63 protein-coding genes, 5 tRNA genes and 1 other RNA gene (2 of these 69 cut by a window edge) are annotated in these 55,590 nt (G+C 53.7%); 44 read left to right on the top strand and 25 right to left on the bottom strand.

Annotated features, from left to right (window positions below; translation table 11 throughout):
• Positions 1-804: 804 nt before the first annotated feature.
• Both A4E33_RS13640 and A4E33_RS13645 read left to right on the top strand, forming a co-directional pair.
• Positions 805-1,530, top strand: a complete 726-nt coding sequence (locus A4E33_RS13640; protein WP_292348934.1) for a thymidylate synthase — start codon at positions 805-807, stop codon at positions 1,528-1,530.
• A 56-nt stretch (positions 1,531-1,586) separates the two neighbouring features.
• Positions 1,587-1,659, top strand: a tRNA-Gln gene (locus A4E33_RS13645).
• A 50-nt stretch (positions 1,660-1,709) separates the two neighbouring features.
• On the opposite strand, the gene A4E33_RS13650 is transcribed toward A4E33_RS13645, so the two are convergent.
• The 4 genes from A4E33_RS13650 to A4E33_RS13665 form a co-directional block, all read right to left on the bottom strand.
• Entirely contained in the window at positions 1,710-2,429 is a 720-nt protein-coding gene (locus tag A4E33_RS13650; protein ID WP_292348936.1) for a DUF1614 domain-containing protein, read from the bottom strand.
• 8 nt (positions 2,430-2,437) lie between these two features.
• Positions 2,438-3,055 (bottom strand): fibrillarin-like rRNA/tRNA 2'-O-methyltransferase, encoded by a 618-nt coding sequence (locus A4E33_RS13655; protein WP_292348938.1) that lies wholly within the window; start codon positions 3,053-3,055, stop codon positions 2,438-2,440.
• On the bottom strand, positions 3,052-3,915 hold the full coding sequence (locus A4E33_RS13660) for an NOP5/NOP56 family protein (RefSeq protein ID WP_292348939.1): 864 nt from the start codon (positions 3,913-3,915) through the stop codon (positions 3,052-3,054). The genes A4E33_RS13655 and A4E33_RS13660 overlap by 4 nt, the downstream gene beginning before the upstream one ends.
• A 70-nt stretch (positions 3,916-3,985) precedes the next feature.
• Positions 3,986-5,200 (bottom strand): tripartite tricarboxylate transporter permease, encoded by a 1,215-nt coding sequence (locus A4E33_RS13665; RefSeq protein ID WP_292348941.1) that lies wholly within the window; start codon positions 5,198-5,200, stop codon positions 3,986-3,988.
• 77 nt (positions 5,201-5,277) lie between these two features.
• Between A4E33_RS13665 and A4E33_RS13670 the strand changes: the two genes are divergently transcribed.
• The 3 genes from A4E33_RS13670 to A4E33_RS13680 all read left to right on the top strand — a co-directional run bounded on the left by A4E33_RS13670 (position 5,278) and on the right by A4E33_RS13680 (position 7,159).
• On the top strand, positions 5,278-5,973 hold the full coding sequence (locus A4E33_RS13670; RefSeq protein WP_292348943.1) for a uroporphyrinogen-III synthase: 696 nt from the start codon (positions 5,278-5,280) through the stop codon (positions 5,971-5,973).
• On the top strand, positions 5,970-7,040 hold the full coding sequence (locus A4E33_RS13675) for an RNA-guided pseudouridylation complex pseudouridine synthase subunit Cbf5 (protein ID WP_292348945.1): 1,071 nt from the start codon (positions 5,970-5,972) through the stop codon (positions 7,038-7,040). Before A4E33_RS13670 ends, A4E33_RS13675 begins: the two co-directional genes overlap by 4 nt.
• A gap of 35 nt (positions 7,041-7,075) precedes the next feature.
• A tRNA-Ser gene (locus A4E33_RS13680) sits at positions 7,076-7,159 on the top strand.
• A 486-nt stretch (positions 7,160-7,645) separates the two neighbouring features.
• Here the strand turns inward: A4E33_RS13680 and A4E33_RS13685 are convergent.
• From A4E33_RS13685 to iorA, 3 genes are read right to left on the bottom strand one after another with little or no spacing between them, the layout of a single operon-like run.
• Positions 7,646-8,374 carry a site-specific DNA-methyltransferase gene (locus A4E33_RS13685; protein ID WP_292348947.1) on the bottom strand — a complete coding sequence of 243 codons (729 nt, stop codon included), beginning with the start codon at positions 8,372-8,374 and terminating at the stop codon, positions 7,646-7,648.
• Entirely contained in the window at positions 8,371-8,958 is a 588-nt protein-coding gene (locus A4E33_RS13690; RefSeq protein WP_292348949.1) for an indolepyruvate oxidoreductase subunit beta, read from the bottom strand. The genes A4E33_RS13685 and A4E33_RS13690 overlap by 4 nt, the downstream gene beginning before the upstream one ends.
• A complete protein-coding gene (gene iorA / locus A4E33_RS13695) occupies positions 8,955-10,724 on the bottom strand; it encodes an indolepyruvate ferredoxin oxidoreductase subunit alpha (protein WP_292348951.1) in 1,770 nt (589 codons plus the stop codon). The genes A4E33_RS13690 and iorA overlap by 4 nt, the downstream gene beginning before the upstream one ends.
• A 136-nt stretch (positions 10,725-10,860) precedes the next feature.
• On the opposite strand from iorA, the gene A4E33_RS13700 reads away from it, so the two are divergent.
• Positions 10,861-10,934 (top strand) — tRNA-Ile (locus A4E33_RS13700).
• Between the two features lie 93 nt (positions 10,935-11,027).
• Here A4E33_RS13700 and A4E33_RS13705 read toward each other — a convergent pair.
• Together A4E33_RS13705 and A4E33_RS13710 are read right to left on the bottom strand one after the other, a co-directional pair.
• Complete coding sequence (locus A4E33_RS13705) at positions 11,028-11,558, bottom strand: hypothetical protein (RefSeq protein WP_292348953.1); 531 nt, start codon at positions 11,556-11,558, stop codon at positions 11,028-11,030.
• Positions 11,559-11,689: 131 nt separating this feature from the next.
• Entirely contained in the window at positions 11,690-12,955 is a 1,266-nt protein-coding gene (locus A4E33_RS13710; protein ID WP_292348955.1) for a radical SAM protein, read from the bottom strand.
• 112 nt (positions 12,956-13,067) lie between these two features.
• Here A4E33_RS13710 and nadX point away from each other — a divergent pair, with 112 nt between their 5' ends.
• From nadX to A4E33_RS13725, 3 genes are all read left to right on the top strand, one after another.
• The gene (gene nadX, locus A4E33_RS13715; RefSeq protein ID WP_292349231.1) at positions 13,068-13,826 is read left to right on the top strand and encodes an aspartate dehydrogenase; all 759 of its coding nucleotides are present in this window, start codon (positions 13,068-13,070) and stop codon (positions 13,824-13,826) included.
• 24 nt (positions 13,827-13,850) lie between these two features.
• A complete protein-coding gene (gene nadC / locus A4E33_RS13720) occupies positions 13,851-14,690 on the top strand; it encodes a carboxylating nicotinate-nucleotide diphosphorylase (RefSeq protein ID WP_292348957.1) in 840 nt (279 codons plus the stop codon).
• Between the two features lie 137 nt (positions 14,691-14,827).
• Complete coding sequence (locus tag A4E33_RS13725) at positions 14,828-15,388, top strand: HEAT repeat domain-containing protein (protein ID WP_292348959.1); 561 nt, start codon at positions 14,828-14,830, stop codon at positions 15,386-15,388.
• A 92-nt stretch (positions 15,389-15,480) separates the two neighbouring features.
• Here the strand turns inward: A4E33_RS13725 and A4E33_RS13730 are convergent, their stop codons facing one another.
• Positions 15,481-15,858, bottom strand: a complete 378-nt coding sequence (locus tag A4E33_RS13730; protein WP_292348961.1) for a hypothetical protein — start codon at positions 15,856-15,858, stop codon at positions 15,481-15,483.
• Between the two features lie 70 nt (positions 15,859-15,928).
• On the opposite strand from A4E33_RS13730, the gene A4E33_RS13735 reads away from it, so the two are divergent.
• Positions 15,929-16,171, top strand: a complete 243-nt coding sequence (locus A4E33_RS13735; protein ID WP_292348963.1) for a helix-turn-helix domain-containing protein — start codon at positions 15,929-15,931, stop codon at positions 16,169-16,171.
• Positions 16,172-16,206: 35 nt separating this feature from the next.
• Positions 16,207-16,476 carry a transcriptional regulator gene (locus A4E33_RS13740; RefSeq protein WP_292348965.1) on the top strand — a complete coding sequence of 90 codons (270 nt, stop codon included), beginning with the start codon at positions 16,207-16,209 and terminating at the stop codon, positions 16,474-16,476.
• Positions 16,477-16,543: 67 nt separating this feature from the next.
• Here the strand turns inward: A4E33_RS13740 and A4E33_RS13745 are convergent, their stop codons facing one another.
• A complete protein-coding gene (locus A4E33_RS13745) occupies positions 16,544-18,208 on the bottom strand; it encodes a phosphatidylserine/phosphatidylglycerophosphate/cardiolipin synthase family protein (RefSeq protein WP_292348967.1) in 1,665 nt (554 codons plus the stop codon).
• 63 nt (positions 18,209-18,271) lie between these two features.
• On the opposite strand from A4E33_RS13745, the gene A4E33_RS13750 reads away from it, so the two are divergent.
• The 3 genes from A4E33_RS13750 to A4E33_RS13760 are packed head-to-tail and all read left to right on the top strand — an operon-like array spanning position 18,272 to position 19,366.
• On the top strand, positions 18,272-18,889 hold the full coding sequence (locus A4E33_RS13750) for a uridylate kinase (RefSeq protein ID WP_292348969.1): 618 nt from the start codon (positions 18,272-18,274) through the stop codon (positions 18,887-18,889).
• A 53-nt stretch (positions 18,890-18,942) separates the two neighbouring features.
• Positions 18,943-19,104 carry a zinc finger domain-containing protein gene (locus tag A4E33_RS13755; RefSeq protein WP_292348970.1) on the top strand — a complete coding sequence of 54 codons (162 nt, stop codon included), beginning with the start codon at positions 18,943-18,945 and terminating at the stop codon, positions 19,102-19,104.
• 4 nt (positions 19,105-19,108) lie between these two features.
• Positions 19,109-19,366, top strand: a complete 258-nt coding sequence (locus A4E33_RS13760; RefSeq protein WP_292348972.1) for an elongation factor 1-beta — start codon at positions 19,109-19,111, stop codon at positions 19,364-19,366.
• Between the two features lie 28 nt (positions 19,367-19,394).
• Here the strand turns inward: A4E33_RS13760 and A4E33_RS13765 are convergent, their stop codons facing one another.
• From A4E33_RS13765 to A4E33_RS13795, 7 genes are all read right to left on the bottom strand, one after another.
• Positions 19,395-20,342, bottom strand: coding sequence for a malate dehydrogenase (locus tag A4E33_RS13765; protein ID WP_292348974.1), 948 nt, complete (start codon positions 20,340-20,342; stop codon positions 19,395-19,397).
• An 11-nt stretch (positions 20,343-20,353) separates the two neighbouring features.
• An RNA gene (gene ffs, locus A4E33_RS13770) (signal recognition particle sRNA) lies at positions 20,354-20,664 on the bottom strand.
• A 74-nt stretch (positions 20,665-20,738) separates the two neighbouring features.
• Positions 20,739-21,770: a hypothetical protein gene (locus A4E33_RS13775; RefSeq protein WP_292348976.1), complete on the bottom strand. Its 1,032-nt coding sequence runs from the start codon at positions 21,768-21,770 to the stop codon at positions 20,739-20,741.
• 93 nt (positions 21,771-21,863) lie between these two features.
• Positions 21,864-21,938, bottom strand: a tRNA-Ile gene (locus A4E33_RS13780).
• A 5-nt stretch (positions 21,939-21,943) separates the two neighbouring features.
• Positions 21,944-22,016 (bottom strand) — tRNA-Asn (locus A4E33_RS13785).
• A gap of 96 nt (positions 22,017-22,112) precedes the next feature.
• Complete coding sequence (locus A4E33_RS13790) at positions 22,113-22,397, bottom strand: hypothetical protein (RefSeq protein WP_292348978.1); 285 nt, start codon at positions 22,395-22,397, stop codon at positions 22,113-22,115.
• A 30-nt stretch (positions 22,398-22,427) separates the two neighbouring features.
• Entirely contained in the window at positions 22,428-22,691 is a 264-nt protein-coding gene (locus A4E33_RS13795; protein ID WP_292348980.1) for a hypothetical protein, read from the bottom strand.
• Positions 22,692-22,751: 60 nt separating this feature from the next.
• Here A4E33_RS13795 and A4E33_RS13800 point away from each other — a divergent pair, with 60 nt between their 5' ends.
• The 6 genes from A4E33_RS13800 (at position 22,752) to A4E33_RS13825 (ending at position 27,988) form a co-directional block, all read left to right on the top strand.
• Positions 22,752-23,879, top strand: coding sequence for a Xaa-Pro peptidase family protein (locus A4E33_RS13800; RefSeq protein WP_292348982.1), 1,128 nt, complete (start codon positions 22,752-22,754; stop codon positions 23,877-23,879).
• Positions 23,876-24,751 carry a type II methionyl aminopeptidase gene (gene map, locus A4E33_RS13805; protein WP_292348984.1) on the top strand — a complete coding sequence of 292 codons (876 nt, stop codon included), beginning with the start codon at positions 23,876-23,878 and terminating at the stop codon, positions 24,749-24,751. The genes A4E33_RS13800 and map overlap by 4 nt, the downstream gene beginning before the upstream one ends.
• A gap of 44 nt (positions 24,752-24,795) precedes the next feature.
• The gene (locus A4E33_RS13810; protein ID WP_292348986.1) at positions 24,796-26,070 is read left to right on the top strand and encodes an ATP-binding protein; all 1,275 of its coding nucleotides are present in this window, start codon (positions 24,796-24,798) and stop codon (positions 26,068-26,070) included.
• 2 nt (positions 26,071-26,072) lie between these two features.
• A complete protein-coding gene (locus tag A4E33_RS13815) occupies positions 26,073-26,798 on the top strand; it encodes an MBL fold metallo-hydrolase (protein WP_292348988.1) in 726 nt (241 codons plus the stop codon).
• A 92-nt stretch (positions 26,799-26,890) separates the two neighbouring features.
• Positions 26,891-27,160, top strand: coding sequence for a DNA-directed RNA polymerase subunit L (locus A4E33_RS13820; protein WP_292348990.1), 270 nt, complete (start codon positions 26,891-26,893; stop codon positions 27,158-27,160).
• A gap of 117 nt (positions 27,161-27,277) precedes the next feature.
• Entirely contained in the window at positions 27,278-27,988 is a 711-nt protein-coding gene (locus A4E33_RS13825; protein ID WP_292348992.1) for a hypothetical protein, read from the top strand.
• A gap of 31 nt (positions 27,989-28,019) precedes the next feature.
• On the opposite strand, the gene A4E33_RS13830 is transcribed toward A4E33_RS13825, so the two are convergent.
• Both A4E33_RS13830 and ilvC read right to left on the bottom strand, forming a co-directional pair.
• The gene (locus A4E33_RS13830; RefSeq protein WP_292348993.1) at positions 28,020-28,637 is read right to left on the bottom strand and encodes a translation initiation factor IF-2 subunit beta; all 618 of its coding nucleotides are present in this window, start codon (positions 28,635-28,637) and stop codon (positions 28,020-28,022) included.
• Positions 28,638-28,821: 184 nt separating this feature from the next.
• Positions 28,822-29,811 (bottom strand): ketol-acid reductoisomerase, encoded by a 990-nt coding sequence (gene ilvC / locus A4E33_RS13835; RefSeq protein WP_292348995.1) that lies wholly within the window; start codon positions 29,809-29,811, stop codon positions 28,822-28,824.
• A gap of 119 nt (positions 29,812-29,930) precedes the next feature.
• Here ilvC and mptA point away from each other — a divergent pair, with 119 nt between their 5' ends.
• The 5 genes from mptA (at position 29,931) to frhB (ending at position 34,860) form a co-directional block, all read left to right on the top strand.
• Positions 29,931-30,890, top strand: a complete 960-nt coding sequence (mptA, locus tag A4E33_RS13840) for a GTP cyclohydrolase MptA (RefSeq protein WP_292349233.1) — start codon at positions 29,931-29,933, stop codon at positions 30,888-30,890.
• A gap of 300 nt (positions 30,891-31,190) precedes the next feature.
• The gene (frhA, locus tag A4E33_RS13845) at positions 31,191-32,558 is read left to right on the top strand and encodes a coenzyme F420 hydrogenase subunit alpha (protein WP_292348997.1); all 1,368 of its coding nucleotides are present in this window, start codon (positions 31,191-31,193) and stop codon (positions 32,556-32,558) included.
• Positions 32,559-32,568: 10 nt separating this feature from the next.
• Complete coding sequence (gene frhD, locus A4E33_RS13850; protein ID WP_292348998.1) at positions 32,569-33,117, top strand: coenzyme F420-reducing hydrogenase, FrhD protein; 549 nt, start codon at positions 32,569-32,571, stop codon at positions 33,115-33,117.
• A gap of 43 nt (positions 33,118-33,160) precedes the next feature.
• Complete coding sequence (frhG, locus tag A4E33_RS13855) at positions 33,161-33,922, top strand: coenzyme F420 hydrogenase subunit gamma (RefSeq protein WP_292348999.1); 762 nt, start codon at positions 33,161-33,163, stop codon at positions 33,920-33,922.
• A gap of 11 nt (positions 33,923-33,933) precedes the next feature.
• Positions 33,934-34,860, top strand: a complete 927-nt coding sequence (frhB, locus tag A4E33_RS13860; protein WP_292349000.1) for a coenzyme F420 hydrogenase subunit beta — start codon at positions 33,934-33,936, stop codon at positions 34,858-34,860.
• A 588-nt stretch (positions 34,861-35,448) separates the two neighbouring features.
• On the opposite strand, the gene A4E33_RS13865 is transcribed toward frhB, so the two are convergent.
• Positions 35,449-35,967 (bottom strand): hypothetical protein, encoded by a 519-nt coding sequence (locus A4E33_RS13865; RefSeq protein ID WP_292349001.1) that lies wholly within the window; start codon positions 35,965-35,967, stop codon positions 35,449-35,451.
• Between the two features lie 151 nt (positions 35,968-36,118).
• Here A4E33_RS13865 and A4E33_RS13870 point away from each other — a divergent pair, with 151 nt between their 5' ends.
• The 10 genes from A4E33_RS13870 to A4E33_RS13915 all read left to right on the top strand — a co-directional run bounded on the left by A4E33_RS13870 (position 36,119) and on the right by A4E33_RS13915 (position 44,201).
• Positions 36,119-37,078 (top strand): hypothetical protein, encoded by a 960-nt coding sequence (locus tag A4E33_RS13870; RefSeq protein WP_292349003.1) that lies wholly within the window; start codon positions 36,119-36,121, stop codon positions 37,076-37,078.
• Positions 37,079-37,164: 86 nt separating this feature from the next.
• Positions 37,165-37,947, top strand: a complete 783-nt coding sequence (locus tag A4E33_RS13875; protein WP_292349005.1) for a site-specific DNA-methyltransferase — start codon at positions 37,165-37,167, stop codon at positions 37,945-37,947.
• Entirely contained in the window at positions 37,944-38,699 is a 756-nt protein-coding gene (locus tag A4E33_RS13880) for a hypothetical protein (RefSeq protein WP_292349007.1), read from the top strand. The genes A4E33_RS13875 and A4E33_RS13880 overlap by 4 nt, the downstream gene beginning before the upstream one ends.
• Positions 38,700-38,748: 49 nt before the next feature.
• Positions 38,749-38,979 (top strand): type II toxin-antitoxin system HicB family antitoxin, encoded by a 231-nt coding sequence (locus tag A4E33_RS13885; protein ID WP_292349008.1) that lies wholly within the window; start codon positions 38,749-38,751, stop codon positions 38,977-38,979.
• A 174-nt stretch (positions 38,980-39,153) separates the two neighbouring features.
• Complete coding sequence (locus tag A4E33_RS13890; protein ID WP_292349235.1) at positions 39,154-40,329, top strand: PLP-dependent aminotransferase family protein; 1,176 nt, start codon at positions 39,154-39,156, stop codon at positions 40,327-40,329.
• Positions 40,330-40,391: 62 nt separating this feature from the next.
• On the top strand, positions 40,392-41,930 hold the full coding sequence (locus A4E33_RS13895) for a PEGA domain-containing protein (RefSeq protein WP_292349010.1): 1,539 nt from the start codon (positions 40,392-40,394) through the stop codon (positions 41,928-41,930).
• 1 nt (position 41,931) lies between these two features.
• Positions 41,932-42,606: a hypothetical protein gene (locus A4E33_RS13900; RefSeq protein ID WP_292349012.1), complete on the top strand. Its 675-nt coding sequence runs from the start codon at positions 41,932-41,934 to the stop codon at positions 42,604-42,606.
• Between the two features lie 91 nt (positions 42,607-42,697).
• Positions 42,698-43,321, top strand: coding sequence for a peptidylprolyl isomerase (locus A4E33_RS13905; RefSeq protein ID WP_363054477.1), 624 nt, complete (start codon positions 42,698-42,700; stop codon positions 43,319-43,321).
• 78 nt (positions 43,322-43,399) lie between these two features.
• Positions 43,400-43,864, top strand: coding sequence for a peptidylprolyl isomerase (locus A4E33_RS13910; RefSeq protein ID WP_292349014.1), 465 nt, complete (start codon positions 43,400-43,402; stop codon positions 43,862-43,864).
• Positions 43,865-43,994: 130 nt separating this feature from the next.
• The gene (locus A4E33_RS13915; protein WP_292349016.1) at positions 43,995-44,201 is read left to right on the top strand and encodes a hypothetical protein; all 207 of its coding nucleotides are present in this window, start codon (positions 43,995-43,997) and stop codon (positions 44,199-44,201) included.
• Between the two features lie 431 nt (positions 44,202-44,632).
• On the opposite strand, the gene A4E33_RS13920 is transcribed toward A4E33_RS13915, so the two are convergent.
• The 4 genes from A4E33_RS13920 to A4E33_RS13935 all read right to left on the bottom strand — a co-directional run bounded on the left by A4E33_RS13920 (position 44,633) and on the right by A4E33_RS13935 (position 48,496).
• Positions 44,633-45,151 carry an ATP/GTP-binding protein gene (locus tag A4E33_RS13920; RefSeq protein ID WP_292349018.1) on the bottom strand — a complete coding sequence of 173 codons (519 nt, stop codon included), beginning with the start codon at positions 45,149-45,151 and terminating at the stop codon, positions 44,633-44,635.
• Between the two features lie 97 nt (positions 45,152-45,248).
• Positions 45,249-47,441 (bottom strand): elongation factor EF-2, encoded by a 2,193-nt coding sequence (locus A4E33_RS13925; RefSeq protein ID WP_292349020.1) that lies wholly within the window; start codon positions 47,439-47,441, stop codon positions 45,249-45,251.
• 24 nt (positions 47,442-47,465) lie between these two features.
• The gene (locus A4E33_RS13930; RefSeq protein ID WP_292349239.1) at positions 47,466-48,062 is read right to left on the bottom strand and encodes a 30S ribosomal protein S7; all 597 of its coding nucleotides are present in this window, start codon (positions 48,060-48,062) and stop codon (positions 47,466-47,468) included.
• 5 nt (positions 48,063-48,067) lie between these two features.
• Positions 48,068-48,496 (bottom strand): 30S ribosomal protein S12, encoded by a 429-nt coding sequence (locus tag A4E33_RS13935; protein ID WP_292349021.1) that lies wholly within the window; start codon positions 48,494-48,496, stop codon positions 48,068-48,070.
• Between the two features lie 166 nt (positions 48,497-48,662).
• Between A4E33_RS13935 and A4E33_RS13940 the strand changes: the two genes are divergently transcribed.
• Complete coding sequence (locus tag A4E33_RS13940; protein WP_292349023.1) at positions 48,663-49,067, top strand: 6-carboxytetrahydropterin synthase; 405 nt, start codon at positions 48,663-48,665, stop codon at positions 49,065-49,067.
• Positions 49,064-49,672, top strand: coding sequence for a radical SAM protein (locus tag A4E33_RS13945; protein ID WP_292349025.1), 609 nt, complete (start codon positions 49,064-49,066; stop codon positions 49,670-49,672). The genes A4E33_RS13940 and A4E33_RS13945 overlap by 4 nt, the downstream gene beginning before the upstream one ends.
• Positions 49,672-50,337 carry a 7-cyano-7-deazaguanine synthase QueC gene (queC, locus tag A4E33_RS13950; RefSeq protein ID WP_292349241.1) on the top strand — a complete coding sequence of 222 codons (666 nt, stop codon included), beginning with the start codon at positions 49,672-49,674 and terminating at the stop codon, positions 50,335-50,337. Before A4E33_RS13945 ends, queC begins: the two co-directional genes overlap by 1 nt.
• Positions 50,338-50,841 carry an NUDIX hydrolase gene (locus tag A4E33_RS13955; protein WP_292349027.1) on the top strand — a complete coding sequence of 168 codons (504 nt, stop codon included), beginning with the start codon at positions 50,338-50,340 and terminating at the stop codon, positions 50,839-50,841.
• Positions 50,838-51,719, top strand: a complete 882-nt coding sequence (locus tag A4E33_RS13960; protein WP_292349028.1) for a S9 family peptidase — start codon at positions 50,838-50,840, stop codon at positions 51,717-51,719. The genes A4E33_RS13955 and A4E33_RS13960 overlap by 4 nt, the downstream gene beginning before the upstream one ends.
• Before the next feature lie 58 nt (positions 51,720-51,777).
• Positions 51,778-53,049, top strand: coding sequence for a peptide chain release factor aRF-1 (gene prf1 / locus A4E33_RS13965; protein WP_292349030.1), 1,272 nt, complete (start codon positions 51,778-51,780; stop codon positions 53,047-53,049).
• The gene (gene argS, locus A4E33_RS13970) at positions 53,049-54,713 is read left to right on the top strand and encodes an arginine--tRNA ligase (protein ID WP_292349031.1); all 1,665 of its coding nucleotides are present in this window, start codon (positions 53,049-53,051) and stop codon (positions 54,711-54,713) included. Before prf1 ends, argS begins: the two co-directional genes overlap by 1 nt.
• Positions 54,694-55,590: the 5' portion of a 4-demethylwyosine synthase TYW1 gene (gene twy1 / locus A4E33_RS13975; protein ID WP_292349032.1), read on the top strand. It continues 3 nt past the right edge of the window; only the first 897 of its 900 coding nucleotides appear in the window; its start codon is at positions 54,694-54,696; its stop codon lies off the right edge, out of view. Before argS ends, twy1 begins: the two co-directional genes overlap by 20 nt.
• Position 55,590 carries a 1-nt sliver of an O-phosphoserine--tRNA ligase gene (gene sepS / locus A4E33_RS13980; RefSeq protein ID WP_292349034.1) on the top strand. Its footprint extends 1,649 nt past the window's final position, so a 1-nt sliver of its 1,650-nt coding sequence is all that appears in the window; the start codon is cut by the window's right edge — 1 of its three bases falls inside, at position 55,590; the stop codon falls past the right edge of the window. Before twy1 ends, sepS begins: the two co-directional genes overlap by 4 nt.

A 55,590-nucleotide genomic window follows, 5' to 3' on the forward strand; every position in this document is an offset into this window, starting at 1 on the left:
AGTAAGCCTGGTTCATGGCGTGAGTGACGTTAAGTCCCTCTTCACCAATGAAGATAGTGGCACCCTGGTTGATGATGGTCCCGTTTGCAAAGAGGGCGGCTGCCGATACCGGCATGACTGCCATCAGAACAAACAGAGCGACCGCAACGAGTGCAATCGTTAATCGCTTAGTCATGTGTTCTTTTCCTCCAAAGTTACATCATACATTTCAAGCCGCGAACCGCTTTCGACAAATGCCGAATAACGATTCTGCGAGCCCCATACTCCGTTTAGACGGAATATGAAACAGTATTTGTAAAAGAGCGAATATATCCTTTGTGGTTGTTTTTCAGACCTAATCAGGACGAGGATTTCGACCGTTTTCGCGATCGGGGCATTTTACACTGGTTTTTTATGATTGATTGCAACATGTCATGCAGATCGGATTCCCGGGCTAACCCATATTATAGGTAACAATATCGCGCAGGCAGTGTACTATAATATATTGTATACATACTGCACATTAATGTACAACTTTCTTCATTGAAAATGTTGTCGATAAAAATGAGTGAGAACTCATATCAGTAATCAGATTTCTGCGATTCTTTCATGACCCACGTATTCAGGGTTTCAAACGCCGGGAAGATATTCTATCCCTTTGATGGGATGCAGGATGGGGAATTTTATTCAGGGTAAAAAAGGTAACATACCAAAATAGCTGATTACAAAGATTCTAAGTATAAGTCTTTTTTTCAACCAGACGCCTCAAATCCCCTTCACAGCCGTTTCAACAGCTATACTAGGTATTATGGCCCAGCATTATGTATGAGAATTATCCGGGCACCAAGCATCGGGCATGCGCATGAGCTGGTGGTCAAGATGATCCTGGAGAAAGGGTGGATTCTCCGGACTGAAGATTCTGAAGCTACCGTTGAGTTCGAAGAAATTGCCATGCAGGTAGACACTCCTCTTGCAGAACCGATGACAAGCCCGCATTCCCGGTTCCAGCAGAAGTTTGTCGAACAGTACGCAAAAGACCTTCTGCAGGGATCCCATGCCTCGTTTGAATACGACTACCATGGCCGGCTCTTTGACTGGGGCGAACGTCTCGCAACAGAAGGGATTCCGGTGCATATCGACCAGATTGCCTATATTGTTGAAAAACTCCGGGCCTCACCGAATACACGAAGGGCTATTGCTATCACATGGAATCCCGTCATCGATGAAAAACTCGATGACTGCCCCTGTCTCCAGCTTATCCAGTGCACCGTGCGGGACGGCAGACTGCACATGCGGGTGGTTTTCCGATCGAACGACATGCTCACTGCTGCAGGTGCCAACATGTACGCGCTTGTCCAGCTCCAGAAATCCATCGCGGACCAGCTGAGCCTGCCCCTCGGCACCTATACCCACATTTCCCTTGTGCCCCATGTGTACTATATCCGGGACATGCACGATATCGAACCGTTCTGCGGGAAAGGGAAGTTCATCCACCCGATCCGTGAAGTCTGCAAAGCCTGCGGGGCGTGCGACCGGGCAAAAGGATCCTGACCGGATGATCTCCGTCACCTTAATTAAGCAACAGCGGCAAAAAGTATGAGGCATACAGCCCGGTAGTGTAGCGGTCAATCATAGGGGACTCTGGATCCTCTGACAGCAGTTCGAATCTGCTCCGGGCTACTTCTTTTCATTGCAGGTTCACATCTGGCATTTCTCACTGCGCTTCACCATCATGCTATAAGCGCCGGCAGGATGCAGCAGAGAAAGACCGCGCTGAACGACCCGTTTCCCCCGATACTGAATTCAGGAATGTCAAGATTCCGTACTCCGGGAAGATGCGCGAGATTCCCGCCGGCAAGTACCCCGAATGTCCCTCCTGCAAGTGCTGTTACCGCAGCAGCAAGACCTGTTCCACCACCCGAGAGAAAAAGCCCGGCAAGGAGGGCAGTGAGTGAGGGGATAAGGACAGAGATCTGGATTCCCGCCCCCGGGATCTCACGCGCTGAAATAAAGGAGATCGCCATACAGACAACTGTGCACAGGGCAACGGGAACCAGAAGGGGAATTCCGTTTGCCACAACTGCCTGGTATATCAGGTAGGCCGCGATGATGAGAGGGATTACCGCCCCTCCGAGATTGATCGAGACCACTGTCTCCCATACCGGCCAGCCCTCAGAGGAGTGTACCAGTTCATTCCCCTCAGCGTCCAGAGGAACCGCCCTGGTCATGTCACGACAGATACGGAAGAGCGGGATATTGACAAAACTGCCCGCAAGCATCAGCAGGACAAGTGCCAGTGACGCAATCCATGATAATCCAAGCCGCGTAAACGCGGTACCAATGATCCCGAGGAAAACCAGGGGGATCATACAAATGACAACAACAACGAGGAGAAGAATCACGAGTGCCGTCAATGGTCCTGCCGAGAAGTAACGGATGCCGCCGGCCATTATCCCGTTCACTCCCCGCGGATTTCAGGCTTTTTACAGACGATCGCTGCGTGATCCTGATGATACGGGGCAAGCCATACGCTCTCCAGGACAGAAAAACCGGCATTCTCCAGGGCCGCAAGGGTTTCATCAAAAACCGCTGTTGGATCTTTTCGTACATCCACGCTCCGGGTCTTGAGCATGAGTATGAGATATCCCCCGCCCCTGAGGAATACGCTGTTCCGGACAGCGATGGCAGCCTGGTCCGGCTGGGCAACATCCTGATACAGGATATCAACATATTCGACAACCGGCCGATATGTCTCAGGACACGTTGCGTCGGCCATGATCGGGATGACATTCCGGCGCCTGCGTGCAACCTCGATAAGGTCCTGCATCGGGCGCGGGGCGAACTCAACTGCATAGACAACCTCGACATAGTCTGCAACGTGAGATACCGTTGTCCCGTTCGCTGCGCCAAGGTAGAGCACCTTCAGTGAAGGTTCCAGTTCGACGCCTTTTCCAACATGATACAGCGCTGCGAGCTTGCTCCGGTACGGGTCCCATACACGGGCATCCGCGAGCATCCGCTCATTATAGACTCCCCCCTCGCCCCGGGAGACCAGCACATCGCCGATCCAGATCATGCCTCACCGCCTTTTCCGGCAGCATCGATATGCTCCTGGGCTTTTGCGAGGAACTCCGGATCGGCAGCTCCGCGGAAATGATCGAGACGTGCAGCAATCGCGAGTTTCCCCGACAAAACCCGGGCAACCCTCCCGCGGATACCGCGCGGGGCATTATGCACCCGCCGGTGCTGGAAGATGATGCCGTGCTTGGGTGACGGTGTCCGGGTCCTGATGTGCGCAAAGAGGGCTGTCCTTGCCCCCAGGACCTGGATCGCGCTCGCCGGGAGGCGGGAGAGCGGCTGAAGGCCTCCGGCATGGGCCATCAGGCGTGCGGCAACCAGACCGCCGATCAGGGCGCTGGTATTGGGCATCACTCCATTTGCCCGTGCCGAAACCTCTTTTGCAAGGGCGGTTCTCGTCTCGGCAAGCTGAGCGATCTCTCCGGCAACCTTTCCGAGCGCTCCCCGGCTCTTTTCCTGCATGGTCCGGATAAGGGTATGCGCAGGGATCCTTCGGTATTTCCGCGAGAACGCAGGGTGCCGTACCATGTACCAGTCCGTTGCCCGTTCAGAGAGAAGGTTGATAACCGTATCGATTTCATCGAGGGTCCGCACCATCTGCAACAGTTCCGCGTCCTTCCCGGAATACTGCTCCTTTACGGAACGCTCAGCGGCGGCGATACAGGCATCCTGCAGCAGGGCAAGGTACTCAGCCCGGTCGTGACAGAATCCGCAGGAGACTGCCGTCTGCCAGTCGGGTATTGCGCTGATATCCGTCCGGGTGGAGAGGGAGAGGATACGGCTGACAAGGGCACCGCGATCACCGGTAAACGGCTGGCATCGTCCGTCCGTAAAATCCCCAAACCAGTAGGACTGCATCGGAGCATAGATTTGGTGTTCGCGAGTATAAAACCATAGATCTGCGATGGCAGGATGCCAGCTATTCCCGTCAAATCCATGCGATTCCAAACGAGTACAGCATCACCGGGACCATGATTGCCCCCATGCAGTACATTCTCGGGACATTGACGAGATGGGGGACGAGACCGACCGCCGTTGCGAGCAGTAAAACCAGGAGTCCGAACGGGCCTGTCAGGACGATGCAGAGCAGGATAACAAAAGCTATGACACTCCGGTTCAGGGTTTTGCTGTCAAACCCGTTCAGCCGGCTTGCCGATGAAGAGAGCCTGACGGTGATTACGTAGGCAGCACATGCAGCAAGTATCCCGATGACCATCAGCTCCCCCATGGACGGCAGCGGGAGCTGAGAGAGTGCAGCCATCACACCATTGCGCATCCGGGAGAGGGCGAAGAGGGCGGCGAGGCCGATAAAGGCATTGGCAGTGTTCGCCGCACTCGTTGCGAGGATATAAGACCGCCGGTCTTTTTCATACCCGATCATGGAGGCAAGGACACCGTTTGCCGATGCTGTCGAGAGCCCGGGAAGCCACCCGACGGCAATACCCGCACCGGTCCCCAGCAGGGAATATTTCATCACGGCCGTATCCCCGATACGAAGCCCGCTGAAGTGCTGTTCCGGCAGGATTCCCCGTGACGAAACAAGGAGAACGGAGATACCGAACAGTCCCGAAAGGAGCGGCATGAGGATGGCGCTCCCGCCGGAGAGGGTATGCCAGGAAAGGAACGTGTAATGCAGGGTGAATATCCCGAGGATCCCGGAAAAAACAAAAATGGCAAGCGCCCAGCCCGGCGCCTCGCTGGTGACGATCATGTATCCGATGCAGGCAATGAGGAGTATTCCTATCCACCAGTCGAAAAACGGCTGGAGGGCGGGCAGGAGGAGGAAGCAGAGGATGGAAACCGGAACGGCAATGACGATGGCACAGGCACTTCCCAGTGCCGCGATCCGCACTGCTTCCTCCCCGTTCCCTTCAATGCAGAGGGCGTGTGCCGGCAGGACGGAGAGGGAAGTGTCGGCTTCCGGTATCCCGAGGAATGTGCTCGGGATCGCATCCACGAAGGTATGGGTGATCAGGGCCGCAAACAGGGTCCCGGCAAGAGCGACCGGGCCGAGAAGGGCGAGGAGGGGGGCCTGCAGGCCCAGCAGGACACCGGCAAGGGTGTTTGCGTGAACACCGGGGATGATCCCGCTGATGGTGCCGAGGAGCGCTCCCAGGAAGACGCCGAGCAGGATCTCCAGCATGAAAAGAGGTGGGGGAGAATGGACATAAATCAACCGAAATGCATACCCTCAATACGTAACGAGGCGATGGATCGGTAATGAAGATCGCAGTCACCCGGCTTGCGGGAAAGGAACAGAGCGATGCGGCGCGGTGTGCAGATGCAGGACACAGCTGCTACAGTGTCCACCCGCTGCGCTCGGTAGTCCGCGAGGATGCGATCACGGCCTTTGCCGATGCTGCCGGGAGGGGAGAATTCGACTGCGTCTTCTTTACGAGCGCCCTCCCGGCAAAACTTATTGCGCCCCGGCTGGACAGGTACCCCCGCGTCATCGCCATCGGGCCCCAGACTGCAGGCGAACTCCGCCGGCATAACATCGACTGCGAGGTTCTCACAAGCTTCTATTCCCGTGACTTCGTGCCCTATCTCGGGGAGTGGATCCGCGGTAAACGCATCGGGATTCCCCGGGCGGACGTGCCGAATCCCTCGCTCCTGGACGCGATTACCGCTGCAGGGGGTATCGCGAAGGAGTACCGGTGCTACACCCTTGAGCCGACGGGGGCCGAACTCGACCTTGCCGGGGCAGGTGCGGTCCTGTTCACCAGCGCAATGTCGTTTACAAAAGCCATCTGGGCACCGCGCCCGGACCTCCTCGTGATGGCAATCGGCGAGATAACTGCAGGGGCGATGCGGGCTGCGGGAACTAAACCGGCTGTCGTTGGCGACGGTTCCCTTGAAGGGACGCTCGCCGCGCTGAATTCATTCCTTGCGACACGAGGTGAGCCGGGACGATGACACCAGATGCAACGGCGACCGGCGCGGTCCATCTCTGGAGCCGGCCCGGGATCATCGTCATCGACAAGCCCCGGGGGCCCTCCAGCCACGAGGTGGCAGCCTGGGTGGGAAGGATGCTCGGGTGCCAGGTCGGGCACGCCGGAACCCTCGATCCACAGGTATCCGGGGTCCTCCTCGTCATGCTCGGCAACGCCGTCCGCCTCGCCCCCCTGCTGCTCCGGCACGACAAGGAGTACGTCTGCCTGATGCGGCTGCACGGGAACGCTGACCGCGACCGGATCCTGAAGCTTGCAGAAGAGTTCACCGGGAGGCTGTACCAGCGCCCCCCGCGGAAAAGCGCTGTCAAGCGCGCCCTCCGCATCCGCGAGATCCGGAGCCTCGCGATCCTCGGTATCGACGGGAGGCTTGTCCTGTTCCGCGTTGAGTGCGATGCCGGGACGTACATCCGCTCGCTCTGTCACCACATGGGCCTTGCTCTCGGTACCGGCGCCCACATGGTGGAGCTGCGGCGCACCCGGTCGGGTGCATTCGGGGAAGACAGGATGCATACACTCCATGACGTGCAGGACGCCGCAGTCTCTGCCCGCGGCGGAGACCCGGCTGCGCTGCAGGCCATGATCCTTTCCGTTGATGCGGCAGTCCCTGATCTGCCGATTGTTGTTATCCGCGACGCGGCCATTGATGCTGTCTGCCGGGGCGCACAACTCGCCGGCGTCGGCATCATCAGCATGAAAGAGTTCCGGCAGGGTGATACCGTTGCAGTCATCTCGCAGAAGAACGAGTTTGTCTGCCTCGGGAAAGCACTGGTGGCATCGACTGCATTCAAACCGGGAGACACCGGTCTCGTTGTTGCCCCCACGACGGTATTCCTGCAGCCCGGAACGTACCCCCGGGGCTGGACGAAATCCGGCAGGACCTTCCCTGAAAAAACGAAAACCCCAAAAAAATCAAAGCAGAAACCTGATCAGCGGCCTGCAGCGCGACAGGGGCCGCGATCGGTCCGCAAACCGTATGACAGGAAAGGTGCTGCGGGCGGCCGGCACCCCCAAAAGAAGAGATACCATTAAAAAAATACCCGGCATACCAATAGGATACACTTTTTGCTGAGGTAGTCTAGCGGTAGGGCGCAGGCCTGGAAAGCCTGTGGTGCGAAAGTGCCTCGGGGGTTCAATTCCCCCCCTCAGCGTTTCTTACCAGAACCACCGGTTTTTCACAGGGAACAGGGGGGGTCACCCCCCCTACCCCCCACCGAGAAATTTTTTGGGGGGGCTGACCCCCCCCTGGCAGGAGGTGGGGGGGTACAGGGGGGATCCCCTCCCCCCGTTGGCCGGATCAGACCCCCTTACTCAATAACGGATAAGACGCATTTTTTCCCGATCCCGTCAGAAGTTCCATGCGAATTGAAGGTATCGCGTGTGCGCAAACGTGTACGTTACTCATTTCCGGGGAGGGGGGTCTGCCCGGGACCCCCCCACCCGATTTTTTTCAAACGCGGAAGACCCCCCCTTCCGCATGGCAGGGGGGTGGGGGGTATCCCCCCTGTCAGACAAGAGAATCTGATGAGCCCTATCGCCGGTGAAGGGAGATCGGGAGTGGTGCCGGCCCTGATCGCAGGTGGGGGGGTGGGGGGTACCTCCCCCGTTTTATACAGTCCGGGGCGATCACCGGGCCCTCATCGACGGCCGGGTTTCCGGGACAGTGATTCGCGTGCAAACGCACAATATTCCGGAACAACCTCAAATCCGAGGAAGTGGCGCCCCCCGTCCCGGGCAACGGCCGCAACCGTCCCTGAGCCGAGGAACGGATCCAGAACAAGATCACCCGGATTACTGGAGTAATCAAGAATCTTTTTCACGAGTTCGGAGGGCAGTTTTGTCGGCGTCTTTTTCCTGCCCTTCCAGTACTCGCGGTTGATGACCCAGACATCTTCAGGGTAATGCTCGATCTTGTTGAAGGTATAGTGTTTCGGGTCCCTGACAACGAAGAGGATGTGATAGTGGCTGGTCACATATTTTTTCTTCGTGAACACACCGAACTGGTATTTCCAGATGATGTGGTTGATGGTCGTGAGCCCTGCCTCGTCGACCCCCTCGAGGATGTCACGGAGCCGGTTCCAGCCGGAGAAGATGTACATGCTCCCTTCAGGAGAAAGGACCCTCGCTGCTTCCGTGATCCACCGCCGTGTGAATTCCCCGTACTCTTCCCCGGGGATCTCCCGGTAGCCCTCAAGAACATGGCTGCCGGTCCGGTTATAATTCAGGCGCTGGGCTTTGAAGTCGATGGCAAACGGGGGGTCCGTGACGATGAGGTCGACAATCCCGTCAGGCACCTGCGGGAGGAGATCGAGCGCATCCCCTTCGTATACCATATCCTCGCGGAACGGCCCGAGGTCACGGTTCATCTGAACGTACCGCCGGCGTTCCGGCCGGCCTCGAAGGCCTTTGCGTTGATCTCCACGGTCTTCTTCGGGACGAGCCGCTTTACTGCTTCGAGCAGGGATTCCGGTTTCAGGGGCATGACGCCGGCTGCCGCACCCAGCATCACGACGTTTGCCGAGAGCGGGCTTCCTGCGGCTATGGCAAGGGAATCGGCATCGAGTAGGCAGAGGGCGTGCTTCTTCAGCTCAGCCACGATCTCTGCTTCCGAGGGAGCTTTCAGTTTCTGCGTGAAGACCGATGTCGGGAGCACGAGGTGGTTGTTCACCACCATCTTCCCGTCAGGTTTCAGGTAATGCGAATACCGGAACGCTTCGAGAAGGTCGAAGGATATGAGCAGGTCGGCCTGCCCCGGGGTGATGAGGGGGCCGAACTCGCCGCCAATCCGTATATGGCTCTCGACAGAGCCGCCCCGCTGGGCCATGCCGTGGGTTTCGGCACCCCTGATATGCCGGTTCTCGATGAGGCAGGCTTCGCCAAGGATGTTCGAGGCAAGGATAGTACCCTGTCCGCCGATCCCGACGATCAGGATATCGTAACTGCCGCTCATTTCTTCCCCTCCCGCCCGATGGCACCGGCAGGGCAGAGCTGTGCACAGACCGAACACCCGCTGCAGAGATCATTGATACGTGCTTTCTCATCCGAGAACTCAATGGCGGGGCAGCCGAACCGCACGCAGGTCCCGCAGCCGGTGCAGGCTTCCGCATCCACCGTGTACCTCCCCCGTTTCACGCCGGCCCGGCGGGCCGTTATGACGCACATCTGCCGGGCGATGATGACCTTCACTCCTTTCCGTTTTTTCGCTTCCTGCAGCACGTTCACCGTACCGGTGATATCAAAGGGATCCACGGTCTCGACAAAGGTCACACCGCAGGCACGGCAGATCGCGTCCAGAGAGACCGCGGGAATTTCCACACCACAGGCCGTTGCACCGGAATTCGGGTTGGGCTGGTGGCCGGTCATCGCCGTGATCCGGTTGTCGAGGATGACGACGGTCATATCCGCACCGTTGTAGACCGCGTTCATCAGCCCCTGGATGCCGGTGTGGAGGAACGTGGAATCCCCTATCGTGCAGATAATATCCCGTGGTTCCCCGGAGTGTGCGATCCCGCTTGCAACGGTGATCGATGCTCCCATGCAGATACAGGTATCGACAGTACCGAGCTGGAGACCGAGGGTATAACACCCGATATCGCTCGGGTAAATGGCGTCTTTGAAGACTTTCTTCATTGCGTAGAACATCCCGCGGTGCAGGCAGCCGGCGCAGAGGATCGGGGGGCGCGGGGGGAGGTCCTGCACGGGTGCTGCGGGTGCGAACGGGCTCTTTTTAAGGAACCCGGCCTTCTCCATGATTGCGGCGACGGTGGCAGGCGACAACTCCCCTTCGTACGGGGCATACCCGTTCTTCTTGCCAAAAACCGGGACGGTCCCTGCAACCTGCCGGACAATTTCCTCGACCTCGGGTGCGAGTTCCTCGATAACGAGAACCTTCTCGTGCTTTCTGACGAAATCCCCCAGCCATTCCTCATCGATCGGGTAGGCCCCGATCTTCATGAACGAAACACCGGCAGGGAGCAGCTCCTGCACGTACGACGCCCCGATGCCGCTCGCGATGATCGCCGTCTTCCCGCGGATTTCGTACCGGTTAAATCCTTTCTCAACAAGCCGCTTCCGTATCGCCGGCTGCTTCTCGTTGAGTTTCTTATGGAGGACCCGCGTGTGAGCGGGAATGACAACATACTGGCGGGGATCCTTGTGGAACTCTCCTTTTCTTCCTCCCGGAACTGCCGGTCCAAGATCCACATCGCCCTTCGAGTGGCAGATACGGGTTGTCGGGCGGAATATCACGGGAACTCCGAATTCTTCGGACAGGGGAAACGCTTCAAGGATCATGTCGTGCGCTTCCTGCACGCTCGCCGGGTCGAGGCAGGGCACCCGTGCGAAATGAGCATAACAGCGGGTGTCCTGTTCGTTCTGGGAACTGTGGGCAAACGGGTCGTCGGCACTCATGATGACGAGTCCCCCGGTAACTCCGGTATATGCGCTTGTCATGAGGGGATCGGCAGCCACGTTCAGCCCTACATGCTTCATGGTGCAGAGGGCACGGACACCGCACCAGGCTGCAGCAAGGGCATTCTCCAGCGCCACCTTCTCGTTGACCGACCATTCGACATAATATGGACGGTCCGGCTGTACTCGCAGGGTATCGATCACTTCCGACGACGGAGTGCCGGGATACCCGCTGATAAAATCCACGCCGGATTCGACACAGGCATGAGCAATCGCTTCGTTTCCGAGGAGATATCTTCGTTCCATGATCCCATATCCGTATAAGTACCGTGGTTTTTGTGTACATATCCCTATCTGAGGGGATTCTGTCATTCTGTCTGGGATTCACAACCTATAAAAACTCTGATGGAGTAGTAATTAGGGTAAATTCACGGCAACTTCTGGGCCCGTAGCATAGCCAGGTGGTGCGCCCGGCTGATAACCGGGAGGTCATGTGTTCGAATCACATCGGGCCCATTCTTATCCTTTTTATCACAGCGAATCCGTCAGCGGATGCAGGAAACCGAAACCGGCTGAAATACCTGTAGCAAAAAAGAAAGACCTGAAAATTCAGGTTTTTTTGGCTGTGATATATCCGAGCACAGTGTCGAGGGCCCGGATCAGGGCCTCTTCGCCTTTCAGGTAATCATGCATTGCTGAATAAAGCATGAACATGACATCGTACCCGTATTCATCGATAGCCCGCCGCGGCTCCAGCGGTTTCAGGTACGAGTCCGTGAGGAACCCGTCGAAACTGTACATCAGTTCGAACAACTCGCCGTCTTCAGAAAGGACGCAGAACTGGTCGGTGACCGGCATCTGGGGATTGTCGGGACGGACACCGGGCGTTTCGGTTTTCCCGAGGATGATCATCTTCTGGGGGTAATACTGGGGGTGGTAAATCTCACCCTTGTTGTCCTGTTTTCCTTTCTTGAGCATGCTGATGCCGATGGTCTTCACAAGGGGAGCTGCCGTTTCGGCCATGCGGGAGAGGAGTTTTGCATCGTTCTTCCGTACCTCTTCAGAGTATTCCGTCTCCCCCTTTTTCAGTTCGTCGATCTTTTCGAGAATCTTTGCAAATCCGGTTTCTATCTCATCCATCGGGGTCACCTGTCACGGTACGTATTCGCTCAGGGATAGGGAATGTTATTACTCAGGGTATAAAACCACTTGGATTGGATTGCCGGATACAGATCCATGCCTGCCTGATATCTGCCGCATGACCGTGACGATCAGGAAACACGTTCCCCGATAAAAAAATATTTTCTGTCTGCTTTCAGGATCGCTTTTCCACAGAATCCTACCGGCAGGTCTTCACGGAGGACAATCCCGGTATATTCTGGTGAGCGCGCCATAACCGATCCCTTCCGGAGCAATTCCGTAACTGTGAACGGGACGGTCCTGCCGATCTGCGCGCCATTCATGGCGGAATATACCTCTTCGGCAACAGCATTCATGGCCCGGGACCGGTCTTTCTTGATATGATCCGGGAAGTCCTCTTTCCGGGAAACGGGAGTGAACGGCCTGCGGGAAAACCGGGTTACATTGACCTTTGCCGGCCGCACCCTCCGGATCAGGTCGAGGGATGCCTGAAAATCGGCCGGAGACTCCCCACAAAAACCTACGATCATGTCTGTGGCAACCGTGATCTCAGGGTATCGTTGCCGGAAGGCACTGACTATCCCCTCAAATTCGGCCACGGTATAGTCCCTGCCCATACGCCTGAGTATCCCGTCTGATCCGGACTGGACCGGGATGTGGATGAACCTGAAGATATGGTCGCCGGAAAAAGCATCTATGAGATCACCGGTCTGTCCCTTCACGGTTGCCGGGTTCATCATACCCACGCGGATCCGGTGCTGCCCGGGGATCCGGTCAAGTGCTGTAAGGAGCTCCGGCAGCGAGTCCCCGGTATCCTGCCCCCACGCGCTGACGTCCTGCGCGGTCAGCTGGATCTCCCGTACACCGGCACGGATAAATGCCCGCACCTGACTGAGAATCTCCTTTTTGGGAAAACTCTTCAGCGGACCCCGTGCAAACCGGGTTATGCAGTACGTGCAGGTGCCCGAACAGCCCTGCGCCAGCTGGACGATACCGATTCCGCCTCCTGCGACCGATCCGAGGGGGCGGTAGAGTTCCTGAATTATTTCCGGATCGATTATCACGGGTGAACACACGCTGAGAATTGCTTCGCGCTGGACTCTGGGCATGCAGCCGGTTACAATAAGGTCACGGTCCCTGAAACCCGCGAGCCGGCGGAGCATCCTCCGCTCTGTCGGCCCGACAACGGTGCAGGTATTCATGATTATGACCTCTGCGTCATCGGGACTCTCCCTAAAAAAACAACCCTGGGATCGCAGGACTTCCACCAGTTTTGCCGTATCCCCGAAGTTGAACCGGCAGCCATAGGTTTCTATGTAGACGGAACGGTTGCGAAGATTTTGCAGGGATTCCAGCGCTTTTCGGGTTTCTGTTCCCTGTTCTTTGGCGGTGCTCATTCCTGATCCTGTGGATCCGTTGATCGTAATCCCTAATAATGCCGGTTTCTGCATATATCATCGCGCCGTCTAAGCACAATGCTTAACCGATGACACCCGTAATCTGATAATGATGATGAAGATCGGGCTGCTTGGCTGTGGCAATATCGGGCATATCATTGCCGAGCATGCATCCGGTTTTACGATCACCGCCGTCTACGACAAAATTCCGGAACGGTCGCAGGAGATCGCCCGGATCTCCGGCGCGCAGGCATTTGACGATTTTGAATCCTTCATCAGGGCAGATACCGATGTTATCGTCGAGGCAGCATCGGTCGTTGCTGTCTGGATGCATGCTGAGGATGTCCTGTCCCGTAAAAAGAAGCTCATTATTATGAGCGTGGGTGCGCTTGCCGACATGGCGTTCCGGGAACGGATCCGCTCGACTGCACTTTCGTCAGGGACAAAGGTCTACATACCGAGCGGGGCAATTTTCGGTCTTGACAACCTGAAAGTCGGCAGGATCTCGAAGATTACCCGCCTTCTCCTCCGTACCACCAAGAGCCCGGCGTCCCTGAATATCGTGGCAAAGGAGAGGAAACTGATCTTCTCGGGGAAAGCCAATGAATGCATCAAAGCATTCCCGAAGAATGTCAATGTCTCCGTTGCAATGAGCCTTGCCGCCGGCCAGGATACCGATGTGGAGCTCTGGGTGGATCCGGCAGTCGACCGGAACGTGCACGAACTTTTTGTTGAAGGAGATTTCGGGGAGGCACATATCGAAGTAACCAACGTACCGTCGCCCGACAACCAGGCCACAAGTTATCTCGCTGCCCTCTCGATCCTCTCGCTTCTGGAGAGAATGAATGATCCCATTGTCGTCGGTACATAATTGCAATGAACAGGCGGGGAACTGATGATCCCTTTGGAATACCTGCTCCGGTTTATTGAGGAGGATACCCCGTATGGGGATATTACCTCAGAAGCAGTTATTCCGGACTGTTGCTGCCGTGCGGTGATACGGGCCGAACAGAACGGGATTATTGCGGGTATTGCAGAAGCTTCTGCCCTCTTTTCACATTTCGGGATCGCGGTAAAGCAGAAAAAGATGGATGGAGATACCGTCAGATCGGACGATGTCGTCCTTTCGCTTTCAGGGAATGCACGGGCGATCCTTCTCGTTGAAAGGACCGCCCTCAACATTATCGGCAGGATGAGCGGGATTGCGACACAGACAAAAAAGTTCTCCGATATCGTTGCCTCTGTAAATTCCCGGTGCAGGATTGCAGCCACCCGGAAAACGGCCCCCGGTCTCCGGGCCCTTGACAAAAAAGCAGTGCAGCTTGGCGGCGGCGACCCGCACCGGATGAGCCTCAGCGACGGCATCCTGATTAAGGACAACCACCTTGCCCTTGTCCCGCTCTCAAAAGCAATCCAGGCAGCGAAGGCCGCATCGGCATACCGTAAAATCGAAGTTGAGGTTGAGACCCCGCGTGATGCCCTGACCGCTGCAAAGACAGGAGCTGATATTATCCTGCTTGATAACATGACACCCCTCCTTGTCAAAACCACTCTCGCGAACCTTAAACGTGCCGGCCTCCGCGACCATGTCACCATCGAATTATCAGGGGGGATCACTGAGACAACGCTCCCGGAGTATGCAACGCTCGACGTCGATACCATCAGCATGGGTGCACTCACCCATACAGTCAGGAATTTTTCTATCACCCTGGAAATACTTCCCGACGACCACTAACTGACCGTTTCCTGCTTTTCAGAAGATCCCGGTATCTTGTTCTGTCCCTCTTTCCCGCAACCGCAGATTCGCCGCTTCAAACAATAAGGAATACTTTAATCGTGCGATACTACGTATGGGTGGCTTAAGAGGGATGTATGGGCAATACTGAACCGCAGAGTACCATTTTGGAACGGGCTGAGCCAGAGCCGGAGACACCTGAAGTCAGCGAGGAAAGACACCGGAAACGGGTTGCTGGATATATCCAGCTGCTGAAGGATGAAAACCTCAACTTCCGGTGGCGTGCCGCCGAGGCGCTTGGTGATCTTAAGGATCCAGACGCGGTCGAACCGCTCATCGAGGCGCTCCGGGACCCGTTCGTCGATGTCCAGTGGCTTGCAGCCAAATCCCTCGGAAAGATCGGGGACCCCCGTGCCGTCGGGCCACTTATCGATGCTCTCAAATCCGGAGATAAATGGCTCCGCACCGGGGCGGCGTGGGGTCTTGGGAAACTCCGCGATACCCGGGCGGTAGATCCCCTGATCCTGCTCTTAAAGGATCCCAAGAAGATTGTCCGGAAAAATGCAGCCTGGGCACTGGGAAATATTGGCGACAGGCGGGCGGTCCCGGCGCTGACGGAATGCCTTGGCGATTCTGACAGCGATGTGCAGGAAGCGGTAAATGCTGCACTGGCGTCAATCTCCGGAAATCCATCGTGAGACTGATGATGATTCCTCATAAGAAATCATCACAACCAGGGAAATGAGATACCTGATTGTACCATATTCACCGCGTTACCGGTCAGGGAGAATCACGGGGAATTTACTGACGATACCCGGACATCCCCGGGATCACTGATAACTATCTCCTTTTTTCCCTGATATGTCTGGACTGTTCCGTATACGAAGATCCGGTCCCCTTTCTGGAGGGTGATGTCCTGTACAACCTGCGCCGGCAGAAAAACGGAGGTATTTTTAACGGTCACGATCATATGTCCCCCGCTTTTTGTAAGAATGATCTGGTCGATCTCCCCCTCGAAAAATACCAGATCGCCATCGGATGAATTGTCGGTATACGGGCGCGAAAACGGCTGCTTCCCAAGACCCGAAAGGATGAGATGTGTTGCCGTTACCGCGACTGCAACAGCCACCAGCAGGATTATGGCTACCCGCTCCTGGCGTTCGAACATGGATGAATATTGAGAACGGGGGTTTAAATGATCGATAGCTTGATATGTTAACACTGTTAACATCAGTACCATGACACCCACACAACTCCCCCCGTCCTCGCTGACGGTTATGGAGATACTGGATCAGGGCGGCGCGATGACCCACAAGGATCTCGTGCAGAAGACCCACCTCGCACCAAGGACCGTGCGCTATGCACTGAAGAAACTCAAGGAGCGGCAACTCATCATCGAGAAGTTTAACTTCCGTGATGCCCGCCAGATCATCTACCAGAACCGGAATGCCCTCGATAACAAACAGCCAGCGTGCGTATGACCAGACATACCTGTACTCTCATGCATTGCGACTCCATGGTCAGAACTCTGCTTCCGCCCATGCGGGCAGAGATGGTATCCCGGCTGGTACAGAAGCAGGGGCTCAGCCAGAGTGATGCTGCAAAAAAACTGGGCGTCACGCGGGCGGCAGTCTGCCAGTACCTGAGCAGGAAACGAGGGGCAGGTGAAGTCGAGATCTCAAGCGAACTCGACCTGATGATAGACCGCTGGGCTCTCGCCGTTGTAACCGGTGAAAGCGACATCAACCTGTGTGACGTGTGCCAGTGTGCACTCAAAAAAATCTGAAGTCCTGACTCTTTTCATTCATTCCCGGAAAAAATGTGGTAAATGCCAGGCGAGAGATTATGCCTGTTTACAGTATCTGACGACGGATATAAACGGCAAACAGGAACAGGAGAACCAGGATACCAACAGCGATTCTGACATAATCTGGTGCAGGTTTCTTATTATTTGCCACCGGGTTCCAGTCGTCATCGAAAACCGCACGAAAATACCGGGCTGCTCCGGGGTGGTCGATGATGACACCAGCCTCACGGTTGAATACAGGTGAGTTGCTGTTCCAGTTGATACTGCTGACCAGTACGCGTTCATCGTCAACAATAATGCCTTTATTGTGTATTTTTTCTACAGGACTGATCGAGAGATCGATGCATTTCGCTTCCAGAGGGAGATGTTCTGCGGCAGCGATACGGTTGATAAGTACGGCCATTTCATCATTGTTGCCGGGCCCTTCAACATTATACCAGTATGAGTCGAGCAGTATCCGGACATGAACCCCCCGGCGCGAGGCATTTATTGCAGATGAAAGATAGGGATTGAGGGTGAGCCGGCTTTCGTTTTTAATATACGCCTGCTCGATCTCGATACTCGACCTGGCACGGTCAAGCATCTCCGTAATCTGGTAACTTGTGTCGGGTGCTATAACAGGAATGACTGTGGCACCTTCGAAAATGGCAGGAGTGAATTCGGCAGGATATTTTTCTGATAATGCCGGTTCGGCTTTTCCCGCCGTCCCGGAATACGGAACAACCGACCGGCTTCCGATATCAGTAAAAAAAATTCCGGTGAAATAGTGGGCCAGACCAGAATTTCTGATATGGACACCCCAGCCGCGATTGCCACTCATCCCCTTTGGTGGCAACCCGCTGTTCTTGAAATTCTCACTGGTAACGAGAATCGACGTATTGTCTATCACGATGTATTTGGCGTGGTCGTACCGGTAGGGCGCATGATCTGTGGCAGTCGAGACCATGGACATGACGGGAATGCCGCTCCGGTTGACGGTCCAGACCAGCGATTTTTCAGCGGGACTGATTCCGCCGACCGGACCTCCCTCAATGAGGACACGGACATCCACACCCCTTGTTTTTGCCGCAACCAGCGATTCTCCAAGAAAGGAACTGGAAAATTCGTACATATTGACATAGGCTGAAGCTGATGCGTTGTCTAATACCTGACGGAAAACCTCACCAGCGCAATCAGGAGACACAAAGGTTGTTACCGAGGCATTATGGAATACTGCCGGCTCAAACCGCGACTGCCCTATCAGAAGGACACGGCGATCCCAGGTCCCGTTCTCCAGATAATGCACCTGTCCCTCGCGAGGCCTCACATCCTCCGGCCACGAAACACTCTGGACAGCGTTATTATTTTTATACAAAACCAGTTCATCGCGGGTGTTTGCAAGGCGGAGTGGATCTCCGTTGATCACATTAGGGACATCCGGGGAATAATCCAGCCATTCGAAATCCGGATACCTGCCATGGGTCTGGTTATACGCTACCGCGTTTCGGGCTACAGTAACATATCCCCGGATTACAGTCCCCGGGGGGAACCGGAATCCCCCGTGATTATCTGATAGGGATATATCATCGAGCGTCCCATTACCGGAAAGGACAATATATTCATCAGCATCCTCGTGGAGGTAAGGGTCGGGACAGAACTCGACAATCTGTACCGCGCCACTGGTATGCATCACACACAAAAGAACGACACTCAGGGCGAGCATGATGCGCATGGAAAATCAGGTTGTATACAATTCCATATTAATATACTGAAATAATATTCTGAGGTGCCCCACATGAGCAAAACATCATCCTGTCGTTGTCCGAGTTCCCCGCTTGTCGTAAAACTCGGGGGAAGCCTCTGTCCGCACGTCCCAGAACTGGCCACGGTCTTCCGCAATTCAGCCAGACCCCTTGTCATCGTACCCGGAGGGGGCCCGTTTGCAGATGCTGTAAGAAAAGTACAGACAGATGATGATTCGGCACACTGGATGGCGGTTGCTGCAATGGACCAGTATGGCTGGTATATTTCCTCATATGGGATTGGAACGACGGCATCTCTCCAGGTACCGGATCGACCCGCTGTTCTCCTGCCCTATTGCAGCGTGCGACAGTACGATCCGCTGCCTCATTCTTGGGATGTCACTTCAGATTCGATTGCGGCCTGGGTAGCAAATGTACTCGGCCTTGACCTTCTGGTCCTGAAATCGGTCGATGGGCTCTTTGAACAGGGGAACCTTATGGAATGGGTAACGACGAGGAGGGACACAGACGTTGTCGATCCGTTTTTTATTCCGTTTGTACTGAAAAAAAAAGTAACGACAACAATTATCAACGGGGCCTGTCCTGGCCGCGTCAGGCATTTTTTAAAAGGGGATGTGGTCCCGGGAACATGGATTGGTACAACCTTTTAAAGGTTTCAAGAGAGATACTATAGGAATCTACAGGAATCCCTGGAGGAGCATAAATGTCTGACAAGAAATGTACATCCTGCAACGCCCCGCTTGCTGAAGAGGGGGCAACTGAGTTCGGGTGCCCGGCCTGCGGCGCGGAGATCTGCCGCTGTTACCGGTGCCGCGAGCAGAGTATCTCATATACCTGCCCGAAATGCGGATTCGGGGGACCGTAACGACATGGGCAGTGTTGCAGTCATCATGAGGGTCATGCCGGAGTCTCCGGAAGTCGACCTTGAACAGCTGAAAACGGCCCTGAAGCAGAAGCTGCCGGGTATTCAGGACATGAAAGTGGAACCGATCGGTTTCGGGCTCAAGGCAATCAAGTTCGCTGCGATCATCAATGATGCCGGCGGGGAGACCGACAAACTCGAGTCGTCCTTAAGTACAATCCCCGGCGTAGAACGCGCAGAAATTATTGAAGTAACGCTGAACTGATTTGAACGGTTCTTCCGTTCCTTTTTCCTTATTCTTCGAGTGCGTCAAGGACCTTTCTGGTATTCCCGCGTATCTTTTCAACGGACTCGCGGAATGCGATCACTTCTGATTCGTCAAGCCGTATCGTGACGGGAAATACGCCGTTAACATTCACCCGCGCGGGAACCCCGATACAGACATCGCCGATACCATGCACCTCGGTTTTGATGTAGGTACAGACGGTAAGAATACGGTTTTCATCCCCAAGTACAGTCCGGACAAGCGATGCTATCGCTTCCCCCGGCCCGTAAACAGTGGATCCTTTATTCTGGATGATCAACTGCCCGCTGCACTTGACCGAATTGATGATATCCTGAACAGGCAGGTGTGAGAATTCCGGCAGGTTGGAGATCTTGATGCCCCCAATCGTTGTTGCGGACCACAGGGGAACCATGCTGTCGCCGTGCTCGCCGATGATCCTGGTATGTACCTCGCTGACATGCACCCGGAAATACGCGGCGATGAGCGATTTGAGGCGCATTGAATCAAGGTGCGTTCCAAGGCCGAACACCTGGTTAGGCTTGAGACCGGAATACTTCAGCGCCACACTGGTCATGACGTCAACCGGGTTCGTGACCATGAGAATCTTGGTCTCCGGCGCAACCGACCCGATTGTCCGTGCTATCGGGGCAATAATCTTAGCATTCCCGAGCGCGAGATCGAGACGATCCTGTCCTGCTTTTCTGGGTTCGCCTGCAGTAATAACAACAATATCCGACCCACTGGCATCGTTCAGGTTCGTCGTCCAGCTGGTCTCGATATCCGTTCCCCTTGCAGCAAAGGAATCGATAAGATCCTGGGTAATTCCCTGTAACAGGGATTCACGCCCCTCCCTCCCGTAGAGGAGGATATCACTGACATGGGGAATTGCCGAGATCGCATGGGCGGCAAACATGCCGACATTTCCCGTTGCTCCGATAATGGTCACTTTTGCCATAATAACCATCAATGGGGACGGGTTATCGGTCGACTGTACGTTTCTCCGTTCACCAAAGCATCCCTCCTCAGCCCCGTTACCCCATGGGCGCCGGATGTCTGCGGTAAGTCTGCTCCCTTCCGGGCCTGAACCGGTTCCCGCAGCGACAGGTCGTTATTCCCTCCGGAATATTGATACCTGGCCATCGACCTCATGGGACGAGGTTTCACCGTCAGGACACACAGGATCCAGAAGGCCGTTGCAGCCTCAGTCAAACTTCGCCCCCCGCGTACCGACGGTTTCGGGTTACAAGTGACGCCGAGCCACCCGGGCTAGTCCCCATATACCTTTGTACACCGGCCAATAAAGGCTTTTTACCAAAGAACAATTGGACACAGATGCCGGGAGATGAGATCGTCAGGGAATAAAAACCTCTCCGCCAACGTTTTTCTTCCATTCATCGAGGATCTGGTGCAACGCAGGGGTATCGCTCTTGTCAAACATGTCGAAAACCGTTATTGGAGATGGATCCATGGAAAGGACAGTATAAAGCCTGCGGAAATCACCCTGGAACACCTCAATCTTCTGTTTACCCTCTGTTTCTGCGATCTTTACCGGTTCCTTCATGACCGGATGTTTTTCCATATCCTCTTCCTGTTCATATATCCTGACGCGGTCGATTTGCAGGTATTCCCTGTTGACCTCGAGGTTGAACGCTGACCAGAACGCAGATGCGTACCACGCATCGTTCAGGACTACGCGGGGGACACCAAGGCAGGCCGCCGCAAGTCCCAGGGTCCCGACACCGGAACACGCATCAACAAAGAATTTGGCCGGTGGATTTCCCACATGCTGCACAACGGCCTGGATTTTTGGATACCCCCCCCGGGGAAACTCGATGTGGATGCGCGATTGTTGTTTATACATGACGAGCGGCCCGGTCCTGAGCGGGAAGATATCTGCCCTCACATCGCATCCGGCCAGGAGTTCATAGACGCGGGGGACGGAATCGAAATTCGGGTTTGTGATCCCCGGGATAAAATTTTCCTTTTTGATAACACCGCGCAGCTCAGGAACTTCATTCATCAGACGTTCCGCAGTTTTTCTGGTTGCAGCAGATGTCAGCAGGGTCAGGGATTTTTGGGGAAGGAAGGGAGGTCGATCCATCGCAAATCCGGGATGCACGAGCGGAGACCCGACAGCGATCAGGGGATCAGTGGTTGTCAGGTCCCCCTCCTCGACCATGATCACGTACATGTGGGTAAAAACCTCGTCAATAAACCGTTTTCCGCACGAACAGGGCAGTCCATATTCAAGCGATGGAGAGGGAGCCCGCTTGTCAAGTACCCGTATACTACAGTTCGGGCAGGGAAGAAAGATGCCAGGGAGGGTCGTAAGAATTTCCTTTGCCGATTGTACGCAATCCATCCCGCAGACGGGACACTTCATGCTGCTTCCTATGCATGTCCCATCATACAAAGGTTTTCAATTAACATCGCCACATACGCTGCCGTAAAGAAAAGACGATTGAAAAACCGGCAGTGGGCCCGAAGGGATTCGAACCCATGACCGCCCGGTTATGAGCCGGGCGCTCTAACCGGACTGAGCTACGGGCCCCCAAACGCCCCCCACAGGGCTCGAACCTGTGACATTCGGATTAACAGTCCGACACTCTACCAACTGAGTTAGGGAGGCACGATTAATGCGCCTTATTAGATTCTTTCTGAGTACTTTTAAAGGTAACTATGAGAGGGATCAGGGAGAGAAAACGGGGGGTCCTGCTTCGGGGGGTTATTTCCTTTTCATCGCTGACAGAAGACCGATGAGAGCGTCCAGGTCTTCATCGAGATGCAGGAATAATTCATGCGTCTGCGGTGTCGCTATGGCACCATCAGGAGACGCACGGATGTAACCGAGCTGCTCGAGAACATGGAGGGAATAACGGATACGATGAGAGGGCAGATCAAGCAGCTCGGCAAGTTTCATGATACCGATCGGCTGATGATCAGCAACCGCCTTTGCTACTTCGAGATGCCGGCTGAGGAGTTCAATTTCATCTTTCATCTTCTTTATCATAGGAGACCCGCACCAACCCTGCGGAACGTGTTATGATCCATGTTCATCCTTTTGTTCTTTTTCTTTGTCTGCGTTATCATCAAGCCATGCTTTTGTTTCCCGGTATTTTTTCATAAAATCCAGTAACAGGACAAGAGCAACAGCAAGCATGATGAAAATCAGAGGAGTTGTAACGGGAGACTGAATGATCATAAACACGGGAATCGACATTGCGATGAGAAGGATGATGATGTTTAATTCGACGGTCAGACGATAAAATTTCCATCTGAACTGGGCTTTTGCCTTCTCATCCATTGCAGGTACGTCAACTCCGGAATAAAAGTACTTGACGTTTCACAACAAATATACCTCCAGATGGATCCTCTCTCAGATGCAATCAGGAAAAGCGGCGCTGACGCATATGTGGCATATGCCAACTCGCGGGATGCCGATATGAGGTACCTCACTCATTTTACGACAAGCGATCCCTTTGTTTTTTTTAAAAAGAAGGGGAGCAGAGGGACAATTATCATCTCCCAGATGGAGGTGGGGCGCGCATCCCGTGAAAGTATAACCGCGGTTATGACACGCGCGGAGGCAGGGCTTCCTGAGATCCTGAAAAAAGAGAAAGATCCTTACCGGGCAACAGCACTGATGATTGCGGAACAGGCCGGGAAAAAAATTCTCGTGCCGCCGAATTTCCCCGTTGCACTGGCAAGCGCTCTCGGTGAGTTCTGTACCGTCAAGATTGATACCGGCACTGTCCTTTCCATGCGTGCAAAAAAAAGCAGGCCGGAGATCAGATGCTTACGGGGGATCCAGGCAATTACCCAGACTGCAATGGCTCAGGCGGTTTTGCTTATCAGGCGCGCTACCGTGAAAAAAGGGATCCTGTATCATGATAGTAAACCCCTGACATCGGAAGATATACGATATGCGATGCATCGTGTTCTGCTGGAACACGGCTGCAGCGCAGAAGACACGATAGTATCGTGCGGGAAGGATACAGCAATCCCCCACATGACGGGATCCGGCCCCCTGATGGCTGACGAACCCATTATCATCGATCTCTTCCCGCTGCACGAAAAATCGGGATATTATTCGGATATGACGCGTACGCTGGTCAAGGGGGAACCGTCACCGGAAATTCTCGAGATGTATTCCGCCCTTCTTGAAGCAAAGCAACTGGCCGTTTCACGGGTTAAAAGCGGTGTGAGCGGTGCAGACCTCTACCAGATTGTTGTTGATTTTTTCAGGGAACACGGATACGAAAGCGATACACGGGGTTTCATGCACAGTCTCGGTCATGGTGTCGGTTTACAGGTGCATGAACTCCCCTCCCTTGGCCCTGCAGGAAAAAACCTTGAAGCGGGTAATGTAATCACTATCGAACCTGGTTTGTACTACCCGGGTATCGGGGGTGTCCGGGTGGAGGACATTGGTGCCGTGACAAAAACAGGATTTAGCAATTTCACGTCATTTTCCGAGGACCTGATAGCATGAACGATGACATTTTTCATAAATACTGCGAGGCCGGCCGCATTGCAGCAAAGATACTCAGGGAAGGGGCTGAAGAGATCCGGATCGGTACACCATACCTTGCTGTTGTCGAAACCATCGAATCGCGAGTGACCGAAGAAGGAGCCGGGCTGGCATTTCCCCTGAACCTGTCAATAAACGAGGACGCGGCACACGATACAGCTTCTCCCGGGGATTCACGGATATTTGCGAAAGGCGATGTTGTAAAACTGGATCTAGGTATCCATATTGACGGATATATCGCAGATACGGCAATGACTGTGGACCTTGGGACCAATTCCCTCCTTGTGGAAGCTTCAAGAGCAGCACTCGATGCCGCGATCCGCAGGGTCCGGCCCGGTGTATCAGTTGGCGATCTGGGTTCTGCGATCCAGTATGAGATCGAGAGTCGCGGATACAGGCCGGTATCGAACCTTACCGGGCACGGTCTCGGCCAGTATGTCCAACACCGATCGCCGACGATTCCCAATGTCGGGATCAAAGGTGGCATGGTACTTGAGGAGGGGATGGTTTTTGCCATCGAACCATTCGCTACTACCGGCAGCGGCCGTGTTATGGAGAAAACTCGCCGGGAGATCTACTCCCAGATCTCTCCAAAACCTGTCAGAATCCCTGCAGGCAGGGCTGTTCTGGAAAAGATCCGGGACCGCCGCGGCCTCCCCTTCTCCCGTCGTTGGGTGAACGAGAAGAAAACGGATATTGTCCTTCCTGCACTTGTCCGCTCGCAGGTGCTCCGGGCCTATCCGGTGTTATCGGATATTCCGGGATCGCTTGTCTCCCAGGCGGAACATACCATCATTGTCACCACTGACGGGTGCATTGTCACCACCGGGTGAGATAGCCTTATTCAATGACAAGATGAATAATTAAGGTTACAGCCATGACCGGAGACTCTGACGCCCTGCAAATAATGGAAGTCGTGCTGACGGCTGAGATATTCAACCAGAACACTGACCTGGATATCAACGATCTTACCCCGGCCTGCCGTGAAATTTTCAGCATAACCACCGCCGCAGACGTTAAAAGACCCGTTTTTGTGAGTGACGGTTTGATCAAGCGTACGCTGGGTATCCCTGATGCACACAACAAGGTCTCGGCAAATCCCTTTATATCCTATGAGGAGTTCGGACAGCGTCTCCGCATCACGGCACTTGCACCTGCAGCCCAATGGTTCATCAAGCAGGGGGGAAAAGGATTCGTTGCAAGAAATCCGACACTCGCATGTTATTATGAAGGGATTGATTCGACAGGAATCTCATACCGGAGCGTCAGGGCGGCAAATCCCCGGTTCGAGGATACAAAGACATACCTTGATACAAGGATTTCAAAACTGGTCGGTGAGGATGAAAAACTCCGCGGGGCCCTTGATCTGGTTATCGTGCTTGCTCCCGAGGAGGTTGAGCAGAGGATGGAAGATCTTGTCTGCACCACTGACCAAATGGCCATCATCAACAAGATCGAGCATGCGATCGCCCACCGGGATTTCCTCAGACAGCATCGTATTTATGAGGTAGGAAAACTTCTCTTTGTCGGGCCGCCGGGAACCGGAAAAACATCCCTTGCCCTTGCCATGTCCAATACCATGCATATGCCAATTCTCGAAGTGCGTCTCTCGATGATTACTTCGCAGTTCCTTGGCGAGACCTCCAAGAATATCGATCGCATTTTTGAACTGGCAAAAAAGATCTCACCGGCAATCCTGTTCATTGACGAATTTGATTTCGTGGCAAAGAGCCGGGTTGCTGATGATCACGGGGCGATGAAACGGGCTGTGAATTCTCTGTTAAAAAACATCGACAAGATGAACCTCGTCAAGCACGGGGTTGTCCTGATAGGTGCGACGAACCACCCGCAACTGCTTGACGAAGCGGCCTGGAGGAGGTTTGATGAAGTTGTCGAATTTTCACTGCCCGATGAAGATATGCGGAAAAATATTCTGAGGAAGGTAACCGGTTCGCTTCATTGCACTATCGATTACCAGCGCCTTGCAGCCCAGACTGAAGGTTTTTCGGGATCGGATATCCGGATGATGGTCAAGGAAGCCATCCTTTCGGCTCTCATGGATAAACGGGAGAACATCAGCGCTGAAGATATCGATAAGGGAATCCGCATGGTAAAAAACAGGGAAGCAATCCGCAATCTGAACTGGTTATAACCATGAAGATTACCCTTCTTGGGACCGGCGATGCAATCGGGACGCCAAAAATCGGGTGTTCCTGCCCCCAGTGTTCCCATGCAACGACAACCGGTATGGCGCGTCTGAGAACATCACTTCTTGTTGAGAACCGGGGACATTGCCTGCTGGTTGATTCTTCCCCGGATCTCCGGCAGCAGCTCCTGCAGTACGGATCCCCGCATATCGATGCGGTGATCTGGACACACGGTCATTATGATCATTTTATGGGATTCGGGGAATTTTATCGCGTACAGGATATCCCCCCCGTATATGCTTCCGATCAGGTCATGGATTATTGTTCGGGGATTTTTGGCTTTCTTTCGTTTGAGAAAAGAATTTTCAGGCCGTACGAACCCTTCTCACTTTTTGGCATGACCCTGACCCCGTTCCTGGTCACGCACCCCCCGGTGCAGACCTGCGGTTTGCTCTTTGATACGGGCAAATCCCGTGTCGGATTCACATCAGATACGAACAGGAACCTCCCTGAACAGACCATAGACCTCCTGAGAGATCTGGACCTTCTCCTGCTGGATGCGCTCGTGCCTTCAGAGATCACCACCATTCACAAACATATGAACTACTCCGAGGCGAACGCACTTGCAGAACGGATCAGGCCCGGGGATTTCCGCTGTGTCCACCAGAGCCACCTGCTCCCGTGGGATCTGCCCCATTGCGGCAGGGATGGAGACATCTTTGAATTCCCGTAACAGGAGGATTGCCGAGATACAGGCGATTCGCCGATACAGGCTTCCGGTGCCACCCATACTTTAATAGTTATCAGGTTCCCAAAGATAGGTGCATGATTGTAAAAGTACTTGAGCTCGAAAAAGACAAGGCACGTCTTATCATCCAGGGTCAGGGGCATACGTTCATGAACGCCCTGATCGAGGAGTTGTTACAGGATCCCGATGTGGACGTTGCAAGATATATGATTGAATTCCAGTTCTCGGATCCGGAACTGTTCGTAACAACAAAGGGTAAGAAGAATCCGATCCTCCTGATAAAAAAGGCCTGTAAACGGATCTCCGGTCATTGCGACGAGCTCATCAAGGATTTAAAAAAGCACTGATTTTCTTTTTATAATACATTTTTATATCCCTGAAATCAGGAAAACGGATTCCTTTCCCAAATCCTGCGGGGTTCTTCCATAACAATTATCTGGATAAAAAAAGAAGCCGTACCTACTATGACGAGAACAGAAACGCTCCTTATTGTGACCGGACTTATCATGGTGGCAGTATGTATCGCTGGATGTACCTTCAATGCGGGAACACCCCCGGCTACACAAGCTCCGACAGCCATCCAGACGATTCCGCCAACCATCGCGACTCCGGAACCGACGACAATTCCTGTTACAACAGCCGCTCCGGCAACGGTAACAACAACAGTCACGACATCCGAGGTTGTGGTCCTGCGCGAATCCGGAATCCTGACAACAAAGACCTACAAGACATACGATTTCAAAACTCTCATGGGTTACAAATTCCTCTATCCAAAAGACAGGTTCCGGATCACTATCAAATCAGAACAACCGGTTCTGGGATATGCACTGAGTACATTACAGTCAGGCCAGCTGACCGCCCTCATTCCCCGGTATCAGTCTTATATAAAAGGGGGTATCGACTGGGGACTGATTGAACCCGTAATGATTATCGAGAAAGCAACGGACACAACCAAGGAGTTCACGCTTACAGATACCATGCCTTTGACATATGTCGTTGACGGACGCTGGATGGGGTACGAGAATGAATATTCCAACACAGGACCTTTCAAGTATGAGATAACCATCGTAAAGACCGGTGGCCCGACAAAACAAAGCTTTGACTTTACGGGCTACGAGTCCAATGAATCTGTCAAATCACGGAAACTCGGAGAGGAGGAACAAGGAAACAACTGAGGTAAAATATTTTTTTTAAAAAATGGAATAATTATTCTGTTGCCCGTTCCGTGAAGACAATCGAACCGGATATGCGCGATATTTTGATCTTGACTTTCTGACCGGGCTTCGCATTTGCAACATACATGATATAACGACCCATTTTTACAACGCCATCGCCGCGTTTCGAAATGGATTGAATTTCCACGTCCATGACAGTCCCTTCTTCAAGGTTTTCTGAAACCGGTTCCGTCCGTGCTTTTCGTTTCCTGACCGGGCGGTGACTTCCGCAGGCATCACACCGGAGGATCATGACACGATCATCCTTCACGAGCCGTGTATCGGGCTTTCCGCACTCAGAGCAGATAACATAGTCCTCGACATAACTCTTGATGATCATCCTGATGAGGGGGATCTCGAATTTTCCATTGAATATCGCCCGGTTACCGTCAATCTTCCCGCTGGTCCCCAGTTCCCCAAGGAGGAATTTCAGGAGATGATCCTGATCGCGACGGACTTTTCCGGCAATTTCCGCAAAATTCTCAAGGACCGTGGTCTTGCCTTCGACGTATGCTTTCGCTTCAGGGACTATAAAACGTTCCGACGATTCTGATTTCTCGGTGATATTGGAATATGCCTTCCTCAGGAGATTCTCATACGAGTCCGTCATAATTGTATATTATAAAGGATCGGAATCTCCAAAAGGCTTTCCCCGGAAGCGGGGTTTGTTTTTTGGAGGTACGATGCGGAGCCGGATTCTCTGAAAACAGAAGCCCGATTCAGTATGGTGCACCATAATACCCACGGGAAAGGATTGAAGGCGGATTTTGCATAAGGAAAAGGAAAAAGGGTTGTTAGCTGCGGAACTGTGGCATCAGCCCGCGGACTTCCTTTCCAACTTCCTCGATCTGGTGACCTTCATCGGCTTTGGTAAGTGCTGTAAATACCGGGCGGTTCACCATGTTCTCAAGCATCCATTCCCGGGCAAACTTGCCTGACTGAATCTCCGCGAGGATCTCCTGCATTGCCTCGTAGGCTTCCGGGCCGATAATACGGGGGCCCCGGGTAAGATCGCCGTACTGCGCCGTGTTGCTGATCGATGCACGCATATTGGTAAGTCCGCCCTCATAAATGAGGTCTACAATCAGTTTCAGTTCGTGGCAGACTTCAAGGTAGGCCATCTCAGGTGCATACCCGGCGTCCACGAGGGTTTCGAACCCCGCCTTGACAAGAGATGTGCAGCCGCCGCACAGGACTGCCTGTTCTCCAAAGAGGTCGGTCTCAGTCTCTTCACGGAATGTTGTTTCAAGCACAACTGCACGGGTCGCTCCTATACCCTTGGCATAGGCGAGGGCTATTTTGTGTGCCTTTCCTGTATGGTCCTGATGGACGGCAATGAGCGCGGGCACGCCCTTTCCTTCCTCATACTGGCGGCGGACCATGCGGCCGGGTCCCTTGGGTGCGACCATGATAACATCGATGGTTGCCGGCGGGACAATCTGACCGAAGTGAATATTGAACCCATGCGAGAACATGAGGCACTTGTTTTCTTTGAGATGGGGGAGAATCTCATTTTTGTAGATACCTCCCTGAAGCTCATCAGGAACAAGAATCTGGATGATGTCCGCGCCCTTCACGGCATCGGAAACCTTCATGACTTTCATACCATCCTTGGCAGCGGCATCCCAGCTTTTACCAGGTCGGAGACCAATTACGACATCAAGCCCGCTGTCCCGCAAGTTCAGGGACTGCCCGCGTCCCTGCGAACCATAGCCTATCACCGCGATGCGCTTGCCTTTCAGCACGCCGATATCTGCATCCGCTTCATAATATTTTTTTAACATAGGGTATCGATACAGTATCAGCAACAAAGCACATAAATATTATATGAAAAAACTAAAGAGCACACATCTGGATGCGATGACCTATTAAAACCAGTAATACCAATCAGGGACAGGATAAAATTTTCGGCAAGGATTTACCGGATGTACAGGCTTCCACACCAGATGTCCGGATAAACCTTACCCGTGTCGGAGTTAAAAACGTCAAGAAACTGGTCGAAGTACACCGCCATGAAAAACGACCGGTCATCTTTATATCCAATTTCGATGTTTATGTCGACCTTCCGGGAAGCCTGAAGGGTGCAAACCTCTCCCGAAATTTTGAAGTGATCGATGAAGTCCTGCAGCAGGCCATTGATGGGGAAGTCAACCAGATCGAGAAACTCTGCAGTGTCGTTGCACGTAAACTGCTCGATCGCCATGAATACGCAGACCGGACTGAGGTTCTTATGCGCAGCGAGTACATGGTCAAGCGTGAAACTCCGGTCAGCCAGACGGCATGCGATGAAGTGGTGAAGGTGCATGCACGTGCAATCGCCCGCCGGACATTCCGAACACCGATCGTAAGGAAAAGCATTGGTGCGGAAGTAACCGGCATGACGGCATGTCCCTGCGCCCAGAATATTATGAAGGAACGCGCAATGCGGGTGCTTGAGAAGCTCGATGTCGGCAGAGACAAAATCGATGAATTCTTCTCAGCAATCCCCATGGCCACCCATAACCAGCGTGGCAAGGGTTTCCTCTGCATCGAAACTGATGATGACCAGCACGTAGATCTTGAGAAAATCATCCACATACTCAAGGAATCCATGAGCAGCGGGATTTATGAACTCCTCAAGAGAGGGGATGAAGGTGCAGTGGTTCTGGCCGCGCACAAAAATCCGCGGTTCGTTGAAGACTGCGTAAGGGAAATGGCAAAGAAAGTACTCGCGGAATTTGAATATCTGTCAGGGGATTCCGTTGTCACAATCAAGCAGACCAACGAGGAGAGTATCCATCAGCATGACGCATATGCCGAACGGCGTGCCACGATTGCAGAATTGGTTGATGAAATGAACGGCGATAAGCACAATACCGATTGATTTATTTTTAAATATCAGTTGAATAAATTTTCAATAAATCAATTTCTGTTATTTTTGTTTTGGTGAACGGTTTTTCGCCGAATATCAAAAATATTTCGATATAATGCGATATTCCCAAAACAGCGCCTGAATATCTGCTTTTTTCGTCCCGCGATCAAGTCATAAAGGTTATAAAATGGGTAGTACAAGATAGAGATGAACGTACTTTGTACGGTCAATTATCTCTAGAGATGAGAGATCTAACTTTACGCAACTTTGTACGGTAATACGAACAACTCAGCATAACATGAGGCGATAATATTGTCGAAAGTTGTAGAGATTTCCCCAACCACAAGACATGAGGGACACTCAAAGCTTGTCTTGAAGGTTAATGACGCAGGAATCATCGAGACAGGTAACTGGTGTTCCATTACCCCGGTGAGGGGCGTTGAGAAACTTGCCGTGGGAAAAACCCCCGAGCAGGTCCCCAAGATCGCGTCCCGTGTCTGTGGTATCTGTCCGATAGCCCACAACCTTGCGGGTACTGAAGCAATGGAAGCATCCATCAAGTGTGAGATCCCCAAGGATGCACTGATGCTCCGTCACATCCTCCAGCTCGCAAACCGGCTGCACAGCATTGCCCTGCACGACATCCTGATCCTGCCCGATTTCTATATTCCGGGTACCGAGACCAAGATCAACCCGTTCACGGCAGAAGAGCCGGTCCGGACTGTTGCAAAGCGGATCCAGCGGCTTCGTGAGATCGGCCAGACAATCGGCCAGATCGCCGGAGGCGACTGCATCCACCCGCGGAACACCCGTATCGGTGGTATGTACCGCAACTGCTCAGAGCAGGCAAAACTGAAGATGTACGATCTTGCAAAGGAAGGACTTGTCCTTGCCCACGCACAGTCGGAGTTCATGATCGCAGTCATCCGCAACTACCACAAGAGAGACTTCGTGGACGTTGGCGGCATGAAGGTGGCAATGCCCAAGGATCTCGGTTTCCACGACCAGGGTTACCTTGCAACCCATGCATTCTACGGCTCCTCGAGCCTTGACGAGTGCCCCAGCTGGGACATCCGCAGGTTCAAGGAAGCACGGCCATGGGACTGGTACATGGGCGAGATGGACGTTACCCTGGAAGAGCCCAAGTACCCGATCGGCGGTACCACCAAGCTCGGCACCAAGGTCAACCCGCAGATGGAAGCCTGTACCGGCATCCCGATGTATGACGGCCAGCCCGTTGAAGTCGGCCCCCGTGCCCGCCTCGTCACCTACAAGAACTTTGACGAGAAGGGCACCCAGGGACAGAACGTTGCCCGTGAGATGGAGTACCAGGACTGCCTGTACGAGATGATCGACTGCATCGACGAGCTCAACCCGGACGGGAAGACCGTTGCAGACTACATCCCCGACGGCGATGGCTCTCTCGGCTGGGCAGCCAACGAGGCTCCCCGCGGCACCGATGTCCATATTGCACGTGTCAAGGACTGGAAGGTCCAGTACTTCAGCATGCTCGTCCCGACCACATGGAACTTCGCAACCTGCAGCAAGGCACTTACCGGTGCACCCTGGCAGCTCGCTGAAGTTATCATGCGCGGGTACGACCCCTGTGTATCATGTGCAACCCACATGATCGTTGTCGATGAGAGCAACAAGGTAGTGGCCCAGAAGCTCATCCAGTGAGTAACCCGCGATGCTGTATCCAGAGATCGTGATAGCAGGGTGTGGAAACCCCCTGTTTGCCGATGACGGTTTTGGTCCGGCAGTAATCGAAGAGATGGAGAAACTCCAGCTTCCCGACAATGTAATGATACAGGATGCAGGCCTTGGCGGCCCGCACTTTATTTTTACCCTGCTCGACCCGGAAGTAACGAAAAAACTCGTTATCGTCGATATTGCCGATTTTGGCGCGGAGCCTGGATCGATCGCCAAGCTTCGGCCTGAGGATTTACCCCCGGGCGCATACCGTGATGCCCACTCGTGGGATCTCACCGAACCGCTCCAGCGAATCAAAGACAAAATCGAGGTTACGATCATCGGAGTTCAGCCGGCTCGGGTTACAGCCCCTGAGTTTGAACTCGGGCTTTCTGATGAACTTCAGAAGGCAATTCCGAAAACAATTCGGGTTATACTGGAAACCATAGGGGTGGAAAATGAGTTTTCTCGACCGTATCTTCGGAAAGAAGAACGCCAGCCCGGCGGCAGTACCGCAGAAACCCGCGGCTGCAGCGAAAAGTGCTGACGTAGCACCAAAAACAACAGAAACAAAAAAGGAGGTTAAGCCTGTGGCAGACAAGATTACAGTAGGTTACACACACCTGAGTGGGTGTACCGGTTGTACTGTGGCATTAGCAGACAACTATGCCGGATTATTAACACTCCTCGACAAGTATGTCGACCTGAAATACATGCCAACACTTGCAGACGCAAGGCATATCCAGAAGGTCGATGTCTCGTTCGTCGAGGGATCAGTCTGTATTAACGACAAACTCGCAGTGGAAGAGATCAAGGAAACCCGTGAAAAGTCGGCAGTGGTCGTCGCACTCGGCGGCTGTGCCTGCTACGGCAACATCACCCGGTTCTCCCGCGGTGGCCAGCAGAACCAGCCCGGACACGAGGCATACCTGCCGATTGGAGATCTCATCAAGGTCGACGTGTTTATCCCCGGATGCGCACCGACCCCGCAGCTCATCAGGAACGTTGCCGTCATGGCATACCTGCTTCTCAAGGGAACCAAGGAACAGAAGGACCTCGCAACTGCATTCCTCAAGCCGCTCATGGCCGCAGCAGCCGAGGGCAACAGCGCGTGCTTCTGCGACCTGATGACCAAGGTCATCAACCAGGGCCTGTGCATGGGATGCGGCAGCTGTGCAGCAGCATGCCCGGTCAACGCCATCACCATGGAATATGGCAAGCCCCAGGGAGAGCGTGACCTGTGCATCAAGTGCGGTGCCTGCTACCACCAGTGCCCGCGCAGCTGGTTCAGCTTTGACGTGGTATCGAACTACGAGGCGATTAACGAGGCCATCATGGCGGCACTCCAGTGAAGGTGATTGAAATGGGAGCAGAACTCGGTATTTACAAATCATGCGTCTCAGCCCGGAGCACCGATAAGGAGATCCTCAAATTCGCCCAGGATGGCGGCATTGTCTCATCGCTCTTTGCATATGCGCTCGACGCGGGCATCATTGACGGTGCAATCGTTGCAGCAAACAAGGAGTTCGCGGCAAAGTATCCGGCCAAGTGCATCCAGGACAGCTCGAACTTCGACATGATCGAGCCGTTCAGGCCAATCCCGGCGATCGTCAACACCAAGGCTGAGCTTCTTGCAGCGGCAGGAACCAAGTACAACATCAGCCCGAACATTGCACTCCTCAAGGAGGCAACCCGCAGCTTCGGTCTTGACAAGATCGGTATCGTCGGCACCCCGTGCCAGATGCAGGCAGTCCGCAAGGCACAGCTCTACCCCGTCGGCATGAGGGATGTCGGCGCAAGCATTGCACTCGCAGTCGGTATCTTCTGCATGGAGAACTTCCCGTACCAGGGTATCCTCCAGCTTGTTGAAGACCATGCAGCAATGAAGATGGAATCCGTCAAGAAGATGGAGATCGGAAAGGGCAAGTTCTGGGTCTACGGCAAGCGCGGACAGGTCGTCCAGCTGCCGCTCAAGGTTACCCACAAGTACGAGCAGCCCGGCTGCCACGTCTGCCTTGACTATGTTGCAAACCTCGGTGACATCTCCACCGGCTCCGTCGGCAGCCCCGACGGCTGGTCAACTGTGTTTGTCCGCTCCAAGATCGGTGACTCGGTCTGGGCGAAGGCAATGGCAGCAGGATGTTTCGAGACCCAGCCTATCGAGAAGGTCAAGCCCGGCCTCGAGCTTGTCACCAAGCTCGCCAACGAGAAGATCTCCAAGAACAAGAAGACTCTCGAAGGCCGCGCAACCTTTGGTGTTGGCAAGGCTCTCCGGAACCCCTACATCTAATTCTTTTTTCTATGAGGGTCGTAAGACCCGATGTACGAGAAGATTCATCAGTATCTTCGAATTATCGCAGGTCATGAGACTCGAGAGACGAGAAGAATCCAACGTATTCTTCAAATAAATCCCCTTTTTCCCTGAGCAAGAGAATTGTTAGGTTTTCACGATAATCGGGTGTAATAGCGAATCAGAGGGAAAGGGCTGCTGCAATGACCTGCAAAACTGCAGGGTCATTTTGATCCCCGAACCTTGGTTCTTCTCTTTCTTTGGCGGGATGGCTCACCCACCTGATTGTTCAAAATCTTCCGAGAAAACACCCCTTCACAACAACCGAGGACTTATACCGTTACCATACCGCTCATCAGGGCAACCTCTCTCCTCATAACGCCATTGCTTCGTGAAAGGGTACTATTCTGAATACGAGGGCAGATACCGAAATTAAAAAGGTGATTTTTCTGCCAAGAACTGACCATAAACCGCCGGTTGATATACATAACCGGGCGATTTTTCTGGAACTCACGGAATTGGTTTTAACGGGAGAAACCGGTGAAAAAAGGGTCATTCTTCCTGATCTGGAGGGCAGGATACCAGATATCAAAACAGTCTCCTGCTGGCATCAAGCATCCGGAAAAAATCAGTATTGCCTGCAGGACCCAGATGGCTGACCATAAGGGAGATCATGACCATCAAAATTACGATGACAATGACGATTGCCAAAAAAACAGCTGCGAGTATGAAAATCACAATAATCACCGGTTTCACGGGTCCTGATTCGAGCGTTCCCTCATTCATCTTCCCGGCAACGATATGAGCATCGTACATACTATACATCCAGACAAGAAGTCCCGGGAGAACAAGAACAAATAATCCGACAACCGTTCCAAACAGAAAAGCAAAACCCTTCAGCGTTTCTCCATTATATATCTGTCCGAGGCCCGGGATTAGAGATGAGCAGATTACGGCAACCTGCTGGTTTTTTCCGTCTTCATACCGGCTCCTGCCACAAGAGCCCGGTGTGTCGCTTGTATTATCCATCCGGTTTCCACATGAACTACAAAAGTGAGGCTGATTCTCATGCGAAATGTGTCCGCACTTTTGGCAGATTGTATCCATGATTCTCTGATCTGGTCATTGATTGTTCAGCTACAAAGATTCATGCCCCCGGAGTATCCCGTCATTGAAAAACATGAAGGTTGCTGATGAGAGAAAGCGTTTAACAATCCGGAATTAAAAAGACTCTTATCGGATTATTGGGTGGAAACCTGTGGGTATAGCGTATCGTGGAATTCTGGTATCTATCCTGGTTCTCGCCATCGCTGCAGCGCCGGCTGCAGCTACAGTATATTTCACGTCAAGTGCCCCGGGAATCATTACCAAGGGAGATCAGTTCACGATAACCGGTACAGGAGCAGCCAATGGTACAATTGGCATATGGATAATCGGAAGAGATCATTTTGAGATCCTGACAACTTCACCCGATCGTCAGGGAAATTTTACGATGACCATAAAACCGTCAGCTACCGCCGAATATTCCAGTGGCCAGTATGTCATCCTCTGCCAGGATCCGGGGACAAATGGCATTCTCGAGATAGAGGGTGGAACAGATGTCAACGGGAACCTTGTTGTTATGAACCGGGGGAAGATCGTATCGAGGCTTGGATCCCGCCAGGAACTTGGAGGGAATATCCGTATGATAGCCGATCAGATTCAGTCCGCCTCGTCGGATTCCAAAGTCGATGACAACATCCAGGCAGAATTTTTCTTTGTAGCTATGCCGAAAATCTATTTCAATGATATCATCCCTGCTTCAGGTTTACAGCTTCCCGACCAGGTTACAGGAGAGCGGATCGTCATTACTGGAACGACGAATATCGGGCCTGAAAACATACTCAACGCGGAGATCTGGACCGTGGATCCCCCTGAGATTGTATCGGAAAAAAACGTCCCCATACTTGCAGGAGAATCCATGAATACCTGGTCATGGGACATCGAGGCACCCGGTCTGCCACCCGGGGATTATAACTTAACGGTCACGTGGGATAAATCCGTAGATGCGAAGATTTCAGGAACATTCACGGTAAAACATCCTGCTTCTCCTACCACCTCTCTGATGAAACCTGTGGATACACCTCTGCCTCCACAGGATGACCTTACATTTCCTGTTTTTGTAGCAAGTACATTAATCGTCCTTGCCATTGTGCTGTATTATGCCGGTAAGGATTAGGACTCTGCAGATTCCGATCGTTTGAATGATGCATCCTTTCCAAAACACTATACCGCTGAACGACAGAGATCTAATGGAGAAACTGCGTGCGGGAGGACTTTTTTTACCAGAAGGGGGATATCAGAATCCTCAACAATGACGTTTTCACAACCCGGGCTGTCAGTTCCGGCAGCGTGGATCTTGTCATTACATCTCCGCCGTATAATGTCGATATCCCATATAATTCTCACAATGACCGGGGTTCCTATGAGGAATATCTTGCCTTCTCAGACCAATGGATGCGCCGGTGCCATGAATGGCTGAAGGATGACGGGAGGCTCTGCCTGAATATTCCGCTTGACAAGAACAAGGGAGGACAACAGAGCGTTGGAGCTGACCTGACAACGATAGCAAAAAATGCAGGCTTTTCCTATCACTCAACGATTATATGGAACGAGGGGAATATTTCCCGCAGGACTGCATGGGGTTCATGGCTCTCTGCCTCTGCACCTTATGTGATAGCACCGGTCGAACTGATCGTTGTTTTGTACAAGAATTCGTGGAAAAAGACGAGCGGATCCCGGATATCCGACATATCACGCGATGAATTCATGGCATGGACGAACGGGCTCTGGACCTTTAATGGCGAGAGAAAGACAAAAATCGGTCATCCGGCACCTTTTCCTGTAGAACTGCCGCTCCGGTGCATGAAACTTTTCTCTTTCATCGGCGATACTGTGCTCGACCCGTTCATGGGCAGCGGTTCAACCCTCGTTGCTGCCTCGCTCTGTAACCGCAGGGGGATCGGTATAGAGATTGATCCCCGATATTGCAGGATTGCGTCGGAGCGCATAGAACGCGAGGCCCCGTTGGAAAAACCTGACGAATGAACACAAGTACGGCATATATCGACATGGAATTTGCCGGGATCTACGGCACACGCCAGGGCATGCAGATTCCCATCGAGATCGGAGTGGTTATCCACCACCCCGAAAGCGATACTATCACATTCGCCGGAACAGCATTCAGCCGGCCTGTTGATGTCGAACTCTGGAAGAATGTTACAGATGATCTCGGGAAACGGATCGAGGGACAGCGCAGGGTATTCAACCTTGCATCCCGGGGGCAAACCAAAAATTTTGATAAGAAATTTCATCTTGGGGCAGACGGGCAGAGAGAAGCACGCCGGATAATTGCCCTGGTTTTCAAGGATCTCCGTACATTCATGCGAACACTCAACAGAAAAGATATCGGGACGCTTGCTTTTTTCGCGCGGAGGCGTGAGATGGAAACCTTCAGGGACTGCCGGATCCAGACAGACGGCTTTATTGTCCGCGATCTGCAGGATGAGATACGATCCCGGTTTCATCTCAGAGAGCATGTTTCCCTTGATCGTGTCTCCCTCATTACGGATATCGGGATTATGAAGACATCGATCCATTCTGCTCATTTCACCTATACCCTCCCGGAAAAATTCCGTTACCTGATAAAACCACATAAAGCGATCGGCGATGCGGCACGGATCTTTCTTGTTGATCGTGAATTATCCCGGTATCCGGAAGAATTCGGGATTCAGCTCACGGGACATCTCCGGGAATATGAGCGCAGAAAGGATTCAGAAAAATCTGCCCCGGACGTTTAAAACGGGCATTTCTGACCACAAACTATGTCAATCGTCAGGTCACCGTACTATGATTATGCACTACACCATTATCACGGAACCCCACGAAAAAGGCGGTTTTACCGCCCGATGCGTGGAAATTCCGGGTGCAACGGGATTCGGGAACACCCAGGGTGAAGCTCTGGCACGGATCCGCGAAGCAATTGAAGTGGTGCGGGAAGCACAGAATGCAGAACTGCACAAGACCATTGCAGCTGTTCATTCTGAGATCATCAAGATCGAAGTCGCTGACTCCGCATAAGTTTCCCGGTTTTCCCGGGAAAAGACAATTTTTCTTTTTTTTCAGCGGAATTGGTTGAATTCCACTGCGCTCAGTCGAACCCCTCATTGTTCTTCTGAAGGAATTGAAACCGGACCATCACCATGCGGATATATATTCCGATCCGTTCTATCCGGAACGTAAGAGGTGTCAATCCTGCAGTTCCGGTTTGCAGCAAGGCTTTCCCGTGTCCCGGAATCGTTTCTCGACGAACTGTTCAGGGTATCAGCGGATCCAGCAATCATATCTTTTGCGGGAGGACTTCCCTGTACCGCCCTGATAGATACCGAAGGTATTGCACGGGCAACGAACGCGGTGCTTGAGGATGATGCAGGTGCTGCACTGCAGTATACGACTACGGATGGTTACCTCCCGCTGCGGGAGTATATCGCACAACGGTACCGTGCGCGGCTCGGTATCGCGGCAACGGCTGACGAGATCCAGATCGTGAACGGTTCCCAGCAGTGTCTTGACCTGTTTGCGAAAATTTTCCTGAACCCGGGGGACACTGTGGCTATGGAGCGGCCCGGATATCTCGGGGCCATCGAGGCGTTCTCATTTTACGAACCACGCATCTCTGCAGTCCGCCTGAATGATGATGGTCTGGATCTGACGGGATTTGCACACATAATATCAGGGGAACATCCCAGGTTCTTTTACGGTATCCCCAATTCCCAGAATCCATCCGGGAGAACATATTCCCAAGACAACCGGAAAGCTGTTGCTGAAATCCTGGCACCATCCGATACGATCTTTTACGAGGACGATGCGTTCGGAGAGCTGTTCTTTGATGCGAAGCCCCGCCCGCCAATAAAAAAATATTGTCCGGACCAGACGGTCATCTCCGGTTCCTTTTCCAAGATTATCGCACCGGGAATGCGTATCGGCTGGATACTTGCGCCGCGCGATATCATACAACAATTCAACATCGCCAAACAGGCAGCAGATCTCCATTCCAATTTCTTCTGCCAGAAGATCCTCCACCGGTACCTGACATCCTGCGACATCGACGCCCGGCTCCGCACCATAACATCAGTGTATCAGAGAAAATGCCGGTTGATGTGCGAACTCCTTGATGATCTTCTTCCTGACCTGACTCACACGCATCCGGAGGGAGGTATGTTCCTGATGGCGGAACTCCCGCCCGGCCTGTCGTCCCGCAGAATCTTTGAAGAGGGAATCAGGGAACATGTTGCTGTCCTGCCCGGCCAGCCATTCTATGTTGACGGCGGAGGAAACGATACCATCCGTATGAACTTCTCGTCACCCACTGAGGAACAGATCAGCGAAGGATTGCACCGTCTTACCCGGGTTGTGAGGGATCTCCAATAGAAACGCAGACTATCCTATAAATACGTGTATTTTCTTTATCCTACTATAGAGGAAGGGAATACATGAAAAGATCCAAGAGAATACTGATCATGCTTCTGGTACTTACCCTCTTTTTCGTCACGGTCATTCCAGCAGATGCTGCAGAGGATGACCCGATCAATCCGGTGACTGAGCCAACTACGGAACCACCCACACCGGAACCAACCATTGAGCCGCCAACTATTACCATGACGGTTCCAACCCCGGCACCAACAACAATTGCCCCTACATCGTTCCCTACGGTAACGGCTCCTCCGACCTCAGAGCCTACTGTAACAATCACCGTCACCAATATTGTTCCTGGTGGCGGGAAAGGATATATCGACACCTACTGTAATGTGGATGGGGCATCGGTCAGTTTCGACGGGAATTTCCGGTGTACCATCGCGCAGGGTGTCTGTACCGTTGGTGTCAGTCCCACCGGAATTGTCCATACTGTAACGGTATCCAAACCCGGGTACGTCACATGGTCGGGCGCACTCCCCCGCATGCCGGCAGATAATGAGCATGTCGCGGTCTATGCAACTCTCAACCCGGTACCAACGCAGACCACTATCCCGCCAGTCCAGAGTGGGGCAATATACGCCCAGTCGAATCCTGCGGGGGCGGCAATCTACATGAACGGTGCCCTGCAGGGATATTCCCCGGTTACCCTCCCGAACCTCCCGCCAGGAACCTATTCGATGAAAGCTTCCTTGTCCGGTTACACACCAGACACCCGGCTGATCAATGTCTATGCCGGCCAGACCGCCACCTATTACCCGAACCTCCAGCCCTCCCCGCCGGCGCCGCGTAGTACCGGTACAGTATCTGTGACATCGACACCGAATGCCGCGCTCATCTATGTGGATGATAATTACCAGGGAAAAGCCCCGATGACAATTACCCTGTATCCTGGCAACCATAAGTTCCGGCTCAGCCTCGCGGGCTACAACGACTATACCACATCGATCTCTGTCAGCGCCAATTCGAACCAGAGGCTGAATGCTGTCCTGGATGCTGCGGCTTATGGTACTGTTGCAATTTCCGCCATGCCTGGAGCAACGGTCTGGATCGACAGCAACTCCCGGGGTTTGGTACCCCCCTCCGGAACACTGACACTCACCGGAATCACAAGCGGAAACCATGTCTTTAAGGTAACAGCGAGCGGATACAACGACTGGATCAACACTGTCTATATCCTGCCCAACACCGTTACGCCTGTCAGCGTGACCCTCACCCCGTCAGGAGGTGCACCGGCACCCGCACCTGTAACCGGCGGACTGAATATTGTATCGACACCAACGGGAGCGGAAATCCTTGTCGATAACCTGTTCAGGGGATACACCCCGTCAACCCTGAACGGCATTACAGCCGGGCAACATCAGGTGCTGCTGAAGTATACCGGGTATGTCGATTATTCCACAACCGTACAGGTGAACGCAGGCCAGACTACCCCGATTGCCATCGCTATGCAGCCTGCACCAACCCCCACACCGGAATCCGCACCTTCAACAGTATTCCTTGTGAGCGGAGTACTCGTGATGCTTGGTATTGGTGTATCGATAAGGAGGAGATCCTGAAATGACAGAAACCTGTTCCGCAATGACAAAACTCTGGGTGAGCGCGCTCCTCATCGTTGTTGTTATCAGCGGGCTCACCGTCTTTGCGTATACCAGCTCAAACAATGCCCTGAAAGAATCCGTCCGGGACGGCATGAAATCCACCGCCGCTGTTATGGCCACACAGATCGATGCAAGCGATATTGCCGGGATCAATCCGGGCGACGAGAACTCGCCCCGGTATATCGCTGTCGTAAAAAAACTCAATGCCATGCGAAGCCTCGATGATTCCATCATCAATGCGTATATCCTCAAGGTGAACCCGGACCAGACTGCGACATTCCTCGTTGATGACCTGATGCTGGACGATCCTGCCGGTTCTGCACGGATCGGGGAGGTCTCGACAAGCCCGGATAAGATGGAGATCTTCTCCGCCCTCTCTGTCCCGACCGCTTCGAAAGAGCCATACACAACCAAATACGGTTCGTTTATGTCAGCATATGCACCCATCGATGATGCAACCGAAAATTCGACCGGTAACACCTATGCGGTACTTGCGATCGATATGTCCGCCCGTGACTATAATGCGGCCACATCAAAAGGCGGTCTCATCCTCGTCACGGGTATTCTTTCGATGCTCATCGCTCTTGGCACACTTCTGGCATTTGGATTAAAAAGCAAGAGTGAGAACGAATAAATCTGCGGCCGGTTCCAAAATTACCCCCCGCAATCTCTATTTTCTTTTCCGGCAAACCGGAATGCCGATGTCATCTCTACGGTTATTTATAGTGGGTGGGATCCTCATCGCATTGATCCTGTTCGCTGCGGGATGCACCCGGCAGACGGAAAATTCCATCACGTCAGATACAATAACCAGTACCCGGACACCTCTTCCGGCCGGTGAACCTGTCGTCCAGATCCCGGTAACGACGGCAGTCCCGGTGGAATCATGGGAGAAAGTCCGGCTGGAAACGTCAATGGGGAATATCACCATCGCGCTCGACCCGGCAATGCCGGTAACGGCAGGGAATTTCAAATCCCTGGTCAGTAAGGGATTCTATAATGGAGTAATATTCCACCGCGTCATGGACGGATTCATGATCCAGGGCGGCGACCCCACCGGAACAGGACGCGGAGGACCCGGGTACGTGATCAACGATGAGTTTACAACGGGTAACCGGAACGATCGGGGCACAATCTCCATGGCGAATGCCGGTCCCAATACCGGCGGTTCCCAGTTTTTCATCAACCTGGTCAATAATAATTACCTGGACAGGAAACACCCGGTCTTTGGCAAAGTCGTCGAAGGTATGGATGTCGTTGATGCAATCGGCAAGGTTCCGACCAATGGGAAATCTGGTGGCAACCGCCCGCTCCAGAATGTCACGATCATCCGTGCTGCGATGGTCTGAAAATCCTTTCCGTTTATTTTTGTCATCCGCATTCACAAGACACATGAATCCGTACCCCCAATACTATTGAGGAACATTATGACAGATGCAGGAAAAAACGTAAAACTTGAGACGACCATGGGCACAATCACGATCGCCCTTGCTCCGGATATGCCGGTTACGGCAGGCAACTTCGAGACGCTGGTGAAGAAAGGGTATTATAACGGCGTGATCTTCCACCGTGTCATTGACGGGTTCATGATCCAGGGTGGCGATCCCACCGGAACAGGACGCGGAGGACCCGGGTATGTGATCAGGGATGAATTTTCTCCTGATAACCGGAACGACCGCGGGACCATCTCCATGGCAAACGCGGGTCCCAATACCGGGGGTTCGCAGTTCTTTATCAACCTTGTCAACAACAACTTCCTCGATGGAAAACACCCGGTCTTTGGTAAAGTCATCGAAGGTATGGATGTCGTTGACAGGATAGCCAAAACAAAAACAGATTCCTCAGACCGCCCGGTAAAGGAAGTTTTGATCGTCAAAGCTGAGATGATTTAACGATATACTTCTGAAAAATATCCAGCTCACTTTTTTACCCGTAAAGGGTAATGTACTATTCATGAGACATCGCGCACCGGATCCCCAGAGAGACTTTGGTCTTAAGTCAATGACAATCCCTACCATATGTGTGATCTGTGAGATCCTCGCAAACTGCTATATTATCTGGTTCCTGATGATAGATTTCCCGACGAGATGTACCCGGCTTGCTGTAGAGACCGCAGGGAAACAGACCTGTGGGATGGAAACCGGCGCATATATTATCGCACTCGTGAGTGCTGTTATGATCCTCGGCGGTGTCTATTATCTAGCAAAATGGTACATCCCGCAGCAGTAATAATACTACGATGATTATCTGTCAGATTGTGGTACGGTGATCCGTTGATGTATTGTGCGTTATCGGAACAGACCGGTTCCTGGTTCCTGAAGGGTATACCTGTATGGACCAGGAAACAATCCAACAATTTCGGCCGGAAATTTTCGACCGCGAAAAACGGTTGTCAGTAAGTGAACCGATTATCGGATAATTATCCGACAATATAGATGTACAACCGACAATTTTTCATAACCTCCGGCGTGCGCGCCCGGAGTGATCAACCGGATCGCGATGAAAATTTTTCAAGCACGGGAAAGGGGGCGATGAATTCTTTTTCGCTGCGATCCCTCAACTCCAATCGTACTGTCCTGCTCAGGAAAAACCGGTATGCACAACCAGGGGATGCAGGAAAAATCCGGTGCACAAGAAAATGAAGATGTGATGGAACCTTTTTATTCAGGGGCATGATGGTGCCCGTTGTGGGGCTGGGGTGTCAGTCTCCCTGCAAACTGGAGGATTGCATCCATACTCTGCCGCCTGTCTTTTGCTGATACCTTCCGGATCTCTGCGGTTCCGAATTTGCCGCTGAACATCTCCGGATGTGCCCCGACCGTGTCGTACTTGTTCAGGAAAACAATGAAGGGGACTTTTGCTTCCTGCAGGGAGTCCGACAGGTGGCGGGTGAAATCATCGAACTGGCAGGTGGCATCGATAAGGAGAATTGCACCATCCATCCCGTTTGCGATAATCTCGCGGGCAAACTCGAATCGTTCCTGGCCCGGGGTGCCAAAGATATGGATGTGACACCCGTCTCTTTCGATCCGTCCGAAGTCCAGCGCAACGGTCGTTGTCCCCCCGGCACAATTAGCCTCGATATGCTTCGACTGGGGATCGATGGTCTTGATCAGCGTGGTCTTTCCTGCCCCGAAGGCACCAAAAACAACAATTTTGAGTTTTTTCTCTTCTGCCATCAGCATTAATTAGTACGGAAAGATTGTTTACCGTTTCGGTCGGGACAAGCAGATCCGGATCAGAAAGCGGATAAAAAACAGGACGATGACGAAAAAATTATGAGAGGTAATCGTTGGGCTGAGGCATCTGGTCCTTGAGACCTTTGCGCTTGCGGATGCCGATGACGACTTCCTTGACCATGTTGTTGGGAACGAGTTCGAACCCTGCGAACTCGGTGTTCCACATTGCCCGGCCTTCGGTTGCGGACCGGATATCTCCCGCGAACCCGAAGAGTTCGGCAACGGGGGCCTTGCCTGAAACTGTAATGGTATCGCCCTCGCTCTGCATATCGAAGACCTGGCCGCGGCGACCCTGGATCTGGGACGTTGCAGCACCCATCTGGTCCATCGGAACGGTGATCTGGATCTTCTGGACCGGCTCGAGAAGCGAGTCGCCCGCAAGGAGCATGCCGCCCTTGATGGCGCCGCGGACCGCGGGAATGACCTGTGCGGGACCGCGGTGGATCGCGTCCTCGTGAAGCTTGACATCGGTGAGGACCATCTTGAGGTTCTGGACCGGCTCATCAGCGAGCGGTCCGCCGGCGAGGGCCTCATGGATACCCTCGATGATCAGTTCCATCGTCTCGTTGAGATACTGGATACCCTTGGTTGCATCGATGAGCATGCTGGTGCCTTTGATATCCTTGACATTCTTTGCCTCGTCCTTGTCCATACCGGCCTTGATAAGCACATCACGGCGTTCAAGGTTCTGCTGGTTCATCGAGACCTCACCGCTCTTGATCAGGGCGACAATCTCGTCGGGGAGAGGCGACAGCGTGAAGTAGAAGCGGTTGTGACGGTTCGGGGACTTGCCCTCGACATTCTCCACCGTGCCGGTGACCGTTTCACGGTACACTACGATTGGCGGGGATGTGACAATCTCCACACCCTTGTCCCGCTTGATACGTCCGGTGACGATCTCGAGGTGAAGTTCCCCCATACCGGCGATGAGGTGTTCACCGGTTTCCTCGTTGATCGAGATGCTGAGGGTCGGGTCTTCCTTGGCAACCTGCCGGAGCACTTCAACGAGCTTGGGCAGGTCCTTCATGTTCTTGGCCTCGACCGCAACGGTCATGACCGGTTCCGAGTAGTGCTTGAGCGACTCGAACGGTGTCATCTCCATGAGAGTGGAGACTGTCGAACCGACGATAGCGTCCTTGAGACCGGTAACAGCAGCGATATTGCCCGCAACGATCTCCTCGACTTCCACGCGCTTGGGGCCCATGAAGATACCGACCTGCTGGAGGCGGTTCTCCTTCTTAGCGGTTCCCATAACGTAGAGCACATCGCCCCTCTTGAGGCTGCCGGAGAAGAGACGCCCGGTGGCGACTTCTCCCGCATGGGGATCGAACGAGATATCGGTAACCATCATGCCGACAGGGCCTTTCGGGTCGCACGTGAGCATGGCCTTGCCTTCCTTGGTTTCCTTGTCCCCGTGCCAGATGACGTTGACACGCCGGGGCTGGGCCTCGAGCGGGTTCGGGAGGTGGCGTACGACCATATCAAGAACCACTTCTGAGAGCGGGCTCTGCTTGGCGAGGTACTTCATATCGCCGGCCCGGCACTTCTCATACACAACCTTGAACGAGATACCGCTCTTCTGCATAAACGGAACTGAGACTGCCCAGTTGTACAGCGCGGAACCGAAAGCAACGGTACCCTTGGAGGCGTCCAGTTTCCAGCCATTGTTATAGGCTTCCTCGTTCATGCCCTTGATGAGCTTGTTGACCTTGTCGATGACCTTGCCGAGACGGATCTGCATCTCCATGTCATCGACCTTGAGCTCATTGATGAGCCGGTCAACCTTGTTGATGAAGAGGACCGGGCGTACCTGTTCTTTGAGAGCCTGACGGAGTACGGTCTCGGTCTGGGGCATGGTCCCTTCGACTGCATCAACGAGGACGACGGCCCCGTCGACCGCGCGCATCGCACGGGTGACGTCGCCACCAAAGTCAACGTGACCGGGCGTATCGATCATGTTGATGAGGTAATCAGTGCCCTCGTACTCGTGGACCATCGAGACGTTGGATGCATCAATGGTGATACCGCGCGCCTGCTCTTCTTCGTCGGAGTCCATGAAGAGCTGCTTTCCGGCGAGTTCTTCAGAGATGATACCGGCACCTGCCAGGAGGTTGTCGGAGAGTGTGGTCTTGCCGTGGTCGATGTGCGCTACGATACCGATGTTCCGAATGTGCTTCGGATCCTTCATGAGCTCTACGACGCGCTCAACTGTTTTTTTGCCTCGGGACATGAAAAAACCTCAAAAAAGATGGTGTTACCGGGCGGATTTCGCGATCCGCTCGCGTTCTTCCTTTTTACCTACCGAGTAACACTTCACGTCGCCCTTGGATGCAGCGATAAGTTCGTCGGCAAGAACCGCACTTGCACTCTTCTTGCCACTGCTGGAGCCCTTCAGGGTTGCCTCGGCAATGAAATGGATTGCTGTGTCGACGCGGCGCATCGGCGCGGTATCGACCGATTTCGGGACGTTGATACCACCGTATTTCAGGCGGACTGTCTCTTCGCGGGGGCCGGAGTTGGCAATTGCCTCGACCAGCACTTCAACCGGGTTGCGTTTTGTCTTCTTGTTGATGATCTCGAATGCATCCCGCACGATGCGTATTGCCAGCTGCTTTTTGCCGGTATTATTCTCGGTCTGCATAAGGCGGTTGATGAGCCGCTCGACAATCATCATGTTGCTCTTTCCGAATTCCTGGCGGGAGAACTTGCCGCAGGTGTGGGGGATGATCTGGGCGGAGAGGGTGACGTAGCGCACAAGGCTGGGATCGTTGACTTTCACATCAGCAACATCCCACTTGTTGAACAACAGTTTCTGGCCTGCCGCTGCAGTCTTTGCTTCTGCTTCTGTCATCATGATCACCTGCGCGGTTTCTCCTTCCTGCCGATGACCATTTCGTGGAGGCAGACGTTGTTTACCTTGGTGACGACATACCGGACACCCGGGATATCTCCCATGGACCGGCCAAGACGGCCGCCGATACCCTCAATCTCGACTTCATCGTGTTCGTCGATGAAATTGATGGCGCCGTCGCCAACAGCGAAAGCGCTTACCTGCCGGCCGTTCTTGATCAGCTGGACACGCACGCATTTGCGGATGGCGGAGTTCGGCTGTTTTGCCTCAACACCTATCTTCTCCAGTACGATACCTCTCGCCTGCGGGGCACCCTCGAGGGGGTCCGACTTGACATCGAGATTGAGTTCACGGCGGGCATAGTTCTTGTCTGCCCACCGGAACTTATTTGAGTCCCGAACCAGTTTTCTGGCTGCAAATTTACCCTGTCCCATTAAAGAGCCTCATTTACGTTGTTTTTGTGGTTATCGATAACCCACACTGGGATATGTACTAACGCGGGTAACCGATTTATAAATTGTGGCCTCCCACCTGCCTGTCTTATACTATTGATCCTCACTCATAATAACATTATATCCTCCTCAGCTCAAATACTGGGCAATGAAAGTGGGGATCTACAAGGAAGTACAGATCGATACCAGCCACCGCCTCCTCCATTATGAGGGCAAGTGCGCGAACCTGCACGGGCACCGCTGGAAGGTCGAGATCTGGATGGAGGGTGAACCGGATAAAACGACGCAGATCCTCATTGATTACAGTATGATAAAAAAGGTCGTTGACAAGTACGACCATCAGATCATCCTCAATGAGGAAGATCCCATGGTCCCGCGCATCCGGGAATTCCACGAGGTGATCACGACACCGGGTGACCCGACCAGCGAGCTGATGGCCTCCCTTATCCGGGATGACCTCTACGCATTCTGCCGGGAGCACGGGATTCGGGCAACCGTCCCGAAGATCCGGGTGTGGGAATCCCCGACTGCCTTTGCCGAGCTTACCGAATGAAGATCACTGAAATTTTCCGCAGCCTGCAGGGGGAGGGGAAGAACCAGGGGAAACCCTGCCTTTTTATCCGTCTTGCCGGCTGCAACCTGAACTGCCGCTGGTGCGACACGCCCGGATCCCAAAGCGGCGGGGTGACGATGTCTCTCGACACAATCCTCGAACAGGTCTGGAGAATCAATCCCCCTTACGTCTGTATTACCGGGGGGGAACCGCTGCTGCAGGGAGAAGAGCTGGAACGCCTCCTGGACTCACTCCATAAGCGCGGGACAATAATCGATATCGAGACAAACGGGACGATCGACTTTTCCCGGTTCCAGCCATTTGCATCTGTCTGCATGGACGTGAAATGCCCGTTCTCCGGAGAACAAAGCGATCTCTCCCTTCTGGAAAAACTCCGACCGGAGGATACCGTCAAATTCGTTGTCAAAGACGAAACAGACTGTCAGTATGCACAGGGGATTATCAGAACGCACCGCATACCCTGTGAGATATTCATATCGCCAGTCTGCGGTACTGATTACAAAGTCATCTCGGAATTTATCCTGAAAAACAACCTGCCGGCCCGGATGCAGGTCCAGCTCCACAAGGTCATCGGAGTGAAATGATGAAAGCTGTTTGTCTGCTCTCAGGGGGCATGGACTCGTCCACGCTCGCCTATCTTGCAAAGAGTGAAGGATACGATATCTGCGCCCTCCACCTGAACTACGGCCAGAGGACACAGGGAAAGGAACTGGCATGTGCAAAAAAGATCGCCGGCCTCCTTGAAGCAGAGGAATTCGTGGAAGTCGATGTCGGGTACTTCTCCCGATTCGGGGCAAGCAGCCTGACCGACAGTAAAATTGCAGTAGAGGAGTTCGATCCCGCGCGGGCGCACATGCCCAACACATACGTGCCGTTCCGGAACGCCAACCTCCTCTCCATCGCTACCAGCTTTGCCGAGGCGAGGGATGCTGAGGCAATCTACATTGGCGTCCAGTCGCTCGATTACAGCGGGTATCCGGACTGCCGGCCGCAGTTCATCGAAGCATTCCAGCGCGTCATCGATCTTGGTACAAAAGATACCACGCACATTACTCTCAAGACCCCGTTCACCCGCATGTCCAAGACCGACATCCTGCGCATTGGCATGAAGCTGGGTGTTCCCTACGAGCACACGTGGTCCTGCTACCGGAACGAGAGAAAAGCCTGTGGAACCTGCGGGTCCTGTCACTTCCGGCAGGAAGCATTCGCTGCCATCGGGATGAAAGACCCGATCGAATACGAGGTGTGAATGGAGATCTTCCGCGGGCGGAGGCTCTGGATCGAGCAGCGGCCGGTACAACTGCCGAACGGTCTTCGCCGGGACAAGGTGATTGTCCATCCGAGCAATGCAGTGGTGATCCTGCCGGTTGAGGGGGAACGGTGCAAACTTATCCGGCAGTACCGCTATGCCATTGATGGTTACATCATTGAAGCGCCTGCCGGAGCACTGGAAATGGACGAGGATCCGCTGGCAGCAGCCGCGAGGGAATTGATCGAGGAGACCGGTTTTGCTGCGCGGACCATCGAATCCCGCGGGTATATCATCACGACGCCCGGCTATACCGATGAAAGGATCTACCTGTATGAAGCGCACGGGCTCACGCCTTCAGAAGAATATGGCAGGGACGAGGACGAGGTGATTGAGGTACTGGATCTGGCAGTCAGGGACCTGCCCCGCATGATCCAAGATGGAACCATCACCGATGCCAAGACAATCTGCCTCATCTGTCGCTGCCTCGGGGTTCCCCGATGAGATCTGCTTTCGTGATTGCCATCTTCCTTATCACCTGCCTCGCAGGTGCCGGATGCACAAGCAACAGCATTCCTGCCAAATCCACCTATTCCGTTGATTCTGACGGAGTCCTCACGCTCAGCTGCGCCCCGGAGACAACAAGCGAGGTTGTGTTCTTTTCGAACGAGACCTACACGAAATCGCGGGTCGTATTCACTACCAAAAGCGGAAATGTGACGACATACCTTGCAGCACCGAAAGCACCAAAAGCTGCATTCGTCTATGCACCGGGTGCCGGGGAGAAGCTGGCCGGCCACGAAGAGCGGATGGTCAGGTTCGCCTCGGCCGGATATGCATTCCTCTTTGTTGACACCCGGGGGAATGGCGGCGAGACTGCCGGGCTGCATTTCAGCCAGCAGTTGATCCAGCAGGATTTTGCAAAGTTCGGAAAGGGGGAGATGCCCCAGTATTACCTGAGCATCTGTGACCTAGTGTCTGCCAGGAAACTGCTGGCAGGAAAGTATAACGTCCCGGTCTATGCCATCGGTTCGAGTAACGGTGGCCGTTATGCAGCCGTGGCAGCAGGCATCGATCCGGAATTCGCAGGATATATCGGGATATCGACGTCCGACTGGGGGCTCCTCGATTCGCTCAGGGAACAGGGTGTGACCGGCGATCCAATACGGTTTGCAGCCTCGATTGAGCCCGGAACATATATCGGTAAGATTACCCCGCGGCCAGTATGGATGTACCACAATGCAACTGATCCCATCATTCCCTTTTCCAGCGGGAGGCAGCTCTACGGGAAAGCGGGTGACCCGAAGAACTTCACGGAATTTTCCGGGGAGCATGGGATCAATCCTGAAGTGGACGCACGTATCATTGCGCAATGGGCGTAATTTTATGGCACCCGCGGGCGTATAGGTACTAGCTTTAAAGAGAGGTTTGAACCCGGCAATGGCAGAAGAGGTGGAGATGGACGAGGCGCGCAGGCGCTATGAGTTCAAGAAGGTTTTGGAGAAACTCCAGTCCCAGCAGGGGGATGGTACGGAGCTTATCACGCTCTACATACCTCCCGACAAACAGATCTTTGACGTAACCAACCAGCTGAAGGACGAGTACGGCCAGTGTGCCAACATCAAGAGCAAACAGACCAAGACCAATGTCCAGAGCGCCATCTCATCCATCCTCTCTCGCCTAAAGTACTACAAGCGCCCTCCGGAGAAGGGTCTCGCGGTTTTCTGCGGCACGGTAAAAACGTACGGTGACCGCACGGACCTCCAGTGCACAATCATCGAGCCGCCGGAGCCCCTGAACCTCTACATGTACCGCTGCAGCTCGAACTTCGAGCTCGAACCCCTCCTCCAGATGCTTGAGGAGAAGTACGTGTACGGCCTGCTGGTCCTCGACAAGCGCGAAGCATACTGGGGATTCCTGCGTGGCAACCGGATCGAACCGGTTGGCGGGGCGAACTCAACGGTACCGGGTAAGATGAGGAAAGGCGGTCAGTCAGCAGCCCGGTTCGGGCGCCTGCGCGAGATCGCGATCGATGAATTCTATACCAAGATCGGCGAACGGGCCAGCGCCATCTTCCTTGCAGAGAAAGATTTCTTCGAACGGTTCAAAGGCCTCCTGATTGGGGGACCGAGCCCGACAAAAGAGGAATTCGAAAAGGGGAACTATCTCCATCACGAGGTCCAGAAACGGATCATAGGGCTTTTCGATGTCGCATACACCAATGAGGACGGACTCGCAGAACTGGTCGACTCGGCGAAGGATGCCCTCAAGGGGATGACCGTTGTCAAGGAAAAGGCATTCATGGACCGGTTCTTAAAAGAGCTGGTCAAGGACGACGGGCTTGCTGCCTATGGGGAGGAGAGCATCCGGCACAACCTCGAGATTGGCGCCGTCGATATCCTCCTCCTCTCCACCAAGCTCCGCAAATCCCGGCTGAAAATCAGGTGTCAGAGCTGCGATTATACTGCTGAAAAGACCGTTAGTATCGAGGCGGGAAAGACCATGGCAGACATCCCGCTCGGGAACTGCCCGAAATGCACGGCGCCGAACATTCTCGAAGAAGAGACCGATATTGTCGACGAACTCACGAAACTGGCAGACATGAGCAGCTCGAAAGTGGAACTCATCTCCGATGATTTTGAAGAGGGCTCTATCCTCTTTTCAGCATTCGGCGGGATTGCAGCGATTCTCCGCTACAGGACGGGATACTGATGCCCCACGAAATGTATACCAGAATTGAGAAAGCAATCAAGGACCTCACCGGAGTACCCGATGCCCTTCTCGTGGATGGGGGAGAACACGCGGATCTCGCAACCACAGTTGCGTTCGCGCTCGCAAAGCAGAAGAAGCAGGCACCGGTGAAGATCGCTCAGGACCTTGCATTGGAACTGAAGAAAAATCCCGACATTGCCATGGTCACCGTTGAGGCGAAGGGACCGTACATCAATTTCACCTTCGGATCGGCGTTCGTGAGCGAAGTGCTCAAAGATGCCGTCCGGCCGGGCTATGGCAATCTTCCGAAAAAGCCCACCCGGGTCGTTCTCGAACACACCAGCGCAAACCCGAACGGCCCTCTTCATGTCGGGCATATCCGGAACTCGATCATCGGAGACACGCTCGCCCGCGCGTTCCGCAAGGCCGGCTATCCGCTCGAGGTCCAGTACTATGTCAATGATATGGGCCGGCAGATTGCCATCGTTGTCTGGGGATTCGATAACCTCGATTCCGCGAGGCAGGATAACGAGAAGGAGGATGCGCATATCGCCCGCATCTATATCGCTGCGAACCGTGCAATTGAGAAAGACGAAGGAATCACCCGGCAGGTCAACACCCTCATGCAGCTCGTGGAGAACGGGGATCCTGCAACCGTGAAAAAGTTCAGGAAAGAGGTTTCGCGCTGTCTCGACGGGTTTGCAGTTACCCTGAAGGATCTGAATGTACGACATGACCGGTTTGTCTGGGAAAGTGATTTCATACGGAACGGGAATACGGAGCGTATTATCAACAGGCTGAAGCGGATGCCCCAGGCCCGGGAGGAGGAGACGCTTGCTCTTGACCTGTCGGAATTCGGGTTCACGAACAAGTATGTCATCCGCAGGAGTGACGGCACATCGGTGTATGCTGCCCGTGATCTCGCGTACCATGCGTGGAAAGGGGCAAACTTCGATCGCATCATCGATGTTCTCGGTGCTGATCACAAGCTCATCGGCGCCCAGCTCCAGTGCACCATGAAACTGATCGGGGAGAAGGCTCCCGAGATCGTCCATTTCGAGTTCGTTTCCCTGCCGGAGGGCTCGATGAGCACCCGTGCCGGAAAATTCGTGTCTGCCGATGACCTCATCACGGAGATCCGCAAGCGGGCATTCGATGAGGTGACAGCCCGGAGACCTGAACTGGACGAGGCGACACGGAAGGCCATCGCCCGTTCTGTCGGCCTTGCAGCCATCCGCTACGATATCGTGAAGGTCTCTCCGGAGAAGAGCACGGTCTTCGACTGGAAGGAGGCCCTCGACTTCGAGCGGCAGAGCGGCCCCTACATCCAGTACGCCCACGCCCGGGCCTGCAGCATCCTCGGAAAGGCAGGGTCATTCACGGAGTGTTTCGAACTCGAGACGGAACAGGAGATTGCGGTCGCAAAGAAGATCGCCCGGTTCCCGGAAGTGATAGAACAGGTTGTCGCAGAACTCCGTCCGCACATCCTGGCAGTCTATGCCCGCGAGCTTGCCGACACATTCAACACCTTCTACCATTTCGAACCGGTGCTGAAGAGCGAGGGGAAGGTCCGCGATCGCCGCCTCACGCTTGTCAAGGCGGTGCAGAACACCCTGAAAGAATCCCTGCAGACACTCGGGATCGATGCCATCGAAACCATGTGAACCCCTGCAGAAGCAGGGGTACCAGTTCTTTTCAAAGACCTCCACGGCAGCCCTCAAGCCCTGCATGTGGTGCAAACGCGCCCTGCAGGGCGGCGATATGTGCTACAAGCACCAGTTCTACGGCATCGCAAGCCACCGCTGCGTCCAGATGACCCCCACCCTCCGCTGCAACCAGCGCTGCCTCTTCTGCTGGCGGTCCTTCGAGCACGAGCCTGCGGAGGAGGAGGAATGCCCCCCGGAGACGATTCTTACGGGAATCCACCGGCTTCAGAAGAAGGCTCTCGCAGGGTACAACGCGGTGCTCGACAATACCGTGACCGATGAACGCTGGCAGGAAGCACTTGACCCCAAGCACGTGGCGATCTCGCTCTCAGGTGAGCCGACGCTGTACTCCCGGCTGCCGGAACTTATCGATCTCTTCAACAGCAGGGGGTACACAACGTTCCTCGTCAGCAACGGGACGAATCCAGGAATGCTTGAGAGATGTAAACCATTCCAGATGTATGTATCCCTCGATGCACCGGACCGGGAAACCTATTATAAAGTCTGCCGCCCTCTCGGGGATACCTGGGATGATGTGCAGGAAAGCCTCCGGCTCCCTGGCTCCCAAAGGTCGGCAATCCGGATTACGCTCGTGAAGGGGCTCAATGACTTCGCTCCCGAACGATATGCCGCAATCCTGCAGGACTCGGGAGCCCGGTTCGTTGAGATAAAGGGATACATGTATCTGGGATACAGTAGAAACCGGTTGGCAAGAGAGAACATGCCGGAGCATGCTGAAGTACGGGCCTTTGCGGAGAAGGTTGCCGCGGCATGCGATTACCGGTACAAGGATGAGAACGAACTGAGCAGAGTGGTTGTTCTGGAGCGTATATCA

Origin of the sequence: Methanoregula sp. PtaB.Bin085 (assembly GCF_002067035.1) — an archaeon.
Taxonomy (GTDB): Archaea; Halobacteriota; Methanomicrobia; order Methanomicrobiales; family Methanospirillaceae; genus Methanoregula.

Bases quoted from the DNA above. Each gene is read 5' to 3' on its own strand.
- A4E33_RS13810 (WP_292348986.1), top strand. From the start codon at position 24,796: ATGACCGGAGACTCTGACGCCCTGCAAATAATGGAAGTCGTGCTGACG.
- A4E33_RS13725 (WP_292348959.1), top strand. From the start codon at position 14,828: ATGGGCAATACTGAACCGCAGAGTACCATTTTGGAACGGGCTGAGCCA.
- A4E33_RS13750 (WP_292348969.1), top strand. From the start codon at position 18,272: ATGAGCAAAACATCATCCTGTCGTTGTCCGAGTTCCCCGCTTGTCGTA.
- frhB (WP_292349000.1), top strand. From the start codon at position 33,934: ATGGGAGCAGAACTCGGTATTTACAAATCATGCGTCTCAGCCCGGAGC.
- A4E33_RS13920 (WP_292349018.1), bottom strand. From the start codon at position 45,151: ATGGCAGAAGAGAAAAAACTCAAAATTGTTGTTTTTGGTGCCTTCGGG.
- prf1 (WP_292349030.1), top strand. From the start codon at position 51,778: ATGGCAGAAGAGGTGGAGATGGACGAGGCGCGCAGGCGCTATGAGTTC.
- A4E33_RS13880 (WP_292349007.1), top strand. From the start codon at position 37,944: ATGAACACAAGTACGGCATATATCGACATGGAATTTGCCGGGATCTAC.
- A4E33_RS13825 (WP_292348992.1), top strand. From the start codon at position 27,278: ATGACGAGAACAGAAACGCTCCTTATTGTGACCGGACTTATCATGGTG.
- queC (WP_292349241.1), top strand. From the start codon at position 49,672: ATGAAAGCTGTTTGTCTGCTCTCAGGGGGCATGGACTCGTCCACGCTC.
- iorA (WP_292348951.1), bottom strand. From the start codon at position 10,724: ATGGAACGAAGATATCTCCTCGGAAACGAAGCGATTGCTCATGCCTGT.
- A4E33_RS13765 (WP_292348974.1), bottom strand. From the start codon at position 20,342: ATGGCAAAAGTGACCATTATCGGAGCAACGGGAAATGTCGGCATGTTT.
- A4E33_RS13755 (WP_292348970.1), top strand. From the start codon at position 18,943: ATGTCTGACAAGAAATGTACATCCTGCAACGCCCCGCTTGCTGAAGAG.
- A4E33_RS13820 (WP_292348990.1), top strand. From the start codon at position 26,891: ATGATTGTAAAAGTACTTGAGCTCGAAAAAGACAAGGCACGTCTTATC.
- A4E33_RS13790 (WP_292348978.1), bottom strand. From the start codon at position 22,397: ATGATAAAGAAGATGAAAGATGAAATTGAACTCCTCAGCCGGCATCTC.
- A4E33_RS13735 (WP_292348963.1), top strand. From the start codon at position 15,929: ATGACACCCACACAACTCCCCCCGTCCTCGCTGACGGTTATGGAGATA.
- A4E33_RS13650 (WP_292348936.1), bottom strand. From the start codon at position 2,429: ATGGCCGGCGGCATCCGTTACTTCTCGGCAGGACCATTGACGGCACTC.
- A4E33_RS13730 (WP_292348961.1), bottom strand. From the start codon at position 15,858: ATGTTCGAACGCCAGGAGCGGGTAGCCATAATCCTGCTGGTGGCTGTT.
- A4E33_RS13740 (WP_292348965.1), top strand. From the start codon at position 16,207: ATGGTCAGAACTCTGCTTCCGCCCATGCGGGCAGAGATGGTATCCCGG.
- A4E33_RS13955 (WP_292349027.1), top strand. From the start codon at position 50,338: ATGGAGATCTTCCGCGGGCGGAGGCTCTGGATCGAGCAGCGGCCGGTA.
- A4E33_RS13745 (WP_292348967.1), bottom strand. From the start codon at position 18,208: ATGCGCATCATGCTCGCCCTGAGTGTCGTTCTTTTGTGTGTGATGCAT.
- A4E33_RS13655 (WP_292348938.1), bottom strand. From the start codon at position 3,055: ATGATCTGGATCGGCGATGTGCTGGTCTCCCGGGGCGAGGGGGGAGTC.
- A4E33_RS13685 (WP_292348947.1), bottom strand. From the start codon at position 8,374: ATGAACCGTGACCTCGGGCCGTTCCGCGAGGATATGGTATACGAAGGG.
- A4E33_RS13900 (WP_292349012.1), top strand. From the start codon at position 41,932: ATGACAGAAACCTGTTCCGCAATGACAAAACTCTGGGTGAGCGCGCTC.
- A4E33_RS13760 (WP_292348972.1), top strand. From the start codon at position 19,109: ATGGGCAGTGTTGCAGTCATCATGAGGGTCATGCCGGAGTCTCCGGAA.
- A4E33_RS13795 (WP_292348980.1), bottom strand. From the start codon at position 22,691: ATGGATGAGAAGGCAAAAGCCCAGTTCAGATGGAAATTTTATCGTCTG.
- A4E33_RS13895 (WP_292349010.1), top strand. From the start codon at position 40,392: ATGAAAAGATCCAAGAGAATACTGATCATGCTTCTGGTACTTACCCTC.
- A4E33_RS13940 (WP_292349023.1), top strand. From the start codon at position 48,663: ATGAAAGTGGGGATCTACAAGGAAGTACAGATCGATACCAGCCACCGC.
- A4E33_RS13930 (WP_292349239.1), bottom strand. From the start codon at position 48,062: ATGACAGAAGCAGAAGCAAAGACTGCAGCGGCAGGCCAGAAACTGTTG.
- A4E33_RS13800 (WP_292348982.1), top strand. From the start codon at position 22,752: ATGGATCCTCTCTCAGATGCAATCAGGAAAAGCGGCGCTGACGCATAT.
- A4E33_RS13705 (WP_292348953.1), bottom strand. From the start codon at position 11,558: ATGGATGAGATAGAAACCGGATTTGCAAAGATTCTCGAAAAGATCGAC.
- A4E33_RS13775 (WP_292348976.1), bottom strand. From the start codon at position 21,770: ATGAAGTGTCCCGTCTGCGGGATGGATTGCGTACAATCGGCAAAGGAA.
- nadC (WP_292348957.1), top strand. From the start codon at position 13,851: ATGATCCCTTTGGAATACCTGCTCCGGTTTATTGAGGAGGATACCCCG.
- frhD (WP_292348998.1), top strand. From the start codon at position 32,569: ATGCTGTATCCAGAGATCGTGATAGCAGGGTGTGGAAACCCCCTGTTT.
- map (WP_292348984.1), top strand. From the start codon at position 23,876: ATGAACGATGACATTTTTCATAAATACTGCGAGGCCGGCCGCATTGCA.
- A4E33_RS13960 (WP_292349028.1), top strand. From the start codon at position 50,838: ATGAGATCTGCTTTCGTGATTGCCATCTTCCTTATCACCTGCCTCGCA.
- A4E33_RS13710 (WP_292348955.1), bottom strand. From the start codon at position 12,955: ATGAGCACCGCCAAAGAACAGGGAACAGAAACCCGAAAAGCGCTGGAA.
- nadX (WP_292349231.1), top strand. From the start codon at position 13,068: ATGATGAAGATCGGGCTGCTTGGCTGTGGCAATATCGGGCATATCATT.
- A4E33_RS13910 (WP_292349014.1), top strand. From the start codon at position 43,400: ATGACAGATGCAGGAAAAAACGTAAAACTTGAGACGACCATGGGCACA.
- A4E33_RS13865 (WP_292349001.1), bottom strand. From the start codon at position 35,967: ATGGATACAATCTGCCAAAAGTGCGGACACATTTCGCATGAGAATCAG.
- A4E33_RS13665 (WP_292348941.1), bottom strand. From the start codon at position 5,200: ATGCTGGAGATCCTGCTCGGCGTCTTCCTGGGAGCGCTCCTCGGCACC.
- A4E33_RS13945 (WP_292349025.1), top strand. From the start codon at position 49,064: ATGAAGATCACTGAAATTTTCCGCAGCCTGCAGGGGGAGGGGAAGAAC.
- A4E33_RS13670 (WP_292348943.1), top strand. From the start codon at position 5,278: ATGAAGATCGCAGTCACCCGGCTTGCGGGAAAGGAACAGAGCGATGCG.
- A4E33_RS13815 (WP_292348988.1), top strand. From the start codon at position 26,073: ATGAAGATTACCCTTCTTGGGACCGGCGATGCAATCGGGACGCCAAAA.
- argS (WP_292349031.1), top strand. From the start codon at position 53,049: ATGCCCCACGAAATGTATACCAGAATTGAGAAAGCAATCAAGGACCTC.
- A4E33_RS13690 (WP_292348949.1), bottom strand. From the start codon at position 8,958: ATGAGCGGCAGTTACGATATCCTGATCGTCGGGATCGGCGGACAGGGT.
- A4E33_RS13935 (WP_292349021.1), bottom strand. From the start codon at position 48,496: ATGGGACAGGGTAAATTTGCAGCCAGAAAACTGGTTCGGGACTCAAAT.
- A4E33_RS13660 (WP_292348939.1), bottom strand. From the start codon at position 3,915: ATGCAGTCCTACTGGTTTGGGGATTTTACGGACGGACGATGCCAGCCG.
- A4E33_RS13885 (WP_292349008.1), top strand. From the start codon at position 38,749: ATGATTATGCACTACACCATTATCACGGAACCCCACGAAAAAGGCGGT.
- A4E33_RS13675 (WP_292348945.1), top strand. From the start codon at position 5,970: ATGACACCAGATGCAACGGCGACCGGCGCGGTCCATCTCTGGAGCCGG.
- ilvC (WP_292348995.1), bottom strand. From the start codon at position 29,811: ATGTTAAAAAAATATTATGAAGCGGATGCAGATATCGGCGTGCTGAAA.
- A4E33_RS13830 (WP_292348993.1), bottom strand. From the start codon at position 28,637: ATGACGGACTCGTATGAGAATCTCCTGAGGAAGGCATATTCCAATATC.
- A4E33_RS13640 (WP_292348934.1), top strand. From the start codon at position 805: ATGAGAATTATCCGGGCACCAAGCATCGGGCATGCGCATGAGCTGGTG.
- A4E33_RS13925 (WP_292349020.1), bottom strand. From the start codon at position 47,441: ATGTCCCGAGGCAAAAAAACAGTTGAGCGCGTCGTAGAGCTCATGAAG.